This window comes from Oceanospirillum sediminis, assembly GCF_014164585.1.
Taxonomy (GTDB): Bacteria; Pseudomonadota; Gammaproteobacteria; order Pseudomonadales; family Halomonadaceae; genus Oceanospirillum; species Oceanospirillum sediminis.
The window spans coordinates 127890-181889 of record NZ_JACJFM010000007.1 but is presented as its reverse complement, the minus strand read 5'-3'; the positions used below and the strand labels follow the sequence as shown (position 1 = coordinate 181889).

Here is a 54000-nt window from a genome sequence, read left to right as displayed (position 1 = left end):
GGTAGTGTGGGGCCTCCCCATGTGAGAGTAGGACATCATCAAGCTTTAAATTAAGAACCCCGGTCTCTATGACCGGGGTTTTTTCGTTGTATGAAGAAAAGTCCGGCCGGGAAATGGAGAACATGGCTGACCCCTGCCGTGACTGATACAGTGCAGGCGATCAAATACCAGTTGTACTGTCCTGAAGAAATAAACTGTAATAGCTCGCTTTGCTTCCTTTTGGTAAAACAAAACTATCAGCGCGTCAGATAGCGTCTTTTATTGATATGAAACAGCCTCTGGTTGATTGATCCATTGCTAAGCTACAGGCACTCCCGGCAACAAAAGAAAACATAATACCCTGTTTATAGGAGGGGTTATCATTCAATAGCAGATATAATAGATTTTAGTTGATGGCATAACTAAAAAAATAATAACGATTACTTCTGTCCCATGCTGTTGACGCTGTTTTATGACAGAAGTTACAGGTTGCTTATGTTGACTCGATTATCTTTACGCCAGAAGCTTCTGGTAATTCCTGTACTTGGTTTTCTGGTAACAGGTATTGTCATTCTTATGATGCTGACTCTGCTAAAGCGTCAGCATCAGCTTACTCAGAATGTTGTTGAACATGACTTATCTGCGATTCACCACTATACCTCTCTGCTTTCTGATTTTTCCAAAAATCACCTGTCTGTGCATGATTTACTATCCCGATACAGAAATGATCTGAATGCTGAGGATCTGGTTGCTCTGGGAGCTGCCAGAATTGAGATTATCAGGCAGGTACAACAAGGGCTGGATAATCAGTTTGATATTCACAGACAGTATTCAGACAAAAGCAGTCAGGAAGCCGTACTGATACTTAAAGAGAGCCTTGAGCATTATATTCAGGCTGTTGAATCAGCTTTACAGCAATCTGATAACAGATTGCGATACCAGGAGACCCTGCAGAGCGCTAATCAGTTGTTTGCTGAAACCCATAAACACTTTGTTGGATTGTTGGAAATCATGGGACAAAGCTCAGAGGAAGAGACGGAAGTACAGCTGGCTGTGTTTGAGCAGCATATTCTGCTTGTTTCACTTATTGTCTTTGTCATTATGACATTCCTGGTGGTATTCAGCCTGCGTCAGTCCGGTCGTCTATCCCGGCAGTTGCATCAGATGATTTATGCTATGAATCAACTGGCTTCAGGTAACCTGAGGTTTCGCCGTTCCAGAGATCATTATGATTCCGAGGAACTTGAACAGTTATCGGAAGCTATTGATTGTTTCCACTCAACACTGAACTCACTGGAAAAGACTCAGGCCAGGGTGGAAGAACAGAATCTGCGTTTGAAGGAGGAGGTTTTACATAAAGAGCATGCGGAGTCAGAGCTGACTCATGCTCTGGATGCGCTTCAGATCGCTAATGATGAACTGGAACACCGGGTAAAAGAGAGAACCTCTGCTCTGGCAAAAATGAATGACGAGTTGTTACTGGAGATAGAGCAACGTTCCAGGGCTGAGCAACAATTACAGTTGTTCAAGATGGCAATTTATAACACCAGTGAAGCCGTTATTATCACTGATGCTGATGCCAGAATTCTGGAGGTGAACCCGGCTTACTGCCAGATTACAGGTTATAGCAGAGCTGAGGTGCTGGGTAAAAATCCTAATATTACCCGATCTGAACGTCATTCTGAAAAATTCTACCGGAATATGTGGGGGTGCCTGGCCAATAAGGGGCAGTGGAGTGGAGAGATCTGGGACAGAAGAAAAAGCGGTGAAGTCTTTCCTAAATGGCTGACCATTAATGCGGTAAATGATCCAGAACGCAATAGCACCTGGTATGTTGGTGTCTTTATGGATATCAGTGATATGAAGCAGGCCGAACAGCAGTTGGAACAGCTGGCTTATTATGATGCTCTGACGCAGTTGCCTAACAGAATTCTGTTCCAGGACCGTCTTGAGCAGGAAGTGAAAACCTGCGCCAGTGAAAATGGCCGCTTTGGTGTGCTTTATATTGATCTGGATCGCTTTAAGTATGTGAATGATACTCTGGGACATTCAGTGGGGGATCAGCTACTGGTTGAAGTTGCCAGGCGTATTAAGCTCTGCCTGCGTCAACCGGATACTGTCGCACGGATCAGTGGCGATGAATTTACAGCAATTATCCGTAGTGTCCATGAATTAAATGATATGGAAGTGGTTGCAGCCAAGATTATCGAGCAGGTTGAGCAGCCTGTTATCATTGGCAGTCGGGAAGTATATGTCGGAGCCAGTATTGGTATAAGCCTTTATCCGGATCATGGTAATAGCTCAGAAACGCTGAAAAAGCATGCAGATATGGCTATGTATAAAGCGAAAGAGCTGGGACGTGGGCGTTATCAGATTTTTGATTACACCATGAGTGCACTGAATGTCGACCGGATGGCTTTAACAGGCAAGCTGAAGCAGGCGATTACCCAGAATGAGTTTGTGCTGCACTTCCAGCCTATTGTAGAAATCGAATCCCACTCTATAGCTGCGGTAGAAGCTCTGATTCGCTGGCAGCCCTCTGAAGGTGAGATGATTTATCCTGGCAATTTTATTGAACATGCAGAAGAAACCGGACTGATTCATGAGATTGGCAATCAGGTCTTGCTATCGGCTTGCGAGCAGGGAGCGCAGTGGAACCGACAACTGACACACCCGGTCACAATTGCAGTCAATCTATCGGCGATCCAGTTTGAGAATCCGGAGCTTGCAGATTATATCAGAGATGTACTGGATACCACGGGGCTACCGCCCGAGCTGTTGAATGTGGAAATTACTGAAACGACGGTGATGAAGCATCCGGAACAAACAGAAAAGCTGCTCAGAGAAATCTCTGATATGGGAGTGGGGATCTCAATTGACGATTTTGGTGCGGGTTATTCATCATTAAGTTATCTGATGCGCTTTACCGCTAACAAGCTGAAAATTGACAAGGCATTTACTCAACAGCTGACAGACAGACGCAGTGATCAGATTATTCCTACGGCGATTATTAATCTGGGTAGGAGTCTGAATCTGCAAACGGTCGCTGAAGGCGTAGAAACCAGGTTTCAGCTGGATATGCTGTATGACAAAGGCTGTGATTATGCTCAGGGCTATCTGTTCAGCAAACCGGTTGATGCAGAAACGATCTGGCCTATGCTGCAGGCTCATACTTTACTCGAAGATGTTAGAGGTATGCACATTTAAATGGATCTTTTCCTGTTATCATAGGTCTTAATGCTATGATTTTTTTCTGACAGGTATTTCTATGCTGAAAAAGATATCTCTTATGCTGATGGCTCTGCTTTTCAGTCTGCAGTTGCAGGCTGCGGATACTCAGGAGCTGAAAGAAAAAGCCAATGCTTTACTGGAAGAAACCGGGGAAGTGGTTTCTGAAATTGCGTCTGAAGTTGGAGATAAAGCATCAGAAGCAACCTCAGGTTTAGGGGAAAATGCTTCTAAGGCGGCAGAAGATGTTGGCAACAGTCTGAAGGATTTTGGCTCAAAGCTATGGAATAAAGGTAAGGAAGCTGCAGAGGCTGCCCAGAATGAGCTGAATGATGCCAAAGACTATATTGAAAAGAAGTATGAAGAGCACAAGCCAGAGGAGCGGCAGAGAGAGGATGACAGTGGCTCTTCTACTATTTCTATCTGATAAATGTTAAGAGTGCCGTCTATCGGAATATAATAAAGAGCCGCGATGATTCATGGCTCTTTATACTTTGTATCCCTGAAGTTCCTCCAAATTACCTGGATTCCGGTTTATTCCTCCAGGTAGGTGTAACCTGCCAGCCCTTCTCGTAACTCGGACATAAACTGGCTTTGTTCATCTTCCGATAAGCTACTGCTTTCCAGTTTCTGACGGTAATTTTCTATCAGGGTGGCAGGATCAAAGTTAACGTATTCCAGTACACCGGAAACGGTATCCCCTTTAATGATCTGATTAATCTGCACCTGGCCCTGTTTATCGATTGTTACATCGACGGAATCGGTGTCACCGAACAGGTTGTGCATATCTCCCAGAATCTCCTGGTAAGCACCGGTCAGAAATACGCCTAGCAAACGTTGCTCGCCTTCTGGCCAGGCAGGCAGGGGCAGGGTTGTTTCCAGACCCTGACCATCAACATAAAGGTCAATGCGACCATCCGAGTCACAGGTAATATCCTGGATAACTCCCCGGCGCAGCGGTGGCTGGTGTAACTGGGATAACGGTAGGATCGGGAATATCTGATCAATACCCCAGACGTCAGGCAAAGACTGGAACAGTGAGAAGTTAGCAAATAACTTATCTGCCAGCTTTTCATTTAATTCATCCAGTATCTCTCTGTGAGCTCTGTTCCGTGTATTCAGTTGTCCTCTTAGCTGAGCACAGGTTGCAGTATAAAGACGCTCTGCCAGAGAGCGTTGATGCAGGCTCAGAATATCCAGCGTATACATATCCTGTGCTTCTGACATAGCCTGCACGACATCATGGTAGCTTTCGACCAGAGAGCGCTCATCGGCCCCCTGACGTACCAGCTGGAAGACTCGCCAGAGTTCCTGTATCACTGCAGGTTCATCCGGACTGATGCTGTCCGGAGCTGAGGTGTCAGGGGATTCAATGTCGATCACATCGGTAATCAATACGGCATGATGGGCAGTGATGGCGCGTCCTGATTCTGTAATCAGATGAGGGTGGGGCAGGTCATGGTTGTTACAGACGTCATTGATAGCATGAACGACATTGTTCGCATACTCTTCCATACTGTAATTGATGGAGCAGATACTGCGTGAACGGGTGCCTTCATAGTCAATGCCCAGACCACCACCGACATCTACAAAGCAAATACCTGCCCCGAGTCGGCATAATTCGTGATAGAAGCGGCCACATTCTTTCAGACCACGCTGGATGTCCCGGATATTGGCGATCTGAGAACCCAGGTGAAAATGCAGCAGCTGGAGACAATCCAGCGCACCGGCTTGTTTCAGCTGATCTACCGCTTGCAGAATCTGGGTCGCGGATAAACCGAATTTAGATTTTTCTCCCCCGGTATTCTGCCAGTTACCCTTGCCAATAGAGGCCAGACGGGCACGAATCCCCAGACGAGGAGTGACGCCGATTTTCCGACTTTCTTCCAGCACCAGGTTCAGTTCGTTCATCTTCTCAATGACGATAAATACCTTATGGCCCAGTTTTTCACCCAGCAGAGCCAGACGAATATACTCGCGATCTTTATAGCCATTGCAAACGATAACAGAGTCTGGTTTGCCGGTTTGAGCCAGGACGGCCAGTAATTCAGGTTTACTGCCAGCTTCCAGTCCGACACGATTGTCAGAACGGGCTGAAGTATTCAGAATTTCCTCAACCACCCGTCTTTGCTGGTTCACTTTAATCGGATAAACCGCCGTGTATCCTCCCTGATAATTCTGTTCAGACATCGCCCGGTCAAAAGCGGCACAGAGGCGATTCACTCTGTGGTGGAGTATGTCAGTAAATCGAACCAGCACGGGCATAGCCAGCCCTTGTTGCTGTAATGTCTGACATAAAGCCATCAGATCTACTGATGCAGAAGGGTTAGCCGGTGAGGGTTTTACTGTGACCCGCCCTTCCGGATTAACACCAAAATAATCACTGCCCCAGTGATCAATATTGTAAGTACGGAAGGCGTCATCAAGGCTCCAGTCGGTCATAGTCTGGCAATCTCCGAGAGGGAAAACAGTCAGTAAAAGTATGGCGGCATTATCGCTACATCCTTTCCGGATGCAAAGCATTCTAAGCATGAACTGTCGGATAGAAGAAAAAAAGTTCTCATGGACAGGGTTATGGGGTCCATACTTAAGTTTATGTGGGGTATGAGTGCTTCGTCATATCCTGTCTGGCCACCGGTTATTCAGGCATGACCTGAATCAGGAGGGTGTTATGCGTTTACTGTTTATTCTGACCACTGCCTGGTGGCTGATGGCTTGTGCGATCAGCAGCGAAAAACAGGATGCTATGAATCCGTCCTATACCTCTCAGGAGACCGCTGAGGTGAAAGCCAGTGATAATATGGAACAGCTAATGGCACTGGCTGAGGCGGGTAACCGCCGGGCGATGATGACTCTGGCACAGTACTATGATCAGAAAATGAAAGAGAAAGGCGGCGATGCATTATCGCTGATGTGGCTGAGAAAAGCTGCAGATTCGGGTCTGTCCGATGCTATGTATGAGCTAGCGAAGGTATATGACTTTGGTGATGGTATCCCGGAAGATAATCAGCAGGCTGTGCACTGGTATCAGCAGGCTGCTGATTTGGGACATGTTGAGTCGATGGTGAATCTGGGAGTGATTTACGATACCGGAGAAGGCGTTGAGGAAAATAACCTGAAAGCGATGGGCTATTACCTTTATGCTGCGAAAAGAGATGATCCGGATGCCCAGTATAATCTGGGGCTGATGTATGAAAATGGTGAAGGTATCAGTAAAGACAGCAAACAGGCGGCATACTGGTATCAGCTATCTGCTGAACAGGGTGATCTGAATGCGATGGTGAACCTGGGACGTCTGTACCATATTGGGGATGGTGTACCTCAGAGCGAGCAGAAAGCCCGTTACTGGTTCCAGAGAGCGGCCAGAGCCGGTGAACCCAGCGCTCAATATAATCTGGCTGGTATCTTTATGAGTCCAGAAGGGGCCGATCCTGACTTTGCTCAGGCCGCTCGCTGGTATCGTCAGGCTGCTCATGCGGGTATCAGACCGGCTATGTGGCAGCTGGCCAATATGTATCGTCTGGGCTACGGTATCGATCGGGATGATCGTAAAGCATTCCGCTGGACACATAAAGCGGCCTATTCCGGGGTTATTCCGGCTCAGTTCCAGCTTGGGCTGATGTTTTTACAGGGTGATGGTACTCCGGTCAGTCAGACATTGGGTGTTTACTGGGTAAACCGTGCCGCACACCAGGGTTACCCTCAGGCTCAGGCCTATATTCGTATGCTGATTCAGCAACAGGCCGACCTGGGAGAAACAGTGGAGCCTGCCGCGATAGCTATGTAAAGCCGTTGGCTGGTGATGGGTATCCTGAAAATGACTGAATCTGGATCCTGGTGGAGTATACTGTGATATCTGAACGGTAAAATCTGCCATTTTTTATCAGACAGAATAAAAATTACTTTGCTCCGGGCGGAACATTCAGTATTGTTCCGCCCTTATTATATTGGTGCTTTTTACCGCCCATCTGATTGTGTTGAGGTCATCATGAGCGAGCAACTGGATAACAGCTGGTTTACCGAAGTTTTTTCTTCCTGTGGTTCTGCTTTTTCCATGAAGGTTAAAGCAAAGCTGCACGAAGAGCAGAGTCCATATCAGAAACTGGAAATTTATGATACGGAAACCTATGGCAACCTGATGGTCATTGATGGGTGTGTCATGCTGACGGATCGTGACAACTTCCTGTATCACGAGATGATGTCTCACCCGGCGCTGTTTACACACCCTGATCCGAAACGTGTGGTGATTATTGGTGGCGGCGACTGTGGAACACTACGTGAAGTGCTGAAGCACCCCGGAGTTGAAAAAGTCACCCAGATTGATATTGATAAGCTGGTGACGGATCTGTCTGAACAGTATTTTCCGGCGCTGTGTGACAGTAACAATGATCCTCGGGCTGAGCTGTTGTTTGAAGATGGCGTAAAGTGGGTGGATAACTGCCCGGAAGAAAGCATTGATCTGATTATCGTCGACTCGACCGATCCGGTTGGCCCGGCTGAAGGTTTGTTCAAGGTTGATTTCTTTAAGCGTTGTTTCCGAATTCTGAAACAGGGCGGCATTATGGTACAGCAGTCAGAATCTCCGCTGTATCATACTGACAGTATCATTCGTGACCTGCATACGGATATGCAGGAAGCTGGCTTTACAACAACGGCTACACTGCCATTTCCTCAGCCAGTTTATCCTTCGGGCTGGTGGAGCTGCACTATGGCAGGTAAAGGAACTGATGTGAAGTCGTTCCGTACAGATGCTTCTGAAGGTAAAGCATTCGATACTGAGTACTACACTGCGGATATTCATCGGGGGGCGTTAAGTCTGCCACCTTTTATGAAAAAAGTGCTGGGCTGAGTGAGAGTAATTCCTTGATATAACAATGAAAACCCGCTTTTGATGAAGCGGGTTTTTATTATCTGACGTGTTTACGTACCTATGTTTACTGACTGCCATCCGCTTGTTTCATCCGGCCTGCCGCGTTTTTCTGGTCATCACCTTTCAGACGTTCAATCATACGAATAATAGCGGCGAGTTGCTGATTATCGCGGGAATAAAACTGGTCTTTCTCATAGCCCCACCAGTCCCAGCAGCCCTGTGGGTTGGGCAGGCTTTTTCTGGCCTGTGGATAAAGTAAAACCAGGTTATTGTTATCGGCCCAGCGATTATAACCGCTGGAGCGGAAAAACTGATTACCGATGGCTTCTGCGCTCTGATCACAGCCATGAAAGACCACATGAAGCTGACAGCTGGCGGCGCCTGATTTGCAGCTTTCAGGCAGATAAAGATAACCTCTGTCCAGCATGCCTTTGCCATCAAAAAAAGCATTCTGGCCGAACTCGAGAAATTCACCTTTTAACTGATCTGAGCTGGTGGGTATCTGCAAAGGCCCATACAGCACTCTCAGCGCTTCTCCTGCGCCATCAAAATGGCAGTTCTGCAGATGATTGGCATCCGGATCACCGCAGTCATTGTCACTGCTCAGTGTCGGGAAGGCGTGACCTGCCTCTGGTATGGCGGTAATGCGGATGTTATACGAGGCCACCAGAGTCTGGTAAAAACCGATCAGACTTTCACTGATTGATGGCTTTACCACACGGTCACTCTGACCATAGAAAATATACACAGGATCATCAACTACCAGAGCCAGATCACCGATTTCGCCGTTCCGGCTGGCTCTATGCATAATGGCCATTCGTTCTTCCAGACTGGCAATGGGGAAGCGCGTTTGCATGCAAGACATCAGAGCATGGCTGAGTCCTTTAATCGCACAGCCCCAGGGGCCTGCTGAAAATATTGCTACGCCTTCAATTTTTTCGGGATAAGCCAGATGCAGCTGATTGGCCAGATAACCTCCGGAGGAGAATCCGGATACTGTTACTCTGGCCTGTTCAAGGCTGGTAAGGTAAGGCAATTCCGGATAGCTGACAGCCTGAGAGTCATTATCGCTGCAGGCTGACAGGAGAACTGTCGGAATCAGCACTGCCAGGCTGGCAAGGACTCTGCGTGTTATGGGCTTAAACATAAGAATATCCGAATCTCTGGGGTATCGGCGGGAGGATAGCGAAAAAACCTTATTTTGCCTATTAAGCCTTATGTTGAACTCTGGAAAGATAGCGGATCTTTCTGTAATCGATGCATTGACTGGTTCGATCTAAGTAAAAGTAGTGTGGAATAAGAGTGGAGTATCATGGAGAGACCCGGTTATCCACAAAAATTATCCACGGATAAACAGGGCTTAACAACAGAGTTATCCACAGGGTGTTTGTCAAGCTTATTTTCCAGCCTGTGGATAGAGATATTGAATTCAGTCTCCTTGATACTGCTCGCTTTCAGGTTCTTTGTGTGCATCTCGTATATTCAGAATTTCATCCAGATTGTCCATAAAGGCATCCACAATCGCCGGATCGAAATGCAATCCCCGGTTTTCTCTGATCAGTTTCAGCGCATCTTCAACGGCCCAGGCTCTTTTATAGGGGCGTTCTGATGTCAGAGCATCAAATACATCGGCAATGGCGCAAATTCGGCCAACCAGAGGGATCTCTTCGCCTTGCAGGCCATTTGGATACCCTGTGCCATCCCACTTTTCATGATGAGTCAGGGCAATCTCTCCTGCCATTCGTAGCAGATCTGATTCAGCCCCTTCCAGAATATCAGCGCCGATCTGAGAATGGGTTTTCATTATTTCCCATTCATCCGGCTCAAATTTTCCCGGTTTCAGCAGAATATGATCCGGGATACCGATTTTGCCAATATCATGCATTGGGCTGGCATTGAGCAGTAAATCACACTGAGCGTCATCCATACCCATAGCTTCACCCAGCAGACGGGAGATTTTACTCATGCGCACAATATGCAGACCGGTTTCATTATCCCGGTACTCTGCCGCTCGTCCCAGACGGCGTACTACCTGAAGGCGAGTTTCATTCAGTTCCGCGGTCCTTTCAATCACTTTGTGCTCAAGAGACTCGTTCAGGCGTTCCAGGCCTTCCCGGTACAGCTTGCTTTCCAGTAGATTACTAACCCTGTGCAGTAGCTCATTGCGTTCGAAAGGTTTGGTGACGTAATCTCTGGCTCCCAGTTCCAGAGCCTGGGTTCTGAATTCCTGAGCACTCTGAGCAGTCAGTACCAGTACCTGAGGTAAGGGAGAAAAGCGTTCTGCCAGGGCACGCATAACCGCGAAGCCATCCATATGAGGCATGTTCAGATCCAGCAGAATCAGGTCAAATTGATGCTCTGCAAACAGATCGCAGACCTGACGAGGGTCCATTGTGGATCGGATACTGGTATAACCTGCTTTAGCCAGTGTACGCTCCAGTAATTTAACATTGACCGGTTCATCATCAACGATCAGAAGTCGGGCATCAAATAAGTTAATCATTGAAGCGGTCATGGGGTATATCCTGCCTTAGGTCTTTATTGGGACATCTTAATAAATCGGCCAGTTATAACTAAAGTGTATCATTATCTTTCGCTTCGTCATTGTGCTCTGGATCAGAAAAGTGCTGAGGCAAATCAATCCAGAAATGGCTGCCCTGATTTTCCTGGCTGGAAAAACTCAGTTCTCCTTTCATACTCCGGGCCAGTTTCTGACTGATAACCAGTCCGATACCTGTCCCCTCTACATTAGATGCCTCAGCTCCAAGCCTTTGAAAAGGCTGGAATATCTCAGATTTTTTTTCCTCAGGTATTCCTGCTCCTGTGTCTTTGACTGAGATCCTGACAATGCCATATTCCGGGGTACTGAATTCGAGCAGAATAAAGCCGGATTCTTTATTGTATTTTACCGCATTGGACATCAGATTCAGGATAATCTGTTTGACCCGGGTTCGGTCAGCCGTCAGATACAATGAATCGAGTCCGTTCTGATCACAATTGATGGTGATTTGTCTCTTGTCTGCCAGCGGCTGAGTCAGTGACAGACATTCAGAGATCACCATATTCAGAGGAACAGGTTCTATACTCAGGTCCAGGCGTCCAGCCTCGATTTTCGCCAGGTCCAGTACTTCATTGATCAACTCCAGCAAGTGGCGTCCGGCATGGATAATCTCGGTCACGTTTTCCAGTTGAGCCTCATCCAGTTCTTCCAGCTCCAGCAACTGGGCAAATCCCAGAATAGCATTCAGCGGGGTACGCAGTTCATGGCTCATACTGGACAGAAACTGGGACTTTGCCAGATTAGCCCGCTCTGCTTCCTCTTTTGCTGTAATCAATGCCTGATCTGTCTGACGACGGGAAATACCCAGAGCCAGTACATTGAACAGACGCATTAAAAGAGATTCATCATCCGGGTTGTGGTTATCAAATGCTCTCAGAGCCAGAATTACCACGCCGATAAACTGATCTTCAATCTGCAGAGGAATCAGCAGATGGCCATGAGGAGGTGCTGATTTACAGTGATGGCAGCTCAGAAGGGTTCTGGGCTGGCGTGATTGAGCCAGTTCTTTCAGCAGCTCCTGAGTATCAGGGTGATCGGCAATGCTGGAGTTACCGTTGCCAGGCAGATTCAGATTAAATACGGTCTGCCAGTGTGTGTGCTCCTGATAGGGAGCCAGATGGACCGACGCGACAGACATCAGCCAGGGCTGAGATTCCAGAATCAGCTCCATAGTTCTTTGCAGGTAATGGCCAATGGAGCTGCCCTGCAGGGTCAGGCGAAAGACCTGAGCGATTAGTTGATCCTGAATGGCTGCCCGCCGGACTTTTGCCTGTTGGGCTTTGATTTCTGTCAGATCAACAAAGGCTCCGACATAATGAGTAACCTCATTACTGTCGTCGGTCACTGCTGTGATGGTCAGCCATTCAGGGTAGATTTCACCATTTTTACGTTTGTTCCAGACTTCACCTTCCCAGCGTCCGCGCTGATTGATTGATGCCCACATATCGCGATAGAACTGCTGATTCTGGCGACCTGAGTGCAGAACCTGAAAGGTTTTTCCGGCGATTTCATCGGCGCTGTACCCGGTGATTTCACAGAATGCAGCATTCACTTCCAGAATGATGCCCTGACTGTTGGCAATTACGATGCCTTCATGTGATTCAAACGCGGTAGCTAAAAGTCTCAGCTTTTCTTCATCCTGCTTTCTGGCACTGATATCGTGATAAGTCCCGAGAATGCCACTGATTTCGCCCTTATTATTCCGAATGACCTGTTTATGGCCCTGAATCCACTGGGTTTTTCCATTAGTCAGCAGGGCTTCTTCATAATCCGCCGATTCTGCCTGGCCTGATAGTAACAGGTCATCCTGATGATCAAATACCTGACGATTCTGATTGGCCCAGGGTAATTGATTGATGGTCATCCCCCGAAGCTCTGCAGCAGAAGAAACACCGGCATCCTGCATAAAAGCCTGGTTGGCTCCTTCATAGTGTTTTGAGGTGTTTTTCCAGAATACCCTTGTGGGAATACTATCCATCACCATGCGGGTGATCTGTTCCGCTGTAATGGATTCTGAACTGTTGTTCTGTCGCTGTAGGTGATCAGCAAAGCATTTTGCCCAGAGTGAACTGAACAAAGGAACTGGAGGCTGATCGCTTAACAGGAAGAACTGGTCTGACAGAGGTACTGAAAACAGCTCCCCGTGTTGTCTGACCTGATCATTTTCTGGCCGATAGCTGACTTTAAACTCTGCCTGCTCACAATGAGTACTGAACAGAATATCTCCGGCGGAAGTAAACAGTGTCAGGCACTGACACCCCCACTGTCTGCTGATCAGTGCAATGGTTCCGGCGATAAGTTGTTCAGGATCAGGGGTTGAATAACCCAGAGCAAACAACTGTTCAGAAAACTCGTGTGGGGTAAATTCTGCCATAACACCTTGTTATTGATCTGCTTTCTGAATCAGAATTTATAACAGAACATATCGATCCGATACAGAAAATGATGAACTCTGATAAAACTATAGCGTGATATAAGCGCATAGGAAGTCGCAAGCCGTCATTAAATAGTCGGATTGTGTACGTTTTCACAAACCCAGATGATATGATGTCTTACACCTTTACTGGATAAAAAAACAGGTATTTAATGAAGGTTCGTCTGACACGTTGTAAAACTCTTTCTTGTCGCAAGCTGATACTCAGCCGCAAAGATTACTGTAAGCGTTGTAGTCTGCCCCCCGTTATGAGGGGTAAAGAAAGCTGGCTGGCATCAGCTCATCCTGAAAATAACCGGGCTGATCTTTCCGGGTAGCCGAAACAGACAGGCAATGAAAAAGCCCTCGTGCCGAGGGCTGGAAAACATAATCATGCAGGCAAGCATACTGACGATATGTTTAAGCAATTAAATGATCCACTCTCCAATGAGCAGATATAGCCTGATCGGTTGCGTGGCCAGAATCACAATGCCTACACTGGACATTAATTCCCTTTGGCATTTTCACTGCTCCTGTAAAGACAGGCCATGCCTATTCCTGCAAGAAAGCCAAACCAGTGACTGGAGTATGACACTCCGCTCATAATAGGAATGAGTCCGAAGAGCAGTGGGAATCCATAAAAAATAAAAGCCAGAACGCCAACCAGTATCGGGATTATTTTTCTGGTTAGCAGGCCCGCAGCCATGAGAAATCCTGCCATACCAAAGATTATTCCGCTTGCCCCTACGTGAATGGCTGGTGGAAACAGAAGGTAACCACACAACCAGGTCGCAAATCCTCCGATGACGGTAATTCCGGCAATAATCTCCCAGCCATCGTTACTGTAGGTGGAGAACAGCAAAAGGCTGAGAATCAATAACGGAAAGGTGTTATTGATCAGGTGCATCAGTGAGCCGTGCAGAAAGGGAGAGGTAATAATGCCTATAAGACCACTCCAGGATGTGGTATCCAGTCCAAAATGGCGATAGAAATCAATAGGGACTAAAACATCAATGATGAACACACCCCACATGATGCCTGTCAGCATCAGAACAGATCTGGCATGTTCAGAAAAGGAACGCTTTCCTGATCGCTTAAACATAAAAATTCCCTCATTGATTTAAAGGCGAAAGCCTGACCATTACCTGATATAAGTTTTCTCTGTGGGCAGTTGCTTTCAGATGACTACGGCAAGCATAACGTGTCGAATAACCTTTATCTGAGATCACGATAAGTTAGAAAAGGTCATTTTCAGGAAGTTGTCTGATAGATAATCAGTGAAGTACCCGGTGAAACAAGGGGGCTGAAGTTGCGAGGGGGAATACGTTTGATACCGGACTACTGTGTACCTGGACGCCAGAAACAAAAAAACAGCCTGTTGGCTGTCTTGGTAACTTGCTGATTTTACTGTAAAAAATGGCCCGCTCGGCGCGATTTGAACGCGCGACCACCGCCTTCGGAGGGCGGTACTCTATCCAGCTGAGCTACGAGCGGGTTATGGCGCAACATTCTATGGAGTAATGAGGCGGATGTCTACTGGCAGAGTCGAACAAATTAAGATAACTGCGTGTAAAAGCTGAATTTTTATCACTATGACGATTCAGCTATAGCTGTTTCCGGTTAAATTTGGAAGCTATCTGACGTTTATTTGACCTGTAAAGGGGTCTATCCAGCCTCCCCCGACCTGTTGGCTATTTCCGCTAAGACTAATTGCCGCTATACTTCCGTTTTTTATGGTTAATAGAATACACACCCAGAAAAGAAGCGGTTTTCGCTTTTTAATGGATCAGTGATTAGAGGTGGTGAGAGTGAAACGCAGCGGTATGATCGCAGGTGTTATGGGCGTGCTGATGGGCGCGGCTCTGAGTACATCAGTACAGGCGGCGAATATGTCCAAAGAGGCTATTGCTGAGCGTCTGAAGCCAGTGGGTGACGTATGTCTACAGGGACAGGATTGTGGTGGTGCAGCGCCTGCACCAGCAGCAGGTGGCGGTAAGTCTCCTGAAGATCTGTTCAATGCTTCCTGTAGTGCATGTCATAATACAGGTGCTGCAGGTGCACCTAAGAAAGGTGATGCTGGTGCCTGGGGCCCTCGTATCGCGCAGGGTATGGATACTCTGTACAGCCACGCTATCAATGGCTTTAACGCTATGCCACCAAAGGGTGGTAACGCTTCTCTGAGCGATGACGATGTTAAATCTATCGTAGATTACATCGTAGATAGCAGCAAATAAGCTATTTGTGTATACAAAAAACCGGCAGGCCTGACTGCCGGTTTTTTTATGCCTGTAATATTCTGCCCTGTATTTCAGGATTAAAGTCCCAGGCTTTTTTTCAGGCTGTCCAGAGCGGCTCTTCCCCGTTCCCGCTTAGCTTTGTCCGGCTCCTGTTCTTTCCCTTCCCAGGCCAGATCTTCCGGGGGGAGTTCATCCAGAAAACGGCTGGGAGTACAGTTCAGCATTTCTCCGAACTGTTTGCGTTGTGCTGCCATCGTGAGGGTCAGAGTCTGACGTGCTCGGGTAATACCGACGTAAGCCAGGCGACGTTCTTCTTCAATATTACCGTCATCAATACTATTGCGGTGTGGCAGCAGGTCCTCTTCCATACCAACAATATAAACGTGAGGATATTCCAGCCCTTTTGCTGAATGCAGCGTCATCAGTTGTACCCGGTCTGAATCATCCTCTTCGGCCTGTTGTTCCATCATGTCCCTGAGGACCAGCCGGGCAATAGCATCTTCAATACTGGCGCTGTCGTCGTCATCCTGCATTCGTTTCAGAGTGTCCTGCAGAGAATCCACAAGAATCCTGACATTGGCCATACGCCGCTCTGCGACCTGGGGAGAGCTGGAGTTCTGGTGTAACCAGCCTTCATAATCGATATCGTGGATCATCTCCCGGATCGCGGAGATGGAATCATCCTGATAACAGCGCTGACGGGTTTTCTCCAGCCAGTGATTAAAACGGCGCAGCTTATCCACCTGTTTTTCAGACAGGGATTGCTCCAGTCCCAGTTCAGAGCAGGCGTGAAACATACTGATATGACGCTGATTGGCGTAAGTGCCCAGTTTTTCCAGAGTAGAAGGGCCTATTTCCCGGCGGGGCATATTGATGACACGCAGAAAAGCATTATCGTCGTCCGGGTTTACCAGAATTTTCAGGTAACCCATGATGTCTTTGATTTCATGACGGGCAAAAAATGAGGTGCCGCCACTGATTTTATACGGGACCTGGAAAGCCTGCAGCTTAATCTCCAGAATCCTGGACTGGTGATTCCCACGGTAAAGAATAGAGAAATCTTTGTAGGAGGCATCCTTTTTAATACGGTGTGTCAGAATCTCTGTCACAACCCTTTCGGCTTCAGCATCTTCATTGCGGCAACTAATAACCCTGATCTGTTCCCCCTGCCCCATTTCGCTCCACAGGGTTTTTTCGTACACATGGGGATTGTTGGCGATCAGGGTATTGGCAGCTCGCAGAATCAGCGAGGTTGAGCGATAGTTCTGCTCCAGTTTAACGATACGCAGGCTGGGAAAGTCCTCGCCCAGCTTGACCAGGTTTTCCGGACGAGCGCCACGCCAGGCATAAATAGACTGATCATCATCTCCTACAACGGTCAGGGCGCCGCGATAACCGATGATCAGTTTGACCAGCAGGTACTGACTGACATTGGTGTCCTGGTATTCATCCACCAGCATATAGTGAATTTTGTTCTGCCAGCGTTCCAGAATATCCGGATGATCCCGGAACAGACGTACTGGCAAACGAATCAGGTCATCAAAGTCGACGGCATTGTAAGCCTGAAGGTGGCGATCGTATTCCCGGTAGACCGCCGCTGCCAGTGTTTCTTTATCATTTTCAGCCAGACCCAGCGCTTGTTCTGGTTCTATCAGATCGTTTTTCCAGTTTGATATCATATGCTGCACCATGCCAATGATGTCTGCATCTGTCTGGAAATCCTTATGCATCAGGTCCTTGATCAGGGATTTGGTGTCCTGGTCATCGAACAGGGAAAAACCGGCCTTGTATCCCAGTGTTTTATGTTCCTTGCGGATAATATTCAGGCCCAGGTTATGAAACGTCGATACGGTCAGTCCTCTGGATTCTTTACCCTGAACCAGCTTGCCCACTCGTTCTTTCATCTCGCGGGCTGCCTTATTGGTAAAGGTTACCGCAGCGATTTTATGCGCCTTAATACCGCACTCTTTAATCAGGTAAGCGATTTTTGTCGTGATCACACTGGTTTTACCACTACCGGCACCGGCCAGTACCAGTAAAGGGCCACCAACATATTCAACGGCTTCACGTTGCCGGGGATTCAGACGGGAAAGCATAAACAGGATCCGCTTCTGGAGATTGGGTTGACAGATGATGAGCTGGTTGGTTTTCAGGGGCGCTGATTGTATCAGTGTAGCGGATATCGTTAACAGGGGCTTAGCAGAAATTGTCCGGTGTATATCAGTCTGGGAATACAATAACCGCTCAGCAGTGTATTACCGGATGCTGAATGGGCCAGTGTTCTGAATAAATAGCAGAGTATTCAAACAACGGTATATCTGTATTTTTCATCATTGTTATTCCCGATCACTGAGCGCTGTCGGCTTTAGTGCTGAACCAGTTGATTACGCCCACTGGCTTTGGCCTGATAAAGCGCCTGATCGGCGTTTTCCATCAGAGTTTCCAGGTCTTCTGATTGACGTATGCACAGGCCCATACTGATGGTGACCGAAATATTCTGTTCTGAGAGCGGGATGTCAGTGTTTTCAATACTTTGACGAATAGTTTCCAGGCGTTGCCGCATCTGATCTGGTGTCATATCAGAAAAGATAACGCAGAACTCTTCTCCACCCAGGCGGGCCAGCAGATCTTCACTACGGATATGTTCTTTCAGTTGATCTGCCACCACTTTCAGCGCTTCATCTCCTGCGTTATGGCCGTAGGTATCATTCACGTTTTTGAAATGGTCAATGTCCATCATAGCCAGCCCCATACTGATATGCTCTTCGTCAGATTGTTTAATCAGAGTATTGGCATGAGGATAAAAATACTGACGGTTATGCAGGCCGGTCAGAAAATCCTTATAGGCGGCATCCTGAAGCTCACGAACGCTGATCAGCAGGTCCATCATGTTATTGATGCGGCTGTAGAATTCTTCGACGGTAAAACCTTTGTACATAAAGTCGTTAGCGCCGCATTTAAGAATCTGAGCCGGAATTTGCTGATCCATCTGGCCGGATACGCCAATAACGGGCAGTTGTGCGGAAGTAAATTGTTTCCGGATGCGACGAATTACGTCATATCCGCTCATGCCGGGCAGCTGATAATCCAGTAGCACCAGGGAAATATCATTGCTGCGGGATAGCATATCAACGGCTTCTTCACCGGTAAAAGCACTGATCACCTGATAGTGCTGACGCTGAAGCAGTACCTTCAGATACGTGCAGTAGGTAGGCGAATCATCGACTACCAGAATTTTGTGTTGTTCATTTCGCAGCAGGCGTGTGACCAGGCTGACAACATCCTGCAGACCATCCTGATCTTTAAAGAAATAATCGATGACATCTTTATCCATAACCTTCTGGCGGGTTTCAGCGTCCAGTGAGCTGGTCAGGGCGATGGCGGGTACCTGTTCCTCCAGAGCAATGGCCAGCATTTCGCACTCTGCTGCATCCTCCAGCATTAACCCGCTGATAACCGCCAGATAGTGTCCTTTGTGCTCCTGAAGTAACTGACAGGCTTCCTGACGACTTTTAACAGAGTCTATTGCAAGTGCTTTAACTTGCGTTCGCAGGGTTTCTGCCAGAACATCCCTGAAAAACATGGAGTTATCAACAACGAGGATACGGGATCTGGGGGCTCTGTTCAGGCGGGGCATGAGGGGTCCTGTCGTCTTTTTTTATGGGGTGCACTATCTTAATGATAATGCACAGCCGGAAGGAAACAAAAAAAATAACTTCTCAGGGAAATAAATGACTGATATACCGGATGGGTCAGGCACTGACGGGAACTGGGGTCAGCAGACCATCGGCCAGGAATGCCCACTGCTCAGGCCAGTTATCTACCGGAGAGCGTCCCGTGCGGCTGTATTGCTGGACCCGGCCTTCCAGAATAGACATCAACAGCTGAGCGGTGGCTGGTACCGGCATAACGGTTCTCATCTGATCGCGGATTTCTGCTTCACGCAGGATCTGTTTCAGCTGAGTTTCCAGACGCTCATAAAACTGTGAGATACGGGTACGTAACCGGGCATCCTCTCCGACCAGGGCTTCGCCGGTCATGATGCGACAAAGGCCCGGATTTTTATCGGCAAACGCCAGCACCAGTGTCAGGATGTGTTCGCAGCGGTACAGCGCCTGAGGTTCATCCTGCAGGATACGGGTTACCCGGGAGAAAATCGTTTCTTCAATAAACTCGATCAGCCCTTCAAACATTTTGGCTTTGCTGGCAAAGTGGCGGTATAACGCAGCCTCTGATAACCCGACCTCTTTTGCCAGCGAGGATGTGGTCACCTTAGTGCCCGGACGATTCTCCAGCATGTGTACCAGCACCTGAAGAATTTGCTCCTTGCGAGAGGTTTTTTGTGTTTTCTGCTCTTTTGCCTGAGTCATAACTATTCCAAATTACCAGCAATCAAATCAGCTGTTGTCAGAAATAAAAATTAGTCCTGGTTGGTAATCTGTGTACCGACACCGGCATCGGTAAAGATTTCCAGCAGGGTGGCGTGTGGAACACGACCATCAATAATGTGTGAGCTGATAACACCGTTTTTGACGGCGCTCAGTGCACAGCCGATTTTTGGCAGCATGCCGCCGTAGATAGTACCGTCTTCAATCAGAGCATCGACCTGCTCGGTGCTCAGGCCGGTCAGAATATCGCCTTCTTTATCCTGTAGTCCGGCTACATTGGTCAGCAGAATCAGCTTTTCAGCCTGCAGCGCTTCAGCAACCTTACCGGCTACCAGATCGGCATTAATATTATAGGAGCGGCCTTCGTCATCGACACCAATCGGAGCAATAACCGGAATGAAATCTCTGTGTACCAGCATGTCAACCACATCAGTACAGACCTGATTAACTTCACCCACATGGCCAATATCAATAATTTCCGGCGCAGTCATATCCGGGGTTTTATGAGTGACTTTCAGTTTTCTGGCCTCGATCAGACCGCCATCTTTACCGGTCAGACCTACGGCTTTACCACCGGCCTGATTAATCAGGCTGACAATATCTTTATTGACCAGGCCTCCCAGTACCATTTCTACCACGTCCATGGTTTCACTGTCGGTGACACGCATCCCATTTACAAAGCGGGATTCGATATTCAGCTTTTCCAGCAGCTCTCCGATCTGAGGGCCACCGCCATGTACGACCACAGGGTTTATGCCGACCTCTTTCATCAGAACCATATCCCGTGCAAAAGAGGCTTTCAGATCCTCATCTGTCATCGCATTACCGCCGTATTTGATCACGATGGTTTTGCCGGAAAAGCGCTGAATGTAAGGCAGGGCTTCGCTTAAAACTTTAACTACTTCTATGGCGTGTTCGGTATTTGCTGTCATTCTTTTTCCTGTTTTGCTGCTTGCATCAACGGATATCATGGATTGTCTTAACCGGCTCCAGGTCATGAGCCGGTGTTTTATCCGCTGGCTGTTCTGTCATCGGGCCATGAGCAATGTTGATGATCAGTGTACGTCCAGTTTCAGTCCGGGCTGGATTTTTTCCAGTTCACTGATAAAGGTACTCCGGATACGTTCCAGTCCTGCATCCGTTTTCGCTTCAAAGCGCAGCACCAGAACAGGGGTGGTATTGGAAGCCCGGCATAATCCCCAGCCGTCATCATAGTCGACCCGGATACCGTCAATTTTATTCACCTGACCATTGCCAAACTGACCCTCGTTCGCCAGACGGTTAACCAGGTCAAATTTAGTCTCGTCGGTGACCTGAATATTCAGTTCTGGAGTGCTGATATCTTCCGGGAACTGGCTGAACAGGCTATCGGCATCCTGACCGGATGCGGCCAGAATCTCCAGCAGGCGAATCGCGCCATACAGGCCGTCATCAAAACCAAACCAGCGCTCTTTAAAGAAAATATGGCCACTCATTTCGCCGGCCAGAGCAGCCCCTGTTGCCTTCATCCGGGCTTTGATCAGGGAGTGGCCTGTCTGCCACATCTCAGGTTCGCCACCGGCCTGTTCAATCACTTTAGCCAGATTCCCGGTACATTTCACATCAAAGATCACTTTGGCACCGGGATTACGCTGGCAGACATCCTGAGCAAACAGCATCATCAGTTTGTCGGGATAGATCAGCTGTCCGGTCTGAGTCACGACGCCAACGCGGTCGCCATCACCATCAAAAGCCAGCCCCAGATCGGCACCGGAACGTTTTACTTCTGCGATCATATCTACCAGGTTAGCCGGTTTGCCCGGGTCCGGGTGGTGATTCGGGAAGTTACCGTCCACCTCACAATACATCGGGGTCACATCGCAACCGAGCTGCCGGATGACATCCGGAGCCAGATAGCCCGGTACACCATTACCACAATCCACGACGACCTTCAGTGGACGGGCCAGATTAAAGTCACTCAGTACCCGGTCTTTATAGGCCGCATTAACGTCTTCATGACTCAGCTGGCCCTGACCCTGCAACAGATCCTGCTGCTGGATACGCTGGTACAGTGCAGTAATCGCTTCGCCGTACAGGGTTTCACCGGCCAGAACAATTTTCAGGCCATTGTAATCCGGCGGGTTATGGCTGCCGGTCACCATGACGCCGGAAGTAGTGCCTTCCAGGGTAAAGGTGGCAAAGTACAGCAAAGGTGTAGGCACCATACCGATATCAATGACATCAGCACCGGAGGCCTGAATACCGCGGATCAGGGCAGCACTGATTGCCGGGCCTGACAGACGGCCATCCCGGCCGACAATCACTGCTTTATCTCCACGGGCCTGAGCTTCAGAGCCGATGGCCCTGCCGATTTGCTCAACGCCGTCCTCAGTCAGGGTATCGCCAACGACACCACGAATATCGTAAGCCCGGAAAATAGAGGCAGGTACTGTCATTTATCTGTCCTGATAATACTGATGGATAAGCCCTGAGCCAGTACATCGACCGGATCAGGACAATAAAAGTTAAATCGGGGTATTTTACTTACTGACGTCCGGAATGACCGAAGCCACCTGCGCCACGGTCACTGCTGTCAAACTCCTGAACAATGTTCAGCTCAGCCTGTACGACAGGTACCAGCACATACTGGGCAATACGCTCACCGGGTTCGATGGTGAATGCGTCTTTGCCACGGTTCCAGCAGGAGATCATCAGCTCGCCCTGATAATCAGAGTCAATCAGACCAACCAGATTACCCAGTACAATGCCGTGTTTATGGCCCAGACCTGAACGAGGCAGAATCACACCTGCCAGCCCCGGATCGCCGATATGGATCGCAAGACCCGTACCAATCAGTACGGTTTCGCCCGGATTAATGGTAATCGCTTCATCCAGGCAGGCTCTGAGGTCCATACCTGCAGAACCCTCAGTTGCATAGGTTGGCAGAGGCAGTTCATTACCTATTTTTTCGTTCAGAATTCTGACGTCTAAAGTACTCATTCTTGACTCGTTTATCAGGTGTTACTGTGTAAGAAATGGTCACTGATCTGTGTGATCAGTTGTCTGGCCAGTGTGGTTTTACTGGCCTGGTCCGGCTGGTAGCGGCCTATGTCCGGTGTTGCCGGATCTGCACTGCCAGCCTGTTTCCAGAGTACAGTGACCGCATTCTGGTCGCTGTTAAAACCAATGTCGCTACGGGATACATCATTGGCAATAATCATATCCAGGTTTTTTCGCATCAGCTTGCTGATCGCATAGTTCTCAACATCCTGGGTTTCTGCTGCAAAGCCGACAGTAAAAGGCCGTTGTTCATGGCGGGCGATGGTGGCCACAATATCGGGGTTCTGTACCAGACGCAGCACCAGTTCGTTCTGGCCTGGCTGTTTTTTCATTTTCTGATCGGCGGCATTATCCGGGCGATAGTCTGCCACGGCTGCTGCTGCGATAAAAATATCGGTATCCGGCAGATGCTGCAGACTGGCTTCCAGCATGTCACAAGCGCTGTTTACCTGAACCAGATTGACGCCTTCTGGTGCCTGAATCTGTACCGGGCCACTGATCAGGTTGACCCGTGCTCCGGCATCCCGAGCCGCTTCTGCCAGTGCATAGCCCATTTTACCTGAGCTGTGGTTGCTGATATAGCGTACCGGATCGACGGCTTCGCGAGTAGGACCGGCTGTCAGCGTGACGGTCCGACCCTGCAGAGGCTTCTGAGTTTGTGTATTACTGACTGGTGACGATGATTCGTCCCGATGACTCTGTAACAAGGCAAAGATTGCACTGGCTTCCAGCATGCGTCCTGGCCCTGTATCACCACAGGCCTGTTCACCCTGATCCGGGCCTAGCAGAGTATAACCGTATGTCTGCAGTGTCCGGGCATTTTTCTGTGTTGCCGGATGACGCCACATGGCCTGATTCATGGCCGGGGCCAGCAATACACTGGCTTCTGTGGCCAGACAGAGTGTGGTCATCAGGTCATCCGCCATACCCGCTGCCAGGCGCGCCATCAGGTCAGCACTGGCCGGAGCGATGATAATCAGATCCGCCCACTTAGCCAGCTCGATATGCCCCATGCCAGCTTCCGCTTCTGGGTCCAGTAAGTGGGTGTGAACGGGATTTCCGGAAAGAGCCTGAAAGGTTAAGGGGGCGATAAAGGCCTGAGCCCCTTCTGTCATTACCACGCGCACCTCGGCGCCAGCTTTGACCAGTAAACGGGTCAGTTCCGCGCTTTTGTAAGCGGCTATTCCTCCGCTTAAGCCCAGCAGAACCCGGCAACCCTGCATCATCATATGAACCTCAGAATATCAGGTATTTTGATTGTTTCCGGGCAACTTATCTACCCTGGAAAAAAGTGCTACAAGATAGCATGAGCGGCTCAATCAGGTAAGAGCTTATCACGACTGAAAGCCGGATATCAGCCGTATTGTCTGACTGGCAGGCGACAGTCCGGCGCTATGTGTCTTTGAAAGCAGATGGTTAGCAGTGCTACTGACTTGAACTGCTCCTGAGGATGAGGTTTATTCATAACATCAGGGAGATGCTGATAAGGATAATTGCCATGATGGCAACCATGATTAAGGAGGATGTGATGAGTCTTAAACACTGGCCGGAACAGGATCAGCCCAGGGAAAAACTATTACGGCAGGGGGCTCATACACTGAGTGATGCCGAGCTGCTGGCTATTTTTCTGCGTACCGGTGTTTCCGGTAAAAGTGCTATTGATCTGGCTCGTGACCTGCTGGCCGGATTTGATGGCCTGAGAGCCTTGTTAGAAGCAGATCAGGACACTTTCTGTCGTTATCACGGACTGGGGCCTGCTAAATATGTGCAGTTACAGGCTACACTGGAGATTGGCAAGCGTCATCTGATGGCTCGCTTACAGCAGGGAGAGGCATTAACCAGCCCTGAACTGGCACAGCAGTACCTGATTACTCAGCTGCGTCACCACCCTCATGAAGTGTTTGCCTGCCTGTTCATGAATAACCAGCATCAGGTACTGGCATTTGAGTCGTTATTCCGGGGAACCATTGATGCTGCCAGTGTCTATCCCCGTGAAGTGGTTAAACGGGCGCTGGAACATAATGCCGCGGCAGTGATTTTTGCTCATAACCATCCTTCCGGAGTGGCTGAGCCTAGTCGTTCTGATGAATACATCACTGAAAAACTGAAACAGGCGCTGGCGCTGATTGATGTTCGGGTACTGGATCACTTTATTATTGGCAATGGTGAGACAGTTTCACTTGCGGAACGGGGTTTGATGTAGATAATAGCCGGGAAAATCACTATTTACTGTTTAACCGGTACAGAAAACCTGAATTTACTTGTCAGGGTAAGGCTGTTCTGGTATAACAGTGCGCCTTTAAATTGATGGGTTGAAGCAGGGTGCCGTTTTTTCCGGCTGGTTCGCTGATTCCCCCAGGTTTCTTGAATAGTTAAGACGCCTAGCTAGCGACTGGAGGCTAGAAAATGTCCAAAGTTTGCCAGGTTACCGGGAAGCGTCCTGTAACCGGAAATAATGTGTCACACGCACAAAACAAAACGCGCCGTCGTTTTTCTCCTAACCTGCACACGCACCGTTTCTGGGTTGAATCCGAGAAGCGTTTCGTGAAGCTGCGCGTATCTGCTAAAGGTATGCGTGTTATTGATAAGCAGGGTATCGAAAAGGTACTGGCTGACATTCGTGCGCGCGGCATTAAGCTGTAAGCATTGAATTAAGGAGATAAATCATGCGTGATAAAATCAGAATGGTATCATCCGCTGGTACTGGTCACTTCTACACCACTACCAAAAACAAGCGTACTACGCCTGACAAACTGGAAATGAAAAAATTCGATCCAGTTGTACGTCAGCACGTTATGTACAAAGAAGCTAAAATCAAATAAGATTTTTTCTTCTGAAAAAACCCGGCTGGTCCGGGTTTTTTTGTGTCTGCAGAATACCTGACTCTATTACATGGATATTGGCGCAGAGCAGATATATCTGCCAGATCACCGGTATACTGATAGTCCGTCATTGTGCGGTAATGGAGAAAAACATGCCTGAATTACCTGAAGTTGAAACCACCCGTAAAGGGATCAGCCCTTACTGTGAACACCAGAAAGTGCTGTCGGTTGAGGTGCGTCAGCCCAGTCTGCGCTGGCCGGTACCGGATAATCTGGCACAACTGCTGGAAGGTCAGGTGATTCGCGGAATTCAGCGCAGAGCAAAATACCTGCTGCTGGCTTTTGATCATGGCACTCTGATAATCCATCTTGGTATGTCTGGCAGCCTGAGAGTGATGCTGCAGCCAGAGCCTGCGCAAAAGCATGATCATGTGGATATTACTCTGATTACCGGACACACCCTGCGCTACCATGATCCCCGGCGCTTTGGTGCCTTTGTCTGGACTGATCAGCCTGTAGCACACCATAAACTGATTGCTCATCTGGGGCCTGAGCCTCTGTCTGATCAGTTTACAGCACAGTATCTGAGTCAGAAATGTCAGAAACGTAAAACCGCGATTAAGAGCCTGATTATGGACAGTAAGGTCGTGGTCGGTGTGGGGAATATCTACGCCAATGAAGCCCTGTTTATGTCCGGGATTCATCCGAAACAACTGGCCGGACAACTGTCAGAAGGAAAGATATCTCTGCTGACAGAAAAGATACGCTTTGTCTTACAGCGTTCTATTACCCAGGGCGGTACCACGTTGCGGGATTTTGTCGGTGGTGATGGCAAACCGGGTTATTTTGCCCAGCAACTGAACGTTTATGGTCGTGCCGGAAAAGATTGCCCTGAGTGTGGTTATCAGCTGGAGGAGATTCGACAGAATAACCGTAGCAGTGTGTTCTGTGCTCGCTGCCAGCCCCTGCAGGCTTAAATAAAAGCGCTGTTACTTATTTCCTGATACGTGATCAATCGTGTTACAACATGAACCGGGCCGGGCACACAAACCGGGTACATAATAGGAATAAACGTCAATGTACAGCATCATCAAACATATCCACCTGTTGTCAGTGGCTATCAGTATCAGTCTGTTTGTGCTGCGGGGAAGCTGGATGCTGCTGGACAGCCACTGGCTGAAGAAACAGTGGATACTCCGCATCACCTACCTTGTGGATACCTGCCTGCTGGCCAGTGCTGTCGCTCTGTGTGTGCTGATTCAGCAATATCCAGGCATCCACCACTGGCTGAGTGCCAAAGTGCTGGCCTTGTTGCTGTACATTGTGCTGGGCAGCATGGCACTGAAAAGAGGGCGAACGAAAAAACAGCGTGCTCTGGCTCTGCTTGCTGCTCTGCTCTGCGTCGCTTACATTATAGGTACAGCCCTGACGCATAACCCCTTGTCCTGGTTCAGTTAGCCTGCCTTCTCTCAGATTGTGTGGTAACTGTTACCGGACAGAAAATAGTTATCCGTCTGGCCTCTGATTCCCTGTTTTTCTGAAATAAGGCCATCCTATGCGTATCGCAGTATTCAGTGCTCAGCCCTACGATCAGCGTTTTCTGGATCAGGAAAACCATCACCCTGATTGCGAACTGGTCTATTTTAACCTTCTGCTTAATGAAACCAATGTTGAAGTCTGTAAGCAGTTTGATGCGGTCTGCGCGTTCGTCAATGATGACCTGAGTGCTCCGGTACTGAAAAAGCTGAAAGCCAGAGGTGTGCGTTATATCGCATTGCGTTGTGCCGGTTTTAACAACGTGGATCTGCTGGCGGCTAAGACACTGAATCTGCCTGTTGTCCGGGTACCGGCTTACTCACCGGAAGCGGTGGCTGAACATACGCTGGCACTGATTCTGGGCCTGAACCGTAAAACTCATAAAGCCTTTAACCGGGTACGGGAACAGAATTTCTCTCTGAATGGCCTGTTAGGCTTTAACCTGCACGGCCGTACTGTGGGGCTGGTCGGCACAGGACAGATCGGCATAGCCACAGCCCGTATTCTGAAAGGGTTTGGCTGTCGTTTATTGGCCTGTGATCCCTATGAAAATGATGACTTTATCGAGTTGGGCGGTGAATATGTCTCGCTCAACCGCCTGTATCAGGAAGCGGATATTATCACCCTGCACTGCCCTCTGACGGAGCAGAGCCAGCACCTGATTGATGAAGAGGCTATCTCCCATATGAAAGATGGCGTCATGCTGATTAATACCAGTCGTGGCGGACTGGTCGATACTCAGGCCCTGGTTGCAGGTCTGAAAACCCGCCGGATCGGAGCACTGGGGCTGGATGTCTATGAGCAGGAAAGCGAGCTTTTCTTCCATGATCATTCAGGGGAGATCATTGATGATGAACTGTTCCAGCGTTTGCTGACCTTCCCCAATGTAATGATCACCGGTCATCAGGGCTTCTTTACCGAAGATGCGCTCACACAGATCGCCAGAACGACTCTGGATAACCTGTATGCCCTGGCAGATGGACAGAACTGTGTGAATGAGCTGACGCAGAGTATCACTTGAGAACCTGAATATACGCTGGATCAGATCGTATCTTCTATTGATGTATACTTTCAGTAAAAGTTTTTCGGTATACATCACGCCAGTGACCAGTCTATTTAGACTGGGAAATTTTTTTCGAGTGCTTAGCTGAATGATGTTAAAGTCAGTTAAGACTTAAATATGATAATCAAAAATATTAAGTCGTCTGCCTTCAGACTCGACCATGGATGGTTTAATCATGAGTATTCCTTATTGCCAGATTCGTGCTGCTTTTAATGGACAGACTATTCGCGTTTACCAGGCTTATAATCATGCTATTGCTGATTCAGCTTTGGAGCATGGTACATTCATATCTCCTCCCTTTAAAATGGAACGTATGACATGGATTAAACCGTCTTTTCTGTGGATGATGTATCGTTCTGGATGGGGGAAGAAGGATAATGGTCAAAGCCGTATTCTGGCAATTGATATCACAAGAAAAGGTTTTGAGTGGGCATTGGAGCATAGCTTGCTTAGCTATCAAGCCAGAGAGTACGCAAATAAGGATGAGTGGCTGAGAATTAAAAAAGCAACCCCTGTTCGTATCCAGTGGGATCCTGAACGAGACTTATATTTGCAACCGCTTGAATATAGGGCTATCCAGATTGGGTTAACTAATGAAGCCGTAACACTTTTTGTAAACGAATGGATTCAGAATATTACTGACGTTACAGACCTGGCGGTAGAAATTCACAGATTGGTTGAATTGAATCAGATTGATGAAGCAGTACGAAGACTTCCTATAGAAAAAGCTTATCCTATTAATAGTAAAATCAAAAAACATTTAGGAGCCGTATAATGGCTCCTTACAGTTATTGAATGTTATATGCGTAAAAAATGATGTATATAAGCAGAGTTAAAGATGTAACTTCCTTAAACTCATAAGTAGACGTACACTACTCTTCCCTGCATAAAGCCCGTATTATCCGGCCTTTTCGGCCGGATAATATCGGAATGTTTATGTTCGGGTACTTATTGTGTAGGTGAATTGTTGATACAGCCTGACCCTTATTTTGGATTAAACCAGGAAAATCTATAAAGATTTTAATCGTCTGGGCCTTACATTTAGACGGCTTACTCATATGAAACATCTTTAAGCCGGTTTTCCAGGTCGGCTGCAATTTCCTCCATGAGTTCACTATCTCCTGATGGCTGGCAGCTGTAGAACCAATTTCCTATATCGCTATTATGTTTTAGAATGAAATACTCATTTCTACACCTTAGTTGATAAGAGCGTGTGTTTGTTCCTTCATCCTTTACACTAATTTCGGTGTTGTAATTTTTTGAAAAAAAGCTGATTAAAGTGTCAAAAAAATCTGAGTCCTCCAAGCCTAATACATGATACTCTACAACTCCTTGAGAACCTTTTTTTTTTCTATAAATAACGTTTTCTTTCTTCATAATCCAAGCCTTTTGTTTACACTCTGTCTTGATCTTTGAGAACTGTTTATTATTTCTTTGCTTATCTGTTCTTCAGAAGGTTTTTCTATTCCTTTTTGGATAAGTTTTTTAGTTGTTTTTGATGAAATTTCTTTAAATGTCAGATTTGGCTCTTCTCTCGTAAGTCTATCAGCAGTAATTCGATCTTGCATTCTTTCTCTGGCATCTGATCTGAACTCATTTCTCAGGTTGAATGCTTGTTTGGCCTGTGAACTAATAGGTAGACTTTTATCAAGAAGGCTTGGTATTTTTTTCTCTTGGTCTAGATAGAACTTTCTGGCTTCCGTATTAGACAAGGTCCCTCTATTTGGATTATTTCCATAATGAGAATAGAAATCGGCACTTCTTTTGTTAACATTATCTGGATTATATGGGTTTTTTTTGTCTATTAAGGAAATAGGTTCTTTTATATTCCTACCCCGACTAGCTATTGTGGTAACTAAAGGGATAATAGCAGAGTACCCTGGGATAGACTGAATCTTTTCAGCTCCTATTGCCTCTGCACCTTCAGATAGAGGAATGGTGTCCGGGCTATTTTCTTTATAAGCAGATACTATCTCTTCAGATGTAAGTTGGTTTCCTGTCTGTGTGTCTGAGAACTTTACAATACCTTGCTCAGAGAACCACTCTGCCTGTTGTGCCCGTTGGTCCTTGATAAAATCATTTGCAACCTGTTTGGTAGCCCCAACAATCTGATCAAGAAAACCTTCTTCCTCAGGAGATTTTCCTATGTTGTGGGTTGGTCTTTTTCTTCCTGACTGGATAAATTCTGTTAATCGAGTCTGAAATTCAAGTGTTGTAAACGGGGATGACGACTTTGATTCTGCCCAGGTTATACTGCTTAATGATATTGTTGATCGAATTAGTATGATGTCTCCCGAACGAATTTTATCTTTTAGCTCCCTTTTTTGTCTGGCCTGATCGCCAAGGCTGTAGCCATAGGAATACACGGCGAATGGTTTATCACCTTCGTCTATAATCCTTAGTGCTTCGTTTGGGTGAACTATATATGGAAGGTCTTCTATATAAATTTCGTTGAATTTGCTTAAGTAGTACATTTTAAGTCCATTTTTATAAGCCTTTGAGTCCTTCAAGGTGTAATATTTAAATTCTCTTTATTTTTTCTCTTTAGTGGAAATTAATATATTTGAACAGGACTAGCACTGAAGTAAATAAAATATATTTATCATGTGATTATTATTTTTTGTTAATGAGTTGTAATTGGCGACAGCTATTAACATGTATTTATATTGATATGATTTTAACTATATATGCCGGGCATAAATATTTATTACTAGCCTGGCCTGAAGCAGAGAAAGTAAAGAGTATAAATACCGAATCTTTTGTGCAGATATTGAAGGGATATGCAGACATCCATGTCTGAGAATCTTCCTAATGCAATAAACCTGAATGGATAAATTGCAGAATCAAAGGCAGGCTGATCATCGCCAGCAGTGTCTGAGCCGTGGTGATGGTTGCCATTAACGGGGCATCACCACCCAGCTGGCGGGCCAGAATATAGGCTGATGTGGCAGTAGGCATTGCCGCAAATAACAGCAGAACAGAGATCATCAGCAGTTCCAGATCCAGCCAGAGGCCGATCAGAGCAGTTACAACCGGCATGATGGCCAGTTTGATCACACTGGATGAGATCAGAGGCCAGGAGGCGCTGCGGATACTTTTAAGATCCAGAGCAACCCCTACGGCCAGCAGACCCAGTGGCAGAGCGGCCCGACTGGCGATATCAAAGGCGGCGGCACTCCAGCCCGGCAGCCCGATCCCAGTCAGGTTTAACAGCATCCCCACAGTACAACCGACAATCAGCGGATTTTTGATGATCGCTTTGACTGTACCCATAATCCCGCCTCCGGCCTGCCCGGCATAACAGCTGAAGATAATGACGCAAAGTACATTGACCAGTGGGATCATAATTGCCATAGCGACAGCGGCCAGGGTCAGCCCGGCATTACCATACATTGCCTGGGCTGCTGCAAGCACGACGTAGGTGTTAAAGCGAATCCCCCCCTGATAAATAGAGGTGAACGAAGGCCCGGAGCGAGTCAGCACCGGCTTCAGAATCACCATTAGCAGCGTCATAACGGCTAACAGAATAACAATGGCCAGCGCCAGTTGATCAATGGCGACATCCTCTATCCGGGCGTTGGCCATTTTGCTGATCAGCATCACCGGGAAGAGGAAGAAATAGGTGAAGCGTTCTGCCAGTGGCCAGAAATCACCACCGGGAAAATTCAGATGGCGAATGACAGCACCGGCCATAATAACCATAAATACAGGGACCAGAGCGTCCAGAATAAGCGTCATACTGCAGTCTCAGTAAACAATGAATCAGGTGTCATGCTGTTCTGGGGCCGCCAGAGCGCGTGACAGAATTAAGGATACGATCAAGTGGTTATTTTACTGCCTGGTCAGCCTGAGTGCCTGTTAACTTCTGTGAAAAATGGTGCTTTTGCTTTGTGATCTTCCAATGCTGAGTTTGTTATGCTTCAAACCTCCATGCTCTATCAGGTTGCAGGTCTATGCGGCAATTAGTCACACGGTATTTGCTTATGGCTGAGATACACTTGCCACAAACATAATCGGGCGAAGTGTATGTCTTCAAACCAGATGAAATGGCTATGGAGTCTGACGGCTCTGGCTCTTTTAATCATGTTGCTCTATCTGGGCAATCACCTGCAGGAACTGACTCAGGTGGACGATACCCGTGTGCCGGGGTGTGTGGTGACAGAAGGAAGCTGCATTGTTGAGATCAGTCCGGAACAGCGATTGAAAATCTCTTTATCCCCCTGGCCTATTCTGGCATTACAGCCGGTCAGTTATACCGTCGCGGCTGAAGGCATCGGTCTGGAGTCAGCGCGCCTGGCACTGACCGGTAAGAATATGTACATGGGAATTCATCAGTACACTATGATGGCAGACGCCAGCCAGCAACAACTGAATGTCACCGGCACCATCAGTGTCTGTACGGAACGTGTGATGCCCTGGCGTGGTCGTATGGACCTGGAAACCTCAAACGGGCCACAGCAGGTCTGGTTTGATTTCAACGTACATCAGTACTGAACCGTCAGAGAGTTTTATCATGCAAAGTTTTGGCAAGCATTTTATTAAAGCGCTGTTAATGCTGATACCGGCTGTGGCACTGGTTGCCGGTATGGAGATGTATCAGAAATATCAGCAGGAACAGGCGGGTGGCTCTATGCAGCTGGGCAGCCCTTTTACTCTGCAGACTCAGGATGGGCCCTTTACACTGGCTTCTGATGGCAATGAACTGAATGTGATCTATTTTGGTTATACCCAGTGCCCCGATATCTGCCCGACCTCCATGTCTGTTATGTCTGCCGCTTTCAATCAATTGCCGACAGACGCACTGCAGAAGGTGCAGGGTATTCTGATCAGTGTCGATCCTGAACGGGACACTCTGGAGCATCTGAAAACCTATGCCGAATATTTCCATCCGCAGATTAAAGGGATGACGGACGCACCAGAAACGATCAGAGCACTGTCGGCCCGTTATGGTGCTTTCTACCAGAAGGCAGAAGTGAAAGGCAGTGCTATGGGATACACCGTGGATCATACCTCGGTCTTTTATCTGACTAATCGTGAAGGCCAGGTTCTGGAAACCGTGTCTCACTCAGCTTCGCCGGATGATCTGCTGGCGGCACTGAAAAAGCGCTTACTGTAATCCTGAACGTACATACCTGCACAAAAGTATTTCGATATTTTCCGGCGGACCGGTTAGAGAGAAATTTTTGTGTGAGTGCTTAATAACGCAAATAAATAAGGATCTGTTATGAAAAAGACACTGCTCAGTTTACTGCTGCTGGTACTATCGCCACTGGCGCTGGCTCAGGATATTCAGGTGATGCATCCGTATGCCCGTGCTGTACCTCCGGGGCAGATGAATTCAGCCGCTTTTATGATGCTGAAAAACGCTGCTTCTGAGCAGGTCAGCCTGGTGAAAGCAACCAGTCCGGCGGCGAATGTGGTTGAACTGCATAACCACATCATGGATGACGGTGTGATGAAAATGCGTCAGGTAGAAGATATCAAGGTACCTGCCGAAGGTATGGCAGAACTGAAACCAGGCGGTTTTCATGTGATGCTGATTGGTCTGAAACAGAATCTGAATGAGGGCGATCAGATCCAGCTAAAATTACACTTCAGCAATGGTGAGATGGCTGATCTGGAACTGCCGGTGAAGAAAGTACAGATGGGTATGAAGCACAAACACTGATGCCTGCCCTGAGAATCAAAAAAGCCCCCGTCGGATTACCTGCCGGGGGCTTTTTTGATGGTGTTCTTACTGACAGAGTTGAAAAGTACCCCACTCTGTCCAGTCTGAAGAGAATATCAGACTGCGTCAGTACCACTTTCACCGGTACGGATACGGATAACCTGCTCCAGAGGAGAGACAAAAATCTTACCGTCACCGATTTTTCCTGTGTTGGCTACTTTTGTGATGGCATCAATTACCTGATCCACAATATCATCGCCTACAGCAATCTCCAGCTTAACTTTTGGCAGAAAATCTACCACGTACTCAGCACCGCGATACAGCTCAGTATGGCCTTTCTGACGACCAAAACCTTTCACCTCTGTGACTGTGATGCCCTGTACACCAATCTCAGACAGAGATTCACGTACATCATCCAGTTTGAAAGGTTTAATAATGGCAGTAACCAGTTTCATTATTATGCTCCTCTGCAAACAGCGTCTGCCAATGTGACGCTGCAAGAATAGTATCCATCGTTTTAATCTGTGTATAGCATACTGTGATAACCGGTAATAAAAAAGGGCACCCGAAGGTGCCCGTAAGGAGGTAGATGCTCAGAAATTGTCGTTATTTTTTAAGATCTCTGCTCTTGCGTTATTTTTCTTCTCTGAGTCAGTTTTATTATTATTTCAGGTCTTATATCGGTATTGCTTATTTAGTCGTGAACTCAGGATAAGCTTCCAGACCACACTCTGCGATATCCACACCGTCGTACTCTTCTTCTTCCGATACACGGATACCGATGACTGCTTTCAGGATGGACCATACGATCAGGCTTGCGATGAAGACCCAGCCGAAGATGGACACGATACCCAGCAGCTGTGCCGAGAAGGTTGCATCAGCGTTGCTCAGAGGTACTGCCAGCAGACCCCAGATGCCCACTACACCGTGTACAGAGATCGCACCGACAGGATCATCAATGCGCAGTTTATCCAGTGCTACGATGGAGAATACAACCAGGATACCACCTACAGCGCCGATCATGGTTGAAGCGAAAGCGGTTGGAGACAGAGGGTCTGCAGTGATCGCTACCAGACCTGCCAGAGCGCCGTTCAGTACCATTGTCAGATCTGCTTTACGGAACCACAGGCGAGCCAGGATCAGAGCCGCAATCGCGCCACCTGCTGCTGCTGCGTTCGTGTTTACAAAGACTTCTGCTACTGCGTTTGCTTCGCCAACATCCGACAGTTTCAGCTCGGAACCACCGTTGAAGCCGAACCAGCCCATCCACAGGATGAACGTACCCAGAGTTGCCAGAGGCATGTTACTGCCTGGAATCGCGTGTACTTCACCATTAGGACCGTATTTACCTTTACGAGCACCCAGCAGCAGAACACCTGCCAGAGCAGCCGCTGCACCGGCCATGTGTACGATACCTGAACCTGCAAAATCAGAGAAACCTGCTTCGCTCAGGAAACCACCACCCCAGGTCCAGTAACCAGAGGTTGGGTAGATCACACCGGTCATTACTACAGCGAATGCCAGGAAAGCCCACAGCTTCATACGTTCAGCTACTGCACCAGACACGATAGACATAGACGTCGCTACGAATACCACCTGGAAGAAGAAATCCGAGCGCGCTGAGTAATAAGGGGCATCTTCGCCACCGGCCAGTACGGCTTCAGTGGTGTTTTCTTCACCAATCAGGAAGCCCAGGCTTGGCAGAATGCCACCGGATTCGCTGCTGTACATCAGGTAGTAACCACACAGCAGATACATGGTGCAGGCAATCGCATACAGGGCGACGTTCTTCGTCAGAATTTCTGTGGTGTTCTTAGCACGTACCAGACCGGCTTCCAGCATGGCAAAACCAGCGGCCATCCACATGACCAGAGCACCACAAATCAGGAAATAAAAGGTGTCAAGGGCATACTTGACCTGTACTAAATCTTCCATTGGAAAATCCTCCAAGGGTTTTTAAATAGGGTTTTATAAAACGTCTGGATCTGTTTCTCAGCGTTTAAATTGCATCGGTACCGCGCTCGCCGGTACGGATACGAACAATCTCTTCCAGTGTGGTGATGAAAATCTTGCCATCACCAATCTTGCCGGTGTTCGCCGCAGTAGTGATGGATTCAACCACCTGGTCTACCTGGTCAGCGGATACCGCGACTTCCAGTTTTACTTTAGGCAGAAAATCCACCACATATTCCGCACCGCGATACAGCTCGGTGTGGCCTTTCTGACGACCAAAACCTTTCACTTCTGTAACCGTGATTCCCTGAATACCAATTTCCGATAACGCTTCACGTACATCGTCCAGCTTGAACGGCTTGATGACTGCTGTGACCAGTTTCATGGTTTATCCCCTTCACGAAAACGTGACTATCTGTATGAGTTTGTCCGGTAAAAATTGGTAGGCTATTTAACAGTGCATCACCTGTCAGCCTGCTTGCCCAAGGTTTTGCATAGGATGTGCCAGGAAAAAAAAGTCTAATTAATTCAAAAAATTAAGAGAAAATTCAAGGAAAAGCTGCATCAAATAAGCAGGCCAGGTTAAAAAATGGTGCACTGCTGAAAAACCTGGGGTCAGGGTTTTGCACTATTTTTGTGCAATTCAAACGCTTCACTATTGAGCAGATGTTCAACGATGAAAAAATGTAAAGTGGTAAGATAGTTACCTCCTAATAATAACCGGCTGGCACATACTGTTATGTCTTCTGATTATCAGACTCTGGAAGCTCTGCGACAAAACCATCCCGCCTGGCGCTTACTGGCCAGCCCTCATGCGCCTTTAATGGTCAGCTTTTTTCAGAAAGTCTTTCTTGAACGCAATGCCAGGGTACTGGATCAGTCCGACCTGACCGAAGCACTGGAAGATGAGTTGTTTCATCTGCGGGAGTTGCTGGGACAGGATAAGTTTCCTTATCTGCTCCGGGCACTGAATCAACTGAGCTGAGAGCGTTATTCTTATGGGTAAAAACGTTGCCAGATCTGTTTTTTTACCTGACTCTGTGGACTGAATGATGAGTGAATACCAGTATTATCGTTTTGAATGCACCGACAGCCTGTTGTCCTCACAACAGCAGACAAAGCTGCGCGATATTTCCAGCCGTGCTGAGATCACCTCCAGCTCATTTCAGGTGTATTACAACTATAGTGACTTAAAGGCCGATCCTGATCTGCTGATGAAGCAATATTTTGACGTGGGTTTTTACTATGCCGATTGGGGGGAGGTCATTATCTGGCTGAAGTTGCCACCGAAAAGCCTGCCTGAAACTTTTACAATGATTGATGACGGTTTTTCGGCGATTGTCTGGAATACAAACCAATATCAGTTGCTACGTCTGGTGATGAATGAGGATGATCGTTACCGGGATGACGATGATGCCGAACGTTTTTTTACGTATCTGAGAGACCTTCGAGCAGAGCTGATCAGCAAAGATTACAGGCTGCTGTATCTGTGCTGGCTGATTCAGGTTCATAATAATGATTCACCACCCCCTCTGCCTCGTATTGGTTATGACTTTTCTCAGTTAACAGACGCACAGCAAGCCTTTGCAGACTTATTTGGTCTGTCTGAAGTGCCTGTCAGAGCGTTAGCGGCCCTTCTGAGTCAGACAAAAAATCATGCAACGTTATCAAGTCGCCCACTACCGCCTGAACAGCAGCTCCGTCAATTATCGGCAGAGGATAAAGACCGGCTGCTGTACGCTCTGTTTGAACAGGGACAGCTGTCCAGCCAGCAGGCGTTGGCAATGCTCAACGAAAACACCGTACCGGATCAATGGCGTTACTGGCTGAAGGCCGAAGATCTGGACGCTTATATGGCTCGCATCAGAGATGAGATGAACCGGGTATATCGGGCACGGGAAGCGGAACGTAAAGCCAGGGAACAGGCAGAGAAGGAGCACTATATGGAGCAGGTCTTCGCGAACAGAGAGGTTGGCTGGAAGCGAGCCAAAGAGGGTGCGGACAGCATGAAGCCAAAGGGATATGACCAGACGGCCGCCACGTTACAGGAACTGTTTGATGCTTACAGTATGAAGGGCGTTCTTCAGGACTTTATTCTCCGGTTCCAGCGCTTTGTATCAGACTACGCGACAAGGCCTTCACTGATGCGGCGACTTGAGGGGCTGAAAAAGGCCATTGAGACTGGACAGTGTTTATGAACCCTGAGAGGCAGGGGGATAAGAAATAAGGTTATGGATAAGGCATTGACCCGGAATCTTGAGCAGGTGGGATACGATCTGTTGATTGGTATATGTTATCCATTACTGTTGTCAGATATTCTCAATGCTGGTCGCAGTAAGGCTTATGACTATGCAGCAGACTATTACCGGCATCTTGAGCGGTTGGACGAAAAGATAGACGACTATCCATCTTTAACTGACCGGTCAGAGTTTAAAGATCAGTTAGAGCAGAAACATGGTCGGAAATACTCTTTCTGGAATCGCTTGTAATATACTGTAAATGTTATGATTTCCCACTGCTTTGGACAGAGGTTCTGCTTTTCACAATCTGTTCTGCAACGTGAGATAAAATATTCATTGTTCGACGTGCAGGCTTGCGAAACGATGAATGAAAGTGGTGAGTTGAGCTTGATTAGAAGGTTCTGAGTGATATCAGTAAAAAGGGCGCCGAATGAAGGTGGATGAAATTGTAAGTCAGGTCGCAAAGGCCAGTGTTTCTCAGGATCTGTTAAACAAAGCAGGTATGCCTGATTTATTGGCAGACCTCTTCCAGCCTGATCTTGCTGAACAGCCTGAGACGCTGAGCCATCTGATGGTGATTGCAATTGCTCAATCGCAGCTGCTGACCCGGCAGCAGCAAACGCTGCAAGAACAACACAGTATCATTCAAAAGCAGAGCCATGATATTGAGCGCTCGAATACTGCGGTGAGTAAGCACCAGAAGGTGCTAAGTCAGCATCAGACTCAGCTGAAAAAGCTGATTGAAGGTTATGCTGAACGTCAAGGGCTGTCACAGGCAGTTGCTGAGCCTCAGGGGCTGAGTCAGGAAGCCGATGACAGGATTCAATCAATCGAGCACGCCTTGCAGAATGTAATAACAGAGCAAAGCGAGGCGATTGCCGGGTTACAGCAGTTTCAGAGTAATGAAATCCAGCATCTGGATGATACCGTCAATGAAAAAATTGATTTCATAGAGGAATCCCTGCAAGCCTCCATTGATGAACAAGAGCTGGCACTTTCAGGTTTTCAGGCCTATCAGGAAAATGAGTTAAGGAACCTGCGGGATGACCTGGATTTTGTTAAAAATGAACTCAGTGATGAGATCGTAGAGGCGAAAGATTTAACGGAATCTCTGGCTAACCAGAACTCAGAGGATATGCAGTTCTTTGAGAATACGTTAGAAGAGAACATGACGTTCCTGGATGACAAACTGGATGCTGTTCATACCGCTTGCGATACCCGATTAAATAAACTTTCCGATGATATGCAGAGCGAACTGGCTCAGCAGAGTGAAGCCCTGCAGAATATTAACAGTGCACTATCAAAAGAGCTGGAAAGCCTCGCAGAACAGCTGACATCTGTTCAGGAAGAACAGGCTCAGAGTGCACTGAAAAAAGACGATGATCTGGGTGATAAAGTTGATGCAGTCCTGGAGGAGAGCAAAGCGTCAGCAGAAGCACAGAACCAGAATATACAGACGTTAAAAGAACAGCTGGAATCGCTGGAGGCTAAATCGCAAAGCCAGAATGGAGAGCAGAAAAAGCATCTCTTAAGAGTTGAGCAGAGCCTGAAAAAGTCGGTTTCTAATATTGGCAGTACACTCAGTACTCATGCCAGCTTTTCGAAACAGCTAAAGGCAACAAGTCATAAAGAGCTGAAAGCGCTGAACCTGAAGATTGATCAGCAGGAAGGCGATTTATCAGATGCGCTGGAAAACTTTGAGCGCCGTGTGCAGCATCTGACATTGTTGGCATACGGTGGTATCGGGGTTGCTGTGCTGACCTTGATCGGGCTGGTGTGGATGAGCCTGTCATCTTTTGGTGTGTAACCTCAGGATATTTCCTGCTCTTACTCTTCTATACCCGTAAAAGAGCGCCCACCACTGTGCGATGTCATGTGGTGGGTAATAATGAGCTTCTACAGAGGCTTTAAGCCGAGTATGTTTTTAATAGAACCTATTCGATATTCTGAATCTGAATATTGATCCAGATTTAAAAATTTATATATATCATAAAGATACCAGTGAATTTCTGTGATTATTTCTTCTTTACCCACCAGTTTACCCACCTTTTGCAATTCATCTACGCTTAAAAGTCACTGGATTGATCTGGGATATTGCTACCTGAATTACATTTGACTAAAACGTACCAGATCAAAGAGAGTATGATGCAAGCATTGTTAATCGAAAGTGGATCATGCTCCAAAGATGTTTGTAGGTAATTAAGTGGCATATAACTACCAAGCGACCCTCAACCCAGAAAAGGCTCTGATTTGGCGTATTGTTCACAGGGACAATATCCCCTGGGTTCTGGATAATGGTTTGCACTGTGGTAATAGTACGATCCAATGCCCTAATTGGGTGCCGATAGGAAACCCAGAGCTAACTCATAAAAGAGCTACGCATGCCGTGCCCGTTGGCACTCAAGGCTACTTAAACGACTATGTTCCGTTTTACTTCACGCCTTTTTCACCCATGCTGAAAAATATTCATAGTGGTTGGGGTGGTGTACGCCAGCGGCCAAATGAAGATATCGTTATCTTGGTGTCTGATCTGTATCAGATACAGGCAATGGGCCTGCCTTATGTATTTACTGATAGCCATGCTTATTACGCTTGGAGTAATTTTTATACTGATCTTGAGGATCTGGATAAGATTGATTGGTCGATACTTCAAGCTAGAGATTTCCAGCGTGCTCCTAACGATCCTGCAAAGTTTGAGCGCTATCAGGCTGAGGCTTTGGTTTATCAGTCCTGCCCTGTAGAGGCTCTGATAGGTATGGTTTGTTACACTGAAGATGTAAAAGCCATGTTGGATAACTGGCTACATGAACGAAAAATTAATATGCCTGTTTATGCCCGAACAGGGTGGTACTTCTAATGATTAAATATACACAAGGCAATTTGTTAGAAGCAGAAGTTGATGCTCTGGTGAATACCGTCAATACAGTGGGAGTGATGGGTAAAGGGATTGCTCTGATGTTTAAGGAGCGGTTTCCTATAAATATGCAGGAGTATGCTAAAGCCTGTAAAGAGCAAAGAGTACAAACGGGTAGAGTGTTTGTTACAGAGACTGGAGACATGATGGGGCCTCGTTGGATTGTTAACTTTCCAACTAAGCAGCATTGGCGGGCTCGATCCAAAATGGAGTGGATTGATGAAGGTCTAGTGGACTTGCGCCATTTTATTTTGGCTAATAAGGTTCGCTCCATTGCCATTCCACCACTGGGTGCTGGCAACGGTGGACTGAACTGGAAGGATGTAAAACCCAGAATAGAGCAAGCTTTGGGTGATATTGTTGATGTTGAAATAATTATTTATGAACCGACGACTCAATATCAAAATGTGAGCAAAAAAACAGGTGTAAAAAAGCTCACACCGGCACGAGCATTAGTTGCTGAGCTGGTACGACGTTACTGGATTCTAGGAATGGAGTGTAGCCTGCTGGAGATTCAGAAACTGGCCTGGTTCTTACAGCGAACGGTAGAGAGGAAAGGGCTTAATAATGAGCTCAAGTTGAGATTTGAAGCTAACTATTACGGGCCTTATGCAAATAACCTTGACCATCTTTTGAATGCTCTGGACGGTAGTTACCTTAAATCAGATAAGCGCATTCCAGATTGCGATCCGCTGGATGTCATCTGGTTTAATGATAGTGAAAAGGATCGGATTACAACCTATTTATATTCAGAAGGAAAGGAGTATATATCCGCACTGGAAGAAGCCAGTGAGCTAATATCAGGTTTCGAATCACCTTTTGGCCTAGAGTTACTATCCTCTGTGGACTGGTTATTGGTTCAGGAAGGTTGTGAACCCAACCTGATATCTATCAAAGAGGGTTTGCAGCGCTGGCCTGCAGGAGACAAATGGGCACAGCGAAAGTTAGCTTTATTTAATGATAAACACTTACAGTTTGCGATAGATAAATTAGCCGGTTTTGCATATTAATTGAATATATAGGTTTCTGATAAAAGTCTGTCCTATTTAGCCGATACACGACGGGAACATGATGCACAACGGTATAGTTAGAACTCATCAGTAGCCCAGCCCTAACTCCTGATCCAGAGCACTTAATTCATCAAGGGCATTAAGCCGGTTTTTTTCCAGTGTCTCCTGATATTGACGAAGGTCGGCAAACCGTACCTTGCGACGATTCCCCGAACGGTGGAATGGGATCTCTCCATCATCCAGCAATTTAATCAGGGTAGGCCTTGAGACATTTAGCAGGTCGGCAGCTTCCTGTGTGGTCAGTTCTGCATGAATTGGCACTAGCTTAACGGCGTTGCCTTCACCCAGTTCCGTTAGTACATCTACCAGCATACGCAGAGCGCTAACGGGCATATTTACCGAGTGGGTTTCACCACTTTTATCCTGCACAGAAAGGGTCTGGACTTCTGCTTTGGTTTCTAAAATTGCGGCAAGCTCCTGGCTGCAAAGTTTTGCAAGAGCGGCTTCTTCAGCGGAAGGTAGTTGTTCATGTGCTTGCATTGTTTTGCATTTCTCAAATGGTCCTATTCGAATTATTCGCAAAGTTGTATTGTGAATCAATCTTTTCTAAATATTCGAAAGCTTTAATATATGCTTTTAGCATAAGATCGGTACTTGGGGGCTGGAAATACCATCAAATTAGATAACTTAATGTTTGAAAAGGAATATATTGTCTGACTCTACTCCAGTGATAAACTCATTATTAAATTGAAAATACTGGCCTCAACGAAAAAGACTCCCCCTGAGCCGCAGGATGTGATTGAGAAATAAAGAATGACACTGATTAAATTAAAAGATCTGGAAGCGCATCTTTGGCATGCAGCCCATATCATCACAGGCCCAATTGATGCGTCTGACTATAAAACATATATCTTTCCCATCCTGTTTTTTAAACGTATTTGTGATGTTTACGATGAAGAGCTCAAAGAGGCTTTAGAGCAGGTCGGTGATGAAGAGATTGCCAGACAGGATATGTTCCACCGTATACAGATTCCAGAGGGTTGTCATTGGGATAAAGTACGCAATAAGCCTAGTGATATTGGTCAGGCCCTGAAAAATGCATTTCGTGGTATTGAGCTTGCTAACCCTAAACTGCATGGCATTTTTGGGGATGCGGGCTGGACCAACAAAGAGCGCTTGCCAGATGAGTTACTCATCACATTGCTTGATCATTTCCATCAGGTAAATCTTGGTGTCGCCAGCGTTCGCGATGATGATATGGGGCGAGCTTATGAATACCTGATTAAACGCTTTGCAGATAAAGCAAATAAAAAAGCAGGTGAGTTCTATACCCCCCGTACCATTGTACGTTTGATGGTCAATATCCTTGATCCTAAAGCAGGTGAGAGTGTCTATGATCCCGCCTGTGGAACTGGCGGTATGCTGTTAGAAACCATCCATCATGTTAAAGAACAAGGTGGTGACCCTCGCTTATTAAAAATCAAAGGACAGGAAAAAAACCTGACGACAGAAGCGATTGCCAGAATGAATCTGTTCCTGCACGGTCAGGAAGACTTCAGTATTCTTCGTGGTGATACGCTACGTGATCCTAAATTCCTGGTTCAGGATCAGCTGGAAACATTTGATTGTGTGATTGCTAACCCGCCTTTTAGTTTAAAAGAGTGGGGGCATGATCAATGGTCTGACGATCCCTATGGTCGTAAGCATTATGGCCTGGCTCCTAAAACGAATGGCGATTTTGCCTGGGTGCAGCATATGTTTGCTTCACTGAATAAGTCAGGGCGAATGGCTGTGGTATTACCTCATGGCGTGTTATTTCGTGGTGGAGCAGAGGGAAAAATTCGGACTAAATTGCTGAAAGAAAATCGTATCGAAGCGATTATCGGCGTCGCTTCAAACCTGTTTTATGGCACAGGTATTCCTGCTTGCATACTGGTATTACGCAAGACCAGACCCGAATCTCATCAAGAACATGTACTGATCGTTAATGCTGAAGAGATTTATACCAAAGGCCGAGCGCAGAATACGCTGAGTAATGATCAGTCTGATGATATCTATCATATTTATCAGACCCAGCAAGAAAAGGGTCCTGAAGCAGAAGAAATTGAAGGTATTGCCCGTTGGGTCTCATTGGATGAAATCGAAGAGAATGATTTTAATCTGAATATTGCCCGTTATGTGCAGAAACCACTGGAAGAAGAAACCATCACGGTTGAAGAAGCATTACAGGATTTTCAGCAAAAGCTTGCAGCTTTAGAAAAAGCAGAAGAGGAACTGGAAGCCTTGCTTATAAAGGAAGGTTTTGAAGTATGAAACTAACCCTTGCTTACACTTTTGAGCTGGAATATATGGATTACCGCACTTCATGAACAAAATAGATTTAGAAAGTCTTCTCTGGGGCGCGGCAGAATTTCTGCGTGGTCAGATTGATGCTTCAGACTACAAACAATATATCTTTCCGCTGCTGTTTTATAAGCGCCTATCCGATGTTTACTTGGAAGAATATAACGAAGCATTGGGTATTCATGATGGGGATGCTGAATATGCTGTGATGCCGATGTATCACAGGTTTAACATTCCTGAAGAAGCCCGATGGGAAAAGATACGTAATACCAGTAAAGAGATTGGCGAAGCGATTCAGAAAGCACTACGGCTGATTGAGTCCAATAACCCACGTTTGCATGGTGTATTTGGTGATGCCCAATGGACCAATAAAGAGCGCCTGCCAGACCACTTATTGGCAGATCTGATTGAACACTTCAGTAAAATTCCATTGGGGATTCAATCGGTTGCCCAGGATGATCTGGGTGAAGCCTATGAATATCTGATTAAAAAGTTTGCTGATGATTCCGGTCATACCGCTGCGGAGTTCTATACCAACCGTACCGTTGTACATTTAATGACCCGGATAATGGGCTTGAAACCCAGTGAGACGGCCTACGATCCTACGTGTGGCACAGGCGGAATGTTACTGAATGCGGTAATGGATCTGCGTGCTCGCGGCGAAGAATGGCGTAGCGTGCATCTTTACGGGCAGGAAGTGAATTTACTCACCTCTGCTATCGCCCGTATGAATATGTTCCTGCACGATATCGAAGAGTTTGATGTACTGCGTGGGGATACATTGGGTGAGCCGAAGTTTATCGAAGGCGATCAGCTTAAACAGTTTGATGTGATTTTTGCCAATCCTCCATACTCCATTAAAAAATGGAATCGGGATAAATTCTCAGCAGACCCTTTTGGCCGCAACCTCTACGGCGTACCGCCTCAGGGCTGCGCGGATTATGCTTTCTACACACACATTATTAAAAGCCTGAAACCGGATACCGGCCGGGCAGCCATGTTATGGCCTCATGGCGTACTTTTTCGCGACTCAGAGCAATCGATCCGTAAGCAAGTTATTGAGTCGGATATTATCGAAGCGGTGATAGGCTTAGGGCCAAACCTGTTCTACAACTCTCCGATGGAATCCTGCGTCGTTGTACTGAATTGTAATAAACCTGCAGAGCGAAAAAATAAGATTCTGTTTATTAACGGCGTAGAGCATGTCACCCGTGAACGCGCCCATAGTCGCCTGTCAGATAATGATCTGGATGTGCTGATACAAGCCTATTTTGAGCCAGAAAAGCAAAGTGATATCACCGCATTAGTGGATATCGGCACCATTGCTGAAAACCAGCATAACCTATCGATTCCTCTGTATGTACAGGCTAAAAGTACCGATGAAACCCATGATGTTGGCCATGCGATTGAAGCCTGGAAAGTCAGCCGGGTACAACTAAAAAAACAAACCAAGAAATTGTTTAAAAGCCTTGCCGATCTTGGTTATGAAGTGCCCAAAGCAAAGAAAAATAAAGTGTTTACTGATGAGATGGCCGAAGAAGCCAGAAAAGTGTTACGCAAAAAGCTCAATAAAAACGGAGCCGCAGATTAATGACTGACAAGCAAACTGTAAAATTTGGTGATATCTGCCGCGAAGTTAAACTAACGACAAAAGACCCCATTGCCGATGGCTATGAGCGTTATATCGGTCTTGAGCATTTAGACTCGGGCTCACTGAAAATTAAACGCTGGGGTTTAATTGCAGAAGATAAACCCAGTTTTACCCGTGTCTTTAAAAAAGGACAAATCTTATTTGGTAAACGTCGCCCCTATCTGAAAAAAGCAGCCGTAGCCGAGTTTGATGGGATATGCTCTGGCGATATTATTGTTATGGAGCCAATAAGGTTTTCATATGATCCAAGCCTCATTCCATATATTGTGCAATCCAATATTTTTTGGGATGCGGCAATTAAATCATCATCAGGATCATTATCTCCACGAACTAAGTTTAAGTCACTTTCCAATATTGAAATTACATTACATGAAAAGGAATTTATTCATAGGAAAAAATCAGTATTATTAATGACTGAAAGAGCAAGCAGTCATGCACGTGATGTATGCTTAGCTGGCGAAAAGCTATCTTTTGTATTAAAAAAAGAGTTATTAGTTGGTTCGTGGTCTAACGAGAAAAAAAAGCAGGCAAATTGTGGGCTAATACCTGAATCATGGGAAGAAGAAAGATTTGATTTAATCGGTAAGTTTCTAAGTGGTGGTACACCAAAAAAATCTAATGAAAGCTACTGGAAGGGGAACTTCCCTTGGTTCAGTCCAAAAGATATGAAAACCTTTAATTTAGAGAATTCCATCGACCGTGTTACTAAGGAGGGGGCTTTATCCGGTTCTAAAATTATACCTGAGCAAACAATTTTATTTGTGGTTAGAGGCATGATCTTGGCTCATACATTTCCAGTGGGTATTACAAATCAAGAGTCTTCTTTTAATCAAGATATGAAAGCTATTCAAGTTAATGATGAGTTTGACCCTCTTTTTATTTTACACTGGATGATTGCTAATTCTTCAAACTTTCTATCATTGGTGAGTACTTCAACACATGGTACCAAGAGGTTGAGTTCAGATGCTTTCTCATCTTTATGGGTACCAAAACCTCCAAAAGAAATACAAATAAGGTTAGTTAATAGTCTTGAGAACTTTCGACAGCTTCTTGAAGGTATTTCTACAAGAGAGAAAGATCTTAACGAAATTCGTCAAAATCTAGCTAATCAATTAATGGAATAGATTATGTTCAACGAAAAAACCGTTACTGAAGATGGAATTATTGACCGTTTAAAGAGCTTAGGCGGGGTAAAGTGGACTTACTGTCACGGTGATAGCCTGCCTAAAAAGTCGCAGGATATTTTCGTTGATGAGTGGCTTAAAGAGGCACTTTGTTCGTTAAACCCTGATCTTAAGAAGCAACCGGATTATGCCGATGAGGTGATCCATAAGCTGCGTGGTTTGGTGCTGGAAGCAAAACATACAGGGTTGGTTAAGGCCAATGAAAATTTTCATGAATGGTTAATGGCTGAAAAGACGTTGCCATTTGGTGAAAATGGCGACCATATCACGATCAATCTGATCGACTTCGATAATATTGAAAACAATCACTTTGTGATATCGCGCCAGGTGCATTACCAGGCGGCAACGGAAGCCTATTTTGATATTGTGCTTTATATCAACGGTATGCCTCTGGTGGTGGGTGAGGTCAAAACGGCGACGCGGCCGAGCGTGACTTGGCAGGATGGTGCTGCGGACTTTATGGGTGGCACTAAGCACTATTGGCAGAATGTGCAGACGTTTTTTGTACCGAATCTGCTGTGTTTTGCCAGTGAAGGTAAAACCTTTGCTTATGGTGCCATTCATGCCCGAGTAAAAGATTGGGGACCGTGGCACCGTACCGAGCAGAGAGGGGATATATTGCCCGGTTTGAATGCTGTGCTGGATAGTGCGGAGGGCTTATTAAATCCTCAGACGCTATTGCAGTTACTGGAATCTTTTGCGCTCTTCTCTTCGCTTAAAACCGGGAAGGATACTCCGCCTAAGCGTATTAAGATTTTACCTCGCTATCCTCAGTTTGAAGCCGCGAAGCAAGTTGTTGAGCGTGTTAAACAAGGCTATCCGAAAAAAGGCCTGATCTGGCACTTTCAGGGTTCTGGTAAATCCTTGTTGATGCTGTATGCCGCTAAAATGCTGCGCTCTGATAATGCATTAAATAATCCTACTGTTCTGATTGTGGTTGATCGTCGGGACCTGGATAGTCAGATCAATGAAACCTTTGGTGGTGCCGATGTTAAAAATCTTGTTCAGGTGAAAAGCTGTAAAAAACTGGGCGAGTATATCGAGCAGGATAAGCGAGGCATTCTGATCACAACCATCTTTAAGTTTCAGGATATTGAGGTGGACGAAAGCCAGGCCGATGGCCTGAACTCCCGAGAAAATATCGTTGTACTGGTGGATGAAGCACACCGAACTCAAGAAGGTGGTCTGGGTGAAAAAATGCGTTGGGCGCTGCCGAATGCCCATTTTTATGGTTTAACCGGTACGCCGATTTCAGGCATTGATCGTAACACCTTTAAGTTATTTGGTGCCGATGAAGACCCCGGTCGTTATATGAATCGCTACAGCTATAAACAGTCGATTCGTGATGGCGCAACAAACCCGGTGAAGTTTGAGCCGCGTCTCGCGGAACTCAGAGTGGATCAGGATGCCATTAATGAAGAGTTTGAGCGTATAGCTCAGGAAAATAACTTATCTGAAGACGAAAAAGCGACTCTGTCAAAACGGGCTGGCAAACTGGCCGTTATGCTGAAAGCCCCTAAGCGCATGAAGGCGGTCAGTAAGGATATTGCGAAGCACTTCAAGCAACACGTACTGCCGAAAAAGATGAAAGGCATGGTGGTGGTCTATGACCGTGAAGCCTGCGTCACCATGTATCACCTATTGGGTAAGCGATTGGGGTTTGATGCCGTTGAGGTGGTAATGAACGTTGATCCGGCTCCCAGGGTTGATAAAGAAGGTAAGAAAAACAAAGATTGGCTCAAGTGGCATGATGAGCTGGAGCTGGCGATTAAACCGGAAGATTTTGAACGCTGGCAAACCCTTGACGCTGATGACCAGTTACAGAAAGATCTGATCGAACGCTATAAAGATCCGAAACAGCCGCTACAGCTGATTATCGTGACCTCCAAACTGTTAACGGGTTTTGATGCGCCAATCTGCTACTGCATGTACCTGGACAAGCCTTTGCGGGATCATACGCTGTTGCAAGCGATGTGTAGGACCAACCGCCTGTATGAAACGAATGAAGTACATAAAGGCATGGGGCTGATTATCGATTATTTGGGGGTATTCGAGAATCTACGTACTGCCCTGGCTTATAACCCGGAAGAGATTGATGGTGTTGTTGAAGGCATTGAAGCTTTTAAAGAACTGTTACCGGCACAGCTAGATAAATGTTTGACCTTTTTCCCTGATGTTGATCGCTCTGTTGAGGGTTTTGAAGGCATTATGGCGGCACAGGACTGCTTGTCGACAAATGAAAGACGCGACGAGTTTGCCGCTTGTTTTGGTGTTTTGGCAAAACTCTGGTCGGCTATTAGCCCTGATCCTTTTTTAACGCCTTATCGCCAGGATTATCAATGGCTGGCACAGGTGTATGAATCGGTTCGGCCTGTTGGGCAAACCGGGGCATTGGTATGGGCTGCATTAGGGCCCGAAACCGTCAAAATGATTCATGAACATACGGACATTAAACGTATCCGTAGAGATATTGATGAGTTGGTGATGGATGAGCATGCCCTGTTCACTCTGACACCTCAGGAGCAGGAACAAAGAGCAAAACGCCTGGAGATTGATCTGATGGGGCGTTTGCGCGGTCATGACGAGCCTAAGTTTGTTGAATTGGGCGAGCGTCTGGAAAAACTGCGCAGAGATTATGAGGCCGGTGTTATTAAGGCTTTGGATTGGTTAAAAGGCTTGTTAGATACCGCACGAGATGCTGTTCAGGCAGAGCGTGATACGGGTGAAAAAGCGGTAACGGAAGAAGATAATAAGCAGGCCCTAACAAAGCTCTTCCTGGAAACACGACCTGATTCAACCCCAAAAGTGATTGGTGATGTTGTAGAAGCTATTGATGCTATTGTGATAGCAACCCGGTTTGATGGTTGGCAAGCTTCTGAAAGCGGTCCTCGTTTAGTTCAGCGAGCTTTGATGGTCACTCTGGCAAAGTTTGGGCTAGGAAAAGATAAAGAGTTATTTGATAAAGCATACGCCTATATTGAAAAACACTATTAAGAAAGACTGACTGGTATGAAAATCAACACTCTACGCTTGCAACACTTTCGCCGTTTTAGCGACTTTACACTTCAATTTCATCCTCAGCTATCGGTATTAGTGGCACGCAATGGCGCGGGTAAAACGAGCATCCTTGATGGTGTTGCTGTTGCGTTAGGGGCTTTTCTGACGCGTTTACCTGACGTGTCTGGTTTAAGCCCTAAAGCGGCTGACTTTCAGGTCTTCCCGGATGGTCGGAAGCCGCCATTTATGCGTATTCATTGCGAGTCAGCCCATGGTGTAAGCTGGGATCGCACTGAAAAGCGGGATCAATCCGAAAAAACCAAAATGCTGATTCCTGATGGAATTGGCATTAAAGCATTGAATCAATATGTTGATCAGTTCATTGATGGTCTGAATGAGCAACAGGCTTTTGAACTCCCTATTTTTATCTATTACGGTACTGGACGAGGCGTATTTTCGATTCCTCAGCGCAAACGGAGTTTTCAGAAGGCGTTCAGCCGGTTTGATGCGTTTAATGGCTCTCTTGAAAGCCGGACCAACTTTAAAAGCTTTGTTGAGTACTTTTATTATCTGGAATCGAAAGAGAGCCGCTTACAGAAAGAGAAGCGCTCTTTTGATGTAGAAATACCTGAGCTTAAAGCCATTCGCAAAGCGATTAATACGATGTTGCCGGAGTTCAGTCATCCGGTAGCCGCTCAACCGGCAGGAATAGAGGTGGACTGGCTGCATGACGGAGTGAAAAAGACACTCAGAATGGAGCAACTGAGTGATGGTTATCGTACAACGCTGGCTATGGTGATGGATATTGCGGCCAGAATGGCGGAAGCTAACCCGGATATGTCAGATCCTTTGCAGACCGAAGGTGTGGTTCTGATTGATGAAGTGGATCTTCATTTGCATCCGGGCTGGCAGCAAACCATTCTGCTGGATCTGATGCGCACTTTCCCGAATGTTCAGTTTATTGTTTCGACCCATAGTCCTCAGGTGATCTCTTCCGTTAAACCGGAATGCTTACGTGTGATTGACTGGCAGGATGAGCGGCCAGAGCTGATCCCGGTATCTTTTTCTGAAGGGGCAGAAGCTCAGCAGATGTTACTGGACGTGCTGGGCCTTAAGAGTCCTCGCGTGGAGGCGTTAGAGATTGTACAGAAGCTACATCGGTATCAGACACTTGTGTCCGAAGATCAATGGGATGGTGATGAAGCGCTGAGATTAAGGGAGGAGCTACAACGCTGGGGAGGGGAGTTTGAACCAGAACTGGCTCGTCTGAATATGGATATTCGGATGAAAGAGTGGGAGCGTAACCAATCATGAAAAAGGTTCTAAAGGGACAGGAACCTTCCCTGTTGAAAAGCTATCGCACGTCTACTCCTGGTAATACCTGGGAGGCATTCAGCAAAAAAACAGGACGGAAAACGCAGGTACAGCAGCAGTTAAAAGCTGATCAGAACGGCTTATGCGCGTATTGCGAAATTGACCTTCTTGATGCGGATGAAGATGAAAACGGCGTAGCAGACTTTCGGGTTGAGCATTTTCATCCTAAATCCGCCACTGTTGCGGGAAGCCATAACTGGCATCTGGACTGGCATAACCTTCTGGGCTGTTGTCATGGTGGTAGCAAAAATGATGTTAGGGATGCCAATACACGTTTTACCAGCCCGGATCATTCCTGTGATGTGCCAAAAGCTAATCAGAATCTGACGAGCGTTATCCTGAACCCACTGACAGGTGTGCCTGCGTTTCCTGGGGTTTTTAAGTGTGACAGAGCAACAGGTATGCTTTCAGTTAATACGAATAACTGTAATAAAGCGGGGATTAGCCCGGTTCAGGCTCAGCAGACGATCGATGAGTTACGGCTGAATGCCGATCGATTAAAGCGCTTTCGTAAAACAGTGCTGGATCGTCTGAATTATCAGTTACAAGAGCAGGTAAAGATAGGTATCGCCGTGCCACAGGCGATGGATCAATTAGCGCAGGCTTATCTATGTAAAAATAATCAACAGCAATGGCCCGCTTTTTTCACCAGCATCCGTGACTATCTGGGTCCTGCTGCGGAGAAGCAACTTCAGGCTATTGGCTATCAGGGATAGCTGAAAGAGCCAGAGGCTGGCTGATAACCGAATCCGCTATCAGCCGGTGAACCGATGAATCGTTCTGGATTATTCGATGTTCTGAATCTGCTCACGCATCTGTTCGATCAGGACCTTCAGTTCCACCGCGCATTGTGTGGTTTCTGTCACGATAGATTTAGACGCCAGAGTGTTAGCCTCGCGGTTCAGTTCCTGCATCAGGAAGTCCAGACGGCGGCCAATCGGGTCCTTTTTCTTCAGGATACGGCGGACTTCCGTCACATGAGTGTCTAAGCGATCCAATTCTTCGGCAACGTCAGTTTTATTTGCCAGAATCACGATCTCCTGCTCGACCCGCGCCGGGTCCAGTTCCTCTTTAATGCTTTCCAGCTTCTCTTCAATCTGCTGGCGCTGGCGCTCCAGGATGCCAGGCAGTACGTCACGAACCTGCTTAACAATGGCATCAATACCATCCAGGCGTTGTACGATCAGGTTAGCCAGTTCTTCACCTTCACGGGCACGGGAGCTGATCAGGTCTTTCAGGCCCTGCTTATACAGATCCAGAGCCGCTTTTTTAATCTCGTCCGGGTCCACTTCTTCATTCTGAAGTACACCTGGCCATTGCATCAGTTGCAATGGATTGATCTGCGCCGGGTTCTGCAGATGGCTGCTTATGGCCTCTGCTGCACCCGCCAGTTGTTTTATCAGCTTCTCATCAATCGAGAACTGCTCACTGACCTGAGCGGGCTGAAAGCGCAACACAGATTCGACTTTGCCCCTGTTCAGGTTTTTGCGTTGCATCTCGCGGATCGCTGGTTCCAGATCCCGCAGGGTTTCTGGCAGGCGAAAATGCGGTTCCAGAAAACGCTGATTTACCGAGCGGATCTCCCAGCTCAGGCTGCCCCATGGGTACTGGGCTTCTTGCCGGGTAAATGCGGTCATGCTGTGTGTCATGGTGGACTCCTGGACAGAGGCTGGGGCTGAGACAGCCGGTGAGGTATTCGATTTGCGCAGTAGTGTAGCGAAATCGGGTTTTAAAGTCTGCCTGTGATGACTGGGCGTGTATAATTGTAAGCATTCTTTTTTGTCTTGTTATTCTGTTCTGCAGCTGCCAGTGGTTTTCGGGCATGATTTCCGGATACCGGGTTGCTCGGAGCAATCTGATCGTTTCTTATTTTTCAGGTCCGGATAGTGGCCTGTTCCTGTCTGTTAAAAAGGTGTGTTATGACTGATTCTGTGACCCGTCCGAGTGAGCGCGCAGCGAACCAGATGCGTGATGTGAAAATTACCCGCAACTATACTTGTCATGCTGAAGGTTCTGTACTGGTCGAGTTTGGTAATACCAAAGTGATCTGCACAGCATCGGTGGATGAGTCGGTACCTCGTTTTCTGCGGGGCAAAAACCAGGGTTGGGTAACCGCTGAATATGGCATGTTGCCGCGTTCAACCGGTTCCCGTATGAATCGCGAAGCGGCGCGCGGTAAGCAATCAGGCCGTACTCAGGAGATTCAGCGTCTGATTGGTCGTTCTCTGCGTGCTGCGGTAGATCTTGAAGCTCTTGGCGAACATACCATCCAGATCGACTGTGATGTGATCCAGGCCGATGGCGGTACTCGCACAGCGTCGATTACAGGGGCTTGTGTGGCTTTGGTGGATGCCATTCGCTGGCTGCAACGTGAGAGAAAGATCAAAGGCGATCCGTTGAAACAGATGATCGCTTCAGTCTCTGTGGGTATTTATGAAGGTCTGCCGGTACTGGATCTGGATTATCCGGAAGATTCCAGCGCAGAGACAGATATGAATGTAGTGATGACCGATCAGGGTGGCTTTATTGAG

General features: G+C 47.0%; 48 protein-coding genes and 1 tRNA gene (1 of these 49 cut by a window edge). 28 read left to right on the top strand and 21 right to left on the bottom strand.

Annotated features, from left to right (window positions below; translation table 11 throughout):
* Positions 1-474 precede the first annotated feature (474 nt).
* On the top strand, positions 475-3186 hold the full coding sequence (locus H4O21_RS08060) for a putative bifunctional diguanylate cyclase/phosphodiesterase (RefSeq protein ID WP_182808335.1): 2712 nt from the start codon (positions 475-477) through the stop codon (positions 3184-3186).
* A 61-nt stretch (positions 3187-3247) separates the two neighbouring features.
* Complete coding sequence (locus H4O21_RS08055; RefSeq protein WP_182808334.1) at positions 3248-3634, top strand: hypothetical protein; 387 nt, start codon at positions 3248-3250, stop codon at positions 3632-3634.
* A gap of 107 nt (positions 3635-3741) precedes the next feature.
* Here the strand turns inward: H4O21_RS08055 and speA are convergent, their stop codons facing one another.
* Entirely contained in the window at positions 3742-5649 is a 1908-nt protein-coding gene (gene speA / locus H4O21_RS08050; protein ID WP_182808333.1) for a biosynthetic arginine decarboxylase, read from the bottom strand.
* A gap of 229 nt (positions 5650-5878) precedes the next feature.
* On the opposite strand from speA, the gene H4O21_RS08045 reads away from it, so the two are divergent.
* Entirely contained in the window at positions 5879-6994 is a 1116-nt protein-coding gene (locus H4O21_RS08045; RefSeq protein ID WP_182808332.1) for an SEL1-like repeat protein, read from the top strand.
* A gap of 201 nt (positions 6995-7195) precedes the next feature.
* A complete protein-coding gene (gene speE, locus H4O21_RS08040; protein ID WP_182808350.1) occupies positions 7196-8056 on the top strand; it encodes a polyamine aminopropyltransferase in 861 nt (286 codons plus the stop codon).
* A gap of 85 nt (positions 8057-8141) precedes the next feature.
* On the opposite strand, the gene H4O21_RS08035 is transcribed toward speE, so the two are convergent.
* The 5 genes from H4O21_RS08035 to H4O21_RS08015 form a co-directional block, all read right to left on the bottom strand.
* A complete protein-coding gene (locus H4O21_RS08035; RefSeq protein WP_182808331.1) occupies positions 8142-9224 on the bottom strand; it encodes an extracellular catalytic domain type 2 short-chain-length polyhydroxyalkanoate depolymerase in 1083 nt (360 codons plus the stop codon).
* Between the two features lie 282 nt (positions 9225-9506).
* Positions 9507-10592, bottom strand: a complete 1086-nt coding sequence (locus H4O21_RS08030; RefSeq protein WP_182808330.1) for an HD domain-containing phosphohydrolase — start codon at positions 10590-10592, stop codon at positions 9507-9509.
* A 58-nt stretch (positions 10593-10650) separates the two neighbouring features.
* Positions 10651-13011, bottom strand: coding sequence for a PAS domain-containing sensor histidine kinase (locus H4O21_RS08025; RefSeq protein WP_182808329.1), 2361 nt, complete (start codon positions 13009-13011; stop codon positions 10651-10653).
* Positions 13012-13555: 544 nt separating this feature from the next.
* A complete protein-coding gene (locus H4O21_RS08020) occupies positions 13556-14152 on the bottom strand; it encodes a rhomboid family intramembrane serine protease (RefSeq protein WP_182808328.1) in 597 nt (198 codons plus the stop codon).
* A 315-nt stretch (positions 14153-14467) separates the two neighbouring features.
* Positions 14468-14544 (bottom strand) — tRNA-Arg (locus tag H4O21_RS08015).
* Positions 14545-14858: 314 nt separating this feature from the next.
* Between H4O21_RS08015 and H4O21_RS08010 the strand changes: the two genes are divergently transcribed.
* A complete protein-coding gene (locus H4O21_RS08010) occupies positions 14859-15284 on the top strand; it encodes a c-type cytochrome (RefSeq protein ID WP_368737532.1) in 426 nt (141 codons plus the stop codon).
* An 80-nt stretch (positions 15285-15364) separates the two neighbouring features.
* Here the strand turns inward: H4O21_RS08010 and rep are convergent, their stop codons facing one another.
* The 7 genes from rep to coaBC all read right to left on the bottom strand — a co-directional run bounded on the left by rep (position 15365) and on the right by coaBC (position 23940).
* Positions 15365-17383, bottom strand: a complete 2019-nt coding sequence (rep, locus tag H4O21_RS08005; RefSeq protein WP_182808327.1) for a DNA helicase Rep — start codon at positions 17381-17383, stop codon at positions 15365-15367.
* 269 nt (positions 17384-17652) lie between these two features.
* Complete coding sequence (locus tag H4O21_RS08000; protein WP_182808326.1) at positions 17653-18924, bottom strand: GGDEF domain-containing response regulator; 1272 nt, start codon at positions 18922-18924, stop codon at positions 17653-17655.
* 115 nt (positions 18925-19039) lie between these two features.
* A complete protein-coding gene (gene slmA, locus H4O21_RS07995) occupies positions 19040-19657 on the bottom strand; it encodes a nucleoid occlusion factor SlmA (RefSeq protein WP_182808325.1) in 618 nt (205 codons plus the stop codon).
* A 50-nt stretch (positions 19658-19707) separates the two neighbouring features.
* Positions 19708-20607, bottom strand: coding sequence for an acetylglutamate kinase (gene argB / locus H4O21_RS07990; RefSeq protein WP_182808324.1), 900 nt, complete (start codon positions 20605-20607; stop codon positions 19708-19710).
* A 123-nt stretch (positions 20608-20730) separates the two neighbouring features.
* Positions 20731-22110, bottom strand: coding sequence for a phosphomannomutase/phosphoglucomutase (locus H4O21_RS07985; protein ID WP_182808323.1), 1380 nt, complete (start codon positions 22108-22110; stop codon positions 20731-20733).
* 88 nt (positions 22111-22198) lie between these two features.
* Positions 22199-22654 carry a dUTP diphosphatase gene (dut, locus tag H4O21_RS07980; protein ID WP_182808322.1) on the bottom strand — a complete coding sequence of 152 codons (456 nt, stop codon included), beginning with the start codon at positions 22652-22654 and terminating at the stop codon, positions 22199-22201.
* Between the two features lie 14 nt (positions 22655-22668).
* Positions 22669-23940, bottom strand: a complete 1272-nt coding sequence (gene coaBC, locus H4O21_RS07975; RefSeq protein ID WP_182808348.1) for a bifunctional phosphopantothenoylcysteine decarboxylase/phosphopantothenate--cysteine ligase CoaBC — start codon at positions 23938-23940, stop codon at positions 22669-22671.
* 302 nt (positions 23941-24242) lie between these two features.
* Here coaBC and radC point away from each other — a divergent pair, with 302 nt between their 5' ends.
* The 7 genes from radC to H4O21_RS07940 all read left to right on the top strand — a co-directional run bounded on the left by radC (position 24243) and on the right by H4O21_RS07940 (position 28910).
* Entirely contained in the window at positions 24243-24917 is a 675-nt protein-coding gene (radC, locus tag H4O21_RS07970) for a RadC family protein (protein ID WP_182808347.1), read from the top strand.
* 203 nt (positions 24918-25120) lie between these two features.
* Positions 25121-25357: a 50S ribosomal protein L28 gene (gene rpmB / locus H4O21_RS07965; RefSeq protein ID WP_182808321.1), complete on the top strand. Its 237-nt coding sequence runs from the start codon at positions 25121-25123 to the stop codon at positions 25355-25357.
* A gap of 23 nt (positions 25358-25380) precedes the next feature.
* Positions 25381-25536: a 50S ribosomal protein L33 gene (gene rpmG, locus H4O21_RS07960; protein WP_182808320.1), complete on the top strand. Its 156-nt coding sequence runs from the start codon at positions 25381-25383 to the stop codon at positions 25534-25536.
* Positions 25537-25688: 152 nt separating this feature from the next.
* Positions 25689-26513 (top strand): bifunctional DNA-formamidopyrimidine glycosylase/DNA-(apurinic or apyrimidinic site) lyase, encoded by an 825-nt coding sequence (mutM, locus tag H4O21_RS07955; RefSeq protein ID WP_182808319.1) that lies wholly within the window; start codon positions 25689-25691, stop codon positions 26511-26513.
* A 100-nt stretch (positions 26514-26613) separates the two neighbouring features.
* Positions 26614-26994, top strand: coding sequence for a SirB2 family protein (locus H4O21_RS07950; RefSeq protein WP_182808318.1), 381 nt, complete (start codon positions 26614-26616; stop codon positions 26992-26994).
* A gap of 97 nt (positions 26995-27091) precedes the next feature.
* The gene (locus tag H4O21_RS07945) at positions 27092-28093 is read left to right on the top strand and encodes a 2-hydroxyacid dehydrogenase (protein ID WP_182808317.1); all 1002 of its coding nucleotides are present in this window, start codon (positions 27092-27094) and stop codon (positions 28091-28093) included.
* Between the two features lie 202 nt (positions 28094-28295).
* On the top strand, positions 28296-28910 hold the full coding sequence (locus H4O21_RS07940; RefSeq protein WP_220495564.1) for a DUF4291 domain-containing protein: 615 nt from the start codon (positions 28296-28298) through the stop codon (positions 28908-28910).
* Between the two features lie 275 nt (positions 28911-29185).
* Here the strand turns inward: H4O21_RS07940 and H4O21_RS07935 are convergent, their stop codons facing one another.
* The 3 genes from H4O21_RS07935 to H4O21_RS07925 form a co-directional block, all read right to left on the bottom strand.
* Positions 29186-29512 (bottom strand): hypothetical protein, encoded by a 327-nt coding sequence (locus tag H4O21_RS07935; protein ID WP_182808316.1) that lies wholly within the window; start codon positions 29510-29512, stop codon positions 29186-29188.
* Complete coding sequence (locus H4O21_RS07930) at positions 29509-30609, bottom strand: hypothetical protein (protein WP_182808315.1); 1101 nt, start codon at positions 30607-30609, stop codon at positions 29509-29511. The genes H4O21_RS07935 and H4O21_RS07930 overlap by 4 nt, the downstream gene beginning before the upstream one ends.
* Positions 30610-30943: 334 nt before the next feature.
* Entirely contained in the window at positions 30944-31873 is a 930-nt protein-coding gene (locus tag H4O21_RS07925) for an AEC family transporter (protein WP_182808314.1), read from the bottom strand.
* Between the two features lie 288 nt (positions 31874-32161).
* On the opposite strand from H4O21_RS07925, the gene H4O21_RS07920 reads away from it, so the two are divergent.
* The 3 genes from H4O21_RS07920 to H4O21_RS07910 all read left to right on the top strand — a co-directional run bounded on the left by H4O21_RS07920 (position 32162) and on the right by H4O21_RS07910 (position 33803).
* Entirely contained in the window at positions 32162-32629 is a 468-nt protein-coding gene (locus H4O21_RS07920; RefSeq protein WP_182808313.1) for a hypothetical protein, read from the top strand.
* Between the two features lie 19 nt (positions 32630-32648).
* A complete protein-coding gene (locus H4O21_RS07915) occupies positions 32649-33251 on the top strand; it encodes an SCO family protein (protein ID WP_182808312.1) in 603 nt (200 codons plus the stop codon).
* 108 nt (positions 33252-33359) lie between these two features.
* Complete coding sequence (locus H4O21_RS07910; RefSeq protein WP_182808311.1) at positions 33360-33803, top strand: copper chaperone PCu(A)C; 444 nt, start codon at positions 33360-33362, stop codon at positions 33801-33803.
* A gap of 116 nt (positions 33804-33919) precedes the next feature.
* Here H4O21_RS07910 and glnK (H4O21_RS07905) read toward each other — a convergent pair whose 3' ends face one another.
* The 3 genes from glnK (H4O21_RS07905) to glnK (H4O21_RS07895) all read right to left on the bottom strand — a co-directional run bounded on the left by glnK (H4O21_RS07905) (position 33920) and on the right by glnK (H4O21_RS07895) (position 36141).
* On the bottom strand, positions 33920-34258 hold the full coding sequence (glnK, locus tag H4O21_RS07905) for a P-II family nitrogen regulator (protein ID WP_182808310.1): 339 nt from the start codon (positions 34256-34258) through the stop codon (positions 33920-33922).
* A gap of 235 nt (positions 34259-34493) precedes the next feature.
* Complete coding sequence (locus H4O21_RS07900; RefSeq protein WP_182808309.1) at positions 34494-35738, bottom strand: ammonium transporter; 1245 nt, start codon at positions 35736-35738, stop codon at positions 34494-34496.
* 64 nt (positions 35739-35802) lie between these two features.
* Positions 35803-36141: a P-II family nitrogen regulator gene (gene glnK, locus H4O21_RS07895; RefSeq protein ID WP_182808308.1), complete on the bottom strand. Its 339-nt coding sequence runs from the start codon at positions 36139-36141 to the stop codon at positions 35803-35805.
* Positions 36142-36495: 354 nt separating this feature from the next.
* Here glnK (H4O21_RS07895) and H4O21_RS07890 point away from each other — a divergent pair, with 354 nt between their 5' ends.
* The 6 genes from H4O21_RS07890 to darG all read left to right on the top strand — a co-directional run bounded on the left by H4O21_RS07890 (position 36496) and on the right by darG (position 41920).
* Positions 36496-36741, top strand: a complete 246-nt coding sequence (locus H4O21_RS07890; RefSeq protein ID WP_182808307.1) for a DUF3375 family protein — start codon at positions 36496-36498, stop codon at positions 36739-36741.
* A gap of 64 nt (positions 36742-36805) precedes the next feature.
* Positions 36806-37954, top strand: a complete 1149-nt coding sequence (locus tag H4O21_RS07885) for a hypothetical protein (protein WP_220495563.1) — start codon at positions 36806-36808, stop codon at positions 37952-37954.
* Positions 37955-37987: 33 nt separating this feature from the next.
* On the top strand, positions 37988-38245 hold the full coding sequence (locus H4O21_RS07880; protein WP_182808305.1) for a DUF6880 family protein: 258 nt from the start codon (positions 37988-37990) through the stop codon (positions 38243-38245).
* Between the two features lie 181 nt (positions 38246-38426).
* A complete protein-coding gene (locus H4O21_RS07875) occupies positions 38427-39803 on the top strand; it encodes a coiled-coil domain-containing protein (protein ID WP_182808304.1) in 1377 nt (458 codons plus the stop codon).
* A 396-nt stretch (positions 39804-40199) separates the two neighbouring features.
* Positions 40200-40853 (top strand): type II toxin-antitoxin system toxin DNA ADP-ribosyl transferase DarT, encoded by a 654-nt coding sequence (gene darT, locus H4O21_RS07870; RefSeq protein ID WP_182808303.1) that lies wholly within the window; start codon positions 40200-40202, stop codon positions 40851-40853.
* Positions 40853-41920 (top strand): type II toxin-antitoxin system antitoxin DNA ADP-ribosyl glycohydrolase DarG, encoded by a 1068-nt coding sequence (darG, locus tag H4O21_RS07865; RefSeq protein ID WP_182808302.1) that lies wholly within the window; start codon positions 40853-40855, stop codon positions 41918-41920. The genes darT and darG overlap by 1 nt, the downstream gene beginning before the upstream one ends.
* An 87-nt stretch (positions 41921-42007) precedes the next feature.
* On the opposite strand, the gene H4O21_RS07860 is transcribed toward darG, so the two are convergent.
* Positions 42008-42460: a helix-turn-helix domain-containing protein gene (locus H4O21_RS07860; protein WP_182808301.1), complete on the bottom strand. Its 453-nt coding sequence runs from the start codon at positions 42458-42460 to the stop codon at positions 42008-42010.
* A 273-nt stretch (positions 42461-42733) separates the two neighbouring features.
* Between H4O21_RS07860 and H4O21_RS07855 the strand changes: the two genes are divergently transcribed.
* From H4O21_RS07855 to H4O21_RS07830, 6 genes are read left to right on the top strand one after another with little or no spacing between them, the layout of a single operon-like run.
* A complete protein-coding gene (locus tag H4O21_RS07855; protein WP_182808300.1) occupies positions 42734-44233 on the top strand; it encodes a type I restriction-modification system subunit M in 1500 nt (499 codons plus the stop codon).
* 52 nt (positions 44234-44285) lie between these two features.
* Positions 44286-45854 (top strand): type I restriction-modification system subunit M, encoded by a 1569-nt coding sequence (locus H4O21_RS07850; protein ID WP_220495562.1) that lies wholly within the window; start codon positions 44286-44288, stop codon positions 45852-45854.
* Positions 45854-47038, top strand: a complete 1185-nt coding sequence (locus H4O21_RS07845) for a restriction endonuclease subunit S (RefSeq protein WP_182808299.1) — start codon at positions 45854-45856, stop codon at positions 47036-47038. The genes H4O21_RS07850 and H4O21_RS07845 overlap by 1 nt, the downstream gene beginning before the upstream one ends.
* 3 nt (positions 47039-47041) lie before the next feature.
* The gene (locus tag H4O21_RS07840) at positions 47042-50092 is read left to right on the top strand and encodes an HsdR family type I site-specific deoxyribonuclease (protein ID WP_182808298.1); all 3051 of its coding nucleotides are present in this window, start codon (positions 47042-47044) and stop codon (positions 50090-50092) included.
* Between the two features lie 15 nt (positions 50093-50107).
* The gene (locus tag H4O21_RS07835) at positions 50108-51409 is read left to right on the top strand and encodes an AAA family ATPase (protein ID WP_182808297.1); all 1302 of its coding nucleotides are present in this window, start codon (positions 50108-50110) and stop codon (positions 51407-51409) included.
* A 32-nt stretch (positions 51410-51441) separates the two neighbouring features.
* Positions 51442-52185 carry a retron system putative HNH endonuclease gene (locus H4O21_RS07830; RefSeq protein ID WP_220495561.1) on the top strand — a complete coding sequence of 248 codons (744 nt, stop codon included), beginning with the start codon at positions 51442-51444 and terminating at the stop codon, positions 52183-52185.
* Between the two features lie 69 nt (positions 52186-52254).
* Here the strand turns inward: H4O21_RS07830 and H4O21_RS07825 are convergent, their stop codons facing one another.
* Positions 52255-53118 carry a YicC/YloC family endoribonuclease gene (locus tag H4O21_RS07825; protein WP_182808295.1) on the bottom strand — a complete coding sequence of 288 codons (864 nt, stop codon included), beginning with the start codon at positions 53116-53118 and terminating at the stop codon, positions 52255-52257.
* A gap of 270 nt (positions 53119-53388) precedes the next feature.
* On the opposite strand from H4O21_RS07825, the gene rph reads away from it, so the two are divergent.
* Positions 53389-54000, top strand: partial view of a ribonuclease PH gene (rph, locus tag H4O21_RS07820; RefSeq protein ID WP_182808294.1) — the 5' portion only. Its footprint extends 120 nt past the window's final position; 612 of the gene's 732 nt are visible here — the first part of the coding sequence; the start codon lies at positions 53389-53391; its stop codon lies beyond the right edge, outside the window.

What these genes read in the sequence shown, in the direction of transcription:
- H4O21_RS08060 (WP_182808335.1), top strand. Translation starts at nt 475, where the DNA reads ATGTTGACTCGATTATCTTTACGCCAGAAGCTTCTGGTAATTCCTGTA.
- H4O21_RS08055 (WP_182808334.1), top strand. Translation starts at nt 3,248, where the DNA reads ATGCTGAAAAAGATATCTCTTATGCTGATGGCTCTGCTTTTCAGTCTG.
- speA (WP_182808333.1), bottom strand. Translation starts at nt 5,649, where the DNA reads ATGACCGACTGGAGCCTTGATGACGCCTTCCGTACTTACAATATTGAT.
- H4O21_RS08045 (WP_182808332.1), top strand. Translation starts at nt 5,879, where the DNA reads ATGCGTTTACTGTTTATTCTGACCACTGCCTGGTGGCTGATGGCTTGT.
- speE (WP_182808350.1), top strand. Translation starts at nt 7,196, where the DNA reads ATGAGCGAGCAACTGGATAACAGCTGGTTTACCGAAGTTTTTTCTTCC.
- H4O21_RS08035 (WP_182808331.1), bottom strand. Translation starts at nt 9,224, where the DNA reads ATGTTTAAGCCCATAACACGCAGAGTCCTTGCCAGCCTGGCAGTGCTG.
- H4O21_RS08030 (WP_182808330.1), bottom strand. Translation starts at nt 10,592, where the DNA reads ATGACCGCTTCAATGATTAACTTATTTGATGCCCGACTTCTGATCGTT.
- H4O21_RS08025 (WP_182808329.1), bottom strand. Translation starts at nt 13,011, where the DNA reads ATGGCAGAATTTACCCCACACGAGTTTTCTGAACAGTTGTTTGCTCTG.
- H4O21_RS08020 (WP_182808328.1), bottom strand. Translation starts at nt 14,152, where the DNA reads ATGTTTAAGCGATCAGGAAAGCGTTCCTTTTCTGAACATGCCAGATCT.
- rep (WP_182808327.1), bottom strand. Translation starts at nt 17,383, where the DNA reads ATGCTTTCCCGTCTGAATCCCCGGCAACGTGAAGCCGTTGAATATGTT.
- H4O21_RS08000 (WP_182808326.1), bottom strand. Translation starts at nt 18,924, where the DNA reads ATGCCCCGCCTGAACAGAGCCCCCAGATCCCGTATCCTCGTTGTTGAT.
- slmA (WP_182808325.1), bottom strand. Translation starts at nt 19,657, where the DNA reads ATGACTCAGGCAAAAGAGCAGAAAACACAAAAAACCTCTCGCAAGGAG.
- argB (WP_182808324.1), bottom strand. Translation starts at nt 20,607, where the DNA reads ATGACAGCAAATACCGAACACGCCATAGAAGTAGTTAAAGTTTTAAGC.
- H4O21_RS07985 (WP_182808323.1), bottom strand. Translation starts at nt 22,110, where the DNA reads ATGACAGTACCTGCCTCTATTTTCCGGGCTTACGATATTCGTGGTGTC.
- dut (WP_182808322.1), bottom strand. Translation starts at nt 22,654, where the DNA reads ATGAGTACTTTAGACGTCAGAATTCTGAACGAAAAAATAGGTAATGAA.
- coaBC (WP_182808348.1), bottom strand. Translation starts at nt 23,940, where the DNA reads ATGATGCAGGGTTGCCGGGTTCTGCTGGGCTTAAGCGGAGGAATAGCC.
- radC (WP_182808347.1), top strand. Translation starts at nt 24,243, where the DNA reads ATGAGTCTTAAACACTGGCCGGAACAGGATCAGCCCAGGGAAAAACTA.
- rpmB (WP_182808321.1), top strand. Translation starts at nt 25,121, where the DNA reads ATGTCCAAAGTTTGCCAGGTTACCGGGAAGCGTCCTGTAACCGGAAAT.
- rpmG (WP_182808320.1), top strand. Translation starts at nt 25,381, where the DNA reads ATGCGTGATAAAATCAGAATGGTATCATCCGCTGGTACTGGTCACTTC.
- mutM (WP_182808319.1), top strand. Translation starts at nt 25,689, where the DNA reads ATGCCTGAATTACCTGAAGTTGAAACCACCCGTAAAGGGATCAGCCCT.
- H4O21_RS07950 (WP_182808318.1), top strand. Translation starts at nt 26,614, where the DNA reads ATGTACAGCATCATCAAACATATCCACCTGTTGTCAGTGGCTATCAGT.
- H4O21_RS07945 (WP_182808317.1), top strand. Translation starts at nt 27,092, where the DNA reads ATGCGTATCGCAGTATTCAGTGCTCAGCCCTACGATCAGCGTTTTCTG.
- H4O21_RS07940 (WP_220495564.1), top strand. Translation starts at nt 28,296, where the DNA reads ATGGATGGTTTAATCATGAGTATTCCTTATTGCCAGATTCGTGCTGCT.
- H4O21_RS07935 (WP_182808316.1), bottom strand. Translation starts at nt 29,512, where the DNA reads ATGAAGAAAGAAAACGTTATTTATAGAAAAAAAAAAGGTTCTCAAGGA.
- H4O21_RS07930 (WP_182808315.1), bottom strand. Translation starts at nt 30,609, where the DNA reads ATGTACTACTTAAGCAAATTCAACGAAATTTATATAGAAGACCTTCCA.
- H4O21_RS07925 (WP_182808314.1), bottom strand. Translation starts at nt 31,873, where the DNA reads ATGACGCTTATTCTGGACGCTCTGGTCCCTGTATTTATGGTTATTATG.
- H4O21_RS07920 (WP_182808313.1), top strand. Translation starts at nt 32,162, where the DNA reads ATGTCTTCAAACCAGATGAAATGGCTATGGAGTCTGACGGCTCTGGCT.
- H4O21_RS07915 (WP_182808312.1), top strand. Translation starts at nt 32,649, where the DNA reads ATGCAAAGTTTTGGCAAGCATTTTATTAAAGCGCTGTTAATGCTGATA.
- H4O21_RS07910 (WP_182808311.1), top strand. Translation starts at nt 33,360, where the DNA reads ATGAAAAAGACACTGCTCAGTTTACTGCTGCTGGTACTATCGCCACTG.
- glnK (WP_182808310.1), bottom strand. Translation starts at nt 34,258, where the DNA reads ATGAAACTGGTTACTGCCATTATTAAACCTTTCAAACTGGATGATGTA.
- H4O21_RS07900 (WP_182808309.1), bottom strand. Translation starts at nt 35,738, where the DNA reads ATGGAAGATTTAGTACAGGTCAAGTATGCCCTTGACACCTTTTATTTC.
- glnK (WP_182808308.1), bottom strand. Translation starts at nt 36,141, where the DNA reads ATGAAACTGGTCACAGCAGTCATCAAGCCGTTCAAGCTGGACGATGTA.
- H4O21_RS07890 (WP_182808307.1), top strand. Translation starts at nt 36,496, where the DNA reads ATGTCTTCTGATTATCAGACTCTGGAAGCTCTGCGACAAAACCATCCC.
- H4O21_RS07885 (WP_220495563.1), top strand. Translation starts at nt 36,806, where the DNA reads ATGATGAGTGAATACCAGTATTATCGTTTTGAATGCACCGACAGCCTG.
- H4O21_RS07880 (WP_182808305.1), top strand. Translation starts at nt 37,988, where the DNA reads ATGGATAAGGCATTGACCCGGAATCTTGAGCAGGTGGGATACGATCTG.
- H4O21_RS07875 (WP_182808304.1), top strand. Translation starts at nt 38,427, where the DNA reads ATGAAGGTGGATGAAATTGTAAGTCAGGTCGCAAAGGCCAGTGTTTCT.
- darG (WP_182808302.1), top strand. Translation starts at nt 40,853, where the DNA reads ATGATTAAATATACACAAGGCAATTTGTTAGAAGCAGAAGTTGATGCT.
- H4O21_RS07860 (WP_182808301.1), bottom strand. Translation starts at nt 42,460, where the DNA reads ATGCAAGCACATGAACAACTACCTTCCGCTGAAGAAGCCGCTCTTGCA.
- H4O21_RS07855 (WP_182808300.1), top strand. Translation starts at nt 42,734, where the DNA reads ATGACACTGATTAAATTAAAAGATCTGGAAGCGCATCTTTGGCATGCA.
- H4O21_RS07850 (WP_220495562.1), top strand. Translation starts at nt 44,286, where the DNA reads ATGAACAAAATAGATTTAGAAAGTCTTCTCTGGGGCGCGGCAGAATTT.
- H4O21_RS07845 (WP_182808299.1), top strand. Translation starts at nt 45,854, where the DNA reads ATGACTGACAAGCAAACTGTAAAATTTGGTGATATCTGCCGCGAAGTT.
- H4O21_RS07840 (WP_182808298.1), top strand. Translation starts at nt 47,042, where the DNA reads ATGTTCAACGAAAAAACCGTTACTGAAGATGGAATTATTGACCGTTTA.
- H4O21_RS07835 (WP_182808297.1), top strand. Translation starts at nt 50,108, where the DNA reads ATGAAAATCAACACTCTACGCTTGCAACACTTTCGCCGTTTTAGCGAC.
- H4O21_RS07825 (WP_182808295.1), bottom strand. Translation starts at nt 53,118, where the DNA reads ATGACACACAGCATGACCGCATTTACCCGGCAAGAAGCCCAGTACCCA.